The sequence below is a fragment of the Microbacterium sp. genome (assembly GCF_026393345.1).
Lineage (GTDB): Bacteria > Actinomycetota > Actinomycetes > Actinomycetales > Microbacteriaceae > Microbacterium.
Genome location: NZ_JAPLAI010000056.1, coordinates 1 through 56,874 on the forward strand (window position 1 = coordinate 1; position 56,874 = coordinate 56,874).

The 56,874-nt window shown below is 70.6% G+C and carries 55 protein-coding genes and 2 pseudogenes (1 of these 57 only partly in view); 38 read left to right on the top strand and 19 right to left on the bottom strand.

What is annotated here, in order from left to right; translation table 11 throughout:
- Positions 1-210: 210 nt before the first annotated feature.
- Positions 211-696, top strand: a complete 486-nt coding sequence (locus NT132_RS11175; RefSeq protein WP_297788679.1) for a hypothetical protein — start codon at positions 211-213, stop codon at positions 694-696.
- A 4-nt stretch (positions 697-700) separates the two neighbouring features.
- Here the strand turns inward: NT132_RS11175 and NT132_RS11180 are convergent, their stop codons facing one another.
- Both NT132_RS11180 and fdhA read right to left on the bottom strand, forming a co-directional pair.
- The gene (locus tag NT132_RS11180) at positions 701-1,099 is read right to left on the bottom strand and encodes a heme-binding protein (RefSeq protein ID WP_297788682.1); all 399 of its coding nucleotides are present in this window, start codon (positions 1,097-1,099) and stop codon (positions 701-703) included.
- 20 nt (positions 1,100-1,119) lie between these two features.
- Positions 1,120-2,337 carry a formaldehyde dehydrogenase, glutathione-independent gene (gene fdhA / locus NT132_RS11185; protein ID WP_297788685.1) on the bottom strand — a complete coding sequence of 406 codons (1,218 nt, stop codon included), beginning with the start codon at positions 2,335-2,337 and terminating at the stop codon, positions 1,120-1,122.
- A gap of 123 nt (positions 2,338-2,460) precedes the next feature.
- Here fdhA and NT132_RS11190 point away from each other — a divergent pair, with 123 nt between their 5' ends.
- The 4 genes from NT132_RS11190 to NT132_RS11205 all read left to right on the top strand — a co-directional run bounded on the left by NT132_RS11190 (position 2,461) and on the right by NT132_RS11205 (position 6,836).
- Complete coding sequence (locus NT132_RS11190; RefSeq protein WP_297788688.1) at positions 2,461-2,850, top strand: VOC family protein; 390 nt, start codon at positions 2,461-2,463, stop codon at positions 2,848-2,850.
- A gap of 59 nt (positions 2,851-2,909) precedes the next feature.
- Entirely contained in the window at positions 2,910-4,244 is a 1,335-nt protein-coding gene (locus tag NT132_RS11195; RefSeq protein WP_297788691.1) for an APC family permease, read from the top strand.
- 48 nt (positions 4,245-4,292) lie between these two features.
- On the top strand, positions 4,293-5,768 hold the full coding sequence (locus tag NT132_RS11200; protein ID WP_297788694.1) for an SDR family oxidoreductase: 1,476 nt from the start codon (positions 4,293-4,295) through the stop codon (positions 5,766-5,768).
- A gap of 87 nt (positions 5,769-5,855) precedes the next feature.
- Entirely contained in the window at positions 5,856-6,836 is a 981-nt protein-coding gene (locus NT132_RS11205; RefSeq protein ID WP_297788697.1) for an alpha/beta hydrolase, read from the top strand.
- Between the two features lie 13 nt (positions 6,837-6,849).
- On the opposite strand, the gene NT132_RS11210 is transcribed toward NT132_RS11205, so the two are convergent.
- Positions 6,850-7,218 (bottom strand): heavy metal-associated domain-containing protein, encoded by a 369-nt coding sequence (locus NT132_RS11210; RefSeq protein WP_297788701.1) that lies wholly within the window; start codon positions 7,216-7,218, stop codon positions 6,850-6,852.
- A gap of 136 nt (positions 7,219-7,354) precedes the next feature.
- Between NT132_RS11210 and NT132_RS11215 the strand changes: the two genes are divergently transcribed.
- Complete coding sequence (locus NT132_RS11215) at positions 7,355-8,008, top strand: acyl-CoA synthetase (RefSeq protein WP_297788704.1); 654 nt, start codon at positions 7,355-7,357, stop codon at positions 8,006-8,008.
- On the top strand, positions 8,005-8,337 hold the full coding sequence (locus NT132_RS11220) for an amino acid transporter (protein ID WP_297788707.1): 333 nt from the start codon (positions 8,005-8,007) through the stop codon (positions 8,335-8,337). Before NT132_RS11215 ends, NT132_RS11220 begins: the two co-directional genes overlap by 4 nt.
- Before the next feature lie 280 nt (positions 8,338-8,617).
- On the opposite strand, the gene purB is transcribed toward NT132_RS11220, so the two are convergent.
- On the bottom strand, positions 8,618-9,997 hold the full coding sequence (gene purB, locus NT132_RS11225; protein WP_297788710.1) for an adenylosuccinate lyase: 1,380 nt from the start codon (positions 9,995-9,997) through the stop codon (positions 8,618-8,620).
- A 33-nt stretch (positions 9,998-10,030) separates the two neighbouring features.
- Positions 10,031-10,534, bottom strand: coding sequence for a low molecular weight protein-tyrosine-phosphatase (locus NT132_RS11230; RefSeq protein WP_297788757.1), 504 nt, complete (start codon positions 10,532-10,534; stop codon positions 10,031-10,033).
- Between the two features lie 115 nt (positions 10,535-10,649).
- On the opposite strand from NT132_RS11230, the gene NT132_RS11235 reads away from it, so the two are divergent.
- On the top strand, positions 10,650-10,919 hold the full coding sequence (locus NT132_RS11235; RefSeq protein ID WP_297788760.1) for a hypothetical protein: 270 nt from the start codon (positions 10,650-10,652) through the stop codon (positions 10,917-10,919).
- A complete protein-coding gene (locus tag NT132_RS11240) occupies positions 10,916-12,301 on the top strand; it encodes a hypothetical protein (protein WP_297788763.1) in 1,386 nt (461 codons plus the stop codon). The genes NT132_RS11235 and NT132_RS11240 overlap by 4 nt, the downstream gene beginning before the upstream one ends.
- Here NT132_RS11240 and NT132_RS11245 read toward each other — a convergent pair.
- Positions 12,270-12,662, bottom strand: coding sequence for a phage holin family protein (locus NT132_RS11245; protein WP_297788766.1), 393 nt, complete (start codon positions 12,660-12,662; stop codon positions 12,270-12,272). The genes NT132_RS11240 and NT132_RS11245 overlap by 32 nt on opposite strands.
- Before the next feature lie 66 nt (positions 12,663-12,728).
- Here NT132_RS11245 and NT132_RS11250 point away from each other — a divergent pair, with 66 nt between their 5' ends.
- The 12 genes and pseudogenes from NT132_RS11250 (at position 12,729) to NT132_RS11300 (ending at position 24,347) form a co-directional block, all read left to right on the top strand.
- On the top strand, positions 12,729-13,841 hold the full coding sequence (locus NT132_RS11250) for a histidinol-phosphate transaminase (RefSeq protein WP_297788769.1): 1,113 nt from the start codon (positions 12,729-12,731) through the stop codon (positions 13,839-13,841).
- Positions 13,838-14,992, top strand: coding sequence for a thiamine pyrophosphate-dependent dehydrogenase E1 component subunit alpha (locus NT132_RS11255; protein ID WP_297788772.1), 1,155 nt, complete (start codon positions 13,838-13,840; stop codon positions 14,990-14,992). The genes NT132_RS11250 and NT132_RS11255 overlap by 4 nt, the downstream gene beginning before the upstream one ends.
- Positions 14,989-15,972, top strand: coding sequence for an alpha-ketoacid dehydrogenase subunit beta (locus NT132_RS11260; RefSeq protein WP_297788775.1), 984 nt, complete (start codon positions 14,989-14,991; stop codon positions 15,970-15,972). The genes NT132_RS11255 and NT132_RS11260 overlap by 4 nt, the downstream gene beginning before the upstream one ends.
- A gap of 43 nt (positions 15,973-16,015) precedes the next feature.
- The gene (locus NT132_RS11265) at positions 16,016-17,386 is read left to right on the top strand and encodes a dihydrolipoamide acetyltransferase family protein (protein WP_297788778.1); all 1,371 of its coding nucleotides are present in this window, start codon (positions 16,016-16,018) and stop codon (positions 17,384-17,386) included.
- A 77-nt stretch (positions 17,387-17,463) separates the two neighbouring features.
- A complete protein-coding gene (locus NT132_RS11270; protein ID WP_297788782.1) occupies positions 17,464-18,399 on the top strand; it encodes a zinc ABC transporter substrate-binding protein in 936 nt (311 codons plus the stop codon).
- Positions 18,396-19,223 carry a metal ABC transporter ATP-binding protein gene (locus tag NT132_RS11275; RefSeq protein ID WP_297788785.1) on the top strand — a complete coding sequence of 276 codons (828 nt, stop codon included), beginning with the start codon at positions 18,396-18,398 and terminating at the stop codon, positions 19,221-19,223. Before NT132_RS11270 ends, NT132_RS11275 begins: the two co-directional genes overlap by 4 nt.
- A complete protein-coding gene (locus tag NT132_RS11280; RefSeq protein ID WP_297788788.1) occupies positions 19,220-20,080 on the top strand; it encodes a metal ABC transporter permease in 861 nt (286 codons plus the stop codon). Before NT132_RS11275 ends, NT132_RS11280 begins: the two co-directional genes overlap by 4 nt.
- A 60-nt stretch (positions 20,081-20,140) precedes the next feature.
- Entirely contained in the window at positions 20,141-20,554 is a 414-nt protein-coding gene (locus tag NT132_RS11285; RefSeq protein WP_297788791.1) for a Fur family transcriptional regulator, read from the top strand.
- Positions 20,532-21,566 (top strand): annotated as a pseudogene (locus NT132_RS14380) (permease); the annotation flags it as partial. The gene NT132_RS11285 and the pseudogene NT132_RS14380, both read left to right, overlap by 23 nt.
- A 30-nt stretch (positions 21,567-21,596) precedes the next feature.
- Positions 21,597-22,283: a TIGR03943 family protein gene (locus NT132_RS14385; RefSeq protein WP_366940403.1), complete on the top strand. Its 687-nt coding sequence runs from the start codon at positions 21,597-21,599 to the stop codon at positions 22,281-22,283.
- A complete protein-coding gene (locus NT132_RS11295; protein WP_297788797.1) occupies positions 22,273-23,679 on the top strand; it encodes a hypothetical protein in 1,407 nt (468 codons plus the stop codon). The genes NT132_RS14385 and NT132_RS11295 overlap by 11 nt, the downstream gene beginning before the upstream one ends.
- On the top strand, positions 23,676-24,347 hold the full coding sequence (locus NT132_RS11300; protein ID WP_297788800.1) for a DNA-3-methyladenine glycosylase: 672 nt from the start codon (positions 23,676-23,678) through the stop codon (positions 24,345-24,347). Before NT132_RS11295 ends, NT132_RS11300 begins: the two co-directional genes overlap by 4 nt.
- Before the next feature lie 102 nt (positions 24,348-24,449).
- Here NT132_RS11300 and NT132_RS11305 read toward each other — a convergent pair whose 3' ends face one another.
- Positions 24,450-25,052: a TetR family transcriptional regulator gene (locus NT132_RS11305; RefSeq protein ID WP_297788802.1), complete on the bottom strand. Its 603-nt coding sequence runs from the start codon at positions 25,050-25,052 to the stop codon at positions 24,450-24,452.
- A 91-nt stretch (positions 25,053-25,143) separates the two neighbouring features.
- On the opposite strand from NT132_RS11305, the gene NT132_RS11310 reads away from it, so the two are divergent.
- The 8 genes from NT132_RS11310 to NT132_RS11345 all read left to right on the top strand — a co-directional run bounded on the left by NT132_RS11310 (position 25,144) and on the right by NT132_RS11345 (position 36,667).
- Entirely contained in the window at positions 25,144-26,442 is a 1,299-nt protein-coding gene (locus NT132_RS11310) for a glycosyltransferase (protein WP_297788805.1), read from the top strand.
- 101 nt (positions 26,443-26,543) lie between these two features.
- Positions 26,544-27,941: an FAD-binding oxidoreductase gene (locus NT132_RS11315; RefSeq protein ID WP_297788808.1), complete on the top strand. Its 1,398-nt coding sequence runs from the start codon at positions 26,544-26,546 to the stop codon at positions 27,939-27,941.
- 115 nt (positions 27,942-28,056) lie between these two features.
- Positions 28,057-32,916, top strand: a complete 4,860-nt coding sequence (locus NT132_RS11320; RefSeq protein WP_297788811.1) for a fibronectin type III domain-containing protein — start codon at positions 28,057-28,059, stop codon at positions 32,914-32,916.
- Between the two features lie 304 nt (positions 32,917-33,220).
- On the top strand, positions 33,221-33,457 hold the full coding sequence (rpmB, locus tag NT132_RS11325; protein ID WP_297788814.1) for a 50S ribosomal protein L28: 237 nt from the start codon (positions 33,221-33,223) through the stop codon (positions 33,455-33,457).
- Positions 33,457-33,627: a 50S ribosomal protein L33 gene (gene rpmG / locus NT132_RS11330; RefSeq protein ID WP_297788817.1), complete on the top strand. Its 171-nt coding sequence runs from the start codon at positions 33,457-33,459 to the stop codon at positions 33,625-33,627. Before rpmB ends, rpmG begins: the two co-directional genes overlap by 1 nt.
- 4 nt (positions 33,628-33,631) lie before the next feature.
- The gene (rpsN, locus tag NT132_RS11335; RefSeq protein WP_297788820.1) at positions 33,632-33,937 is read left to right on the top strand and encodes a 30S ribosomal protein S14; all 306 of its coding nucleotides are present in this window, start codon (positions 33,632-33,634) and stop codon (positions 33,935-33,937) included.
- Positions 33,938-34,323: 386 nt separating this feature from the next.
- Positions 34,324-34,611, top strand: coding sequence for an HU family DNA-binding protein (locus NT132_RS11340; RefSeq protein ID WP_297788822.1), 288 nt, complete (start codon positions 34,324-34,326; stop codon positions 34,609-34,611).
- Positions 34,612-34,702: 91 nt separating this feature from the next.
- Positions 34,703-36,667 (top strand): cytochrome c oxidase assembly protein, encoded by a 1,965-nt coding sequence (locus NT132_RS11345; RefSeq protein WP_297788920.1) that lies wholly within the window; start codon positions 34,703-34,705, stop codon positions 36,665-36,667.
- A 2-nt stretch (positions 36,668-36,669) separates the two neighbouring features.
- Here NT132_RS11345 and NT132_RS11350 read toward each other — a convergent pair whose 3' ends face one another.
- A complete protein-coding gene (locus NT132_RS11350; RefSeq protein WP_297788825.1) occupies positions 36,670-37,722 on the bottom strand; it encodes a hypothetical protein in 1,053 nt (350 codons plus the stop codon).
- A 122-nt stretch (positions 37,723-37,844) separates the two neighbouring features.
- On the opposite strand from NT132_RS11350, the pseudogene NT132_RS11355 reads away from it, so the two are divergent.
- Positions 37,845-39,162, top strand: a pseudogene (locus NT132_RS11355) (DEAD/DEAH box helicase).
- Between the two features lie 27 nt (positions 39,163-39,189).
- Here the strand turns inward: NT132_RS11355 and NT132_RS11360 are convergent.
- Together NT132_RS11360 and NT132_RS11365 are read right to left on the bottom strand one after the other, a co-directional pair.
- The gene (locus NT132_RS11360) at positions 39,190-39,843 is read right to left on the bottom strand and encodes a heme oxygenase (biliverdin-producing) (protein ID WP_297788828.1); all 654 of its coding nucleotides are present in this window, start codon (positions 39,841-39,843) and stop codon (positions 39,190-39,192) included.
- A gap of 75 nt (positions 39,844-39,918) precedes the next feature.
- Positions 39,919-40,227: a DUF2470 domain-containing protein gene (locus NT132_RS11365; protein WP_297788831.1), complete on the bottom strand. Its 309-nt coding sequence runs from the start codon at positions 40,225-40,227 to the stop codon at positions 39,919-39,921.
- A 79-nt stretch (positions 40,228-40,306) separates the two neighbouring features.
- Between NT132_RS11365 and NT132_RS11370 the strand changes: the two genes are divergently transcribed.
- Together NT132_RS11370 and NT132_RS11375 are read left to right on the top strand one after the other, a co-directional pair.
- On the top strand, positions 40,307-41,566 hold the full coding sequence (locus NT132_RS11370; RefSeq protein ID WP_297788923.1) for a serine hydrolase domain-containing protein: 1,260 nt from the start codon (positions 40,307-40,309) through the stop codon (positions 41,564-41,566).
- Positions 41,563-42,462, top strand: a complete 900-nt coding sequence (locus NT132_RS11375; RefSeq protein ID WP_297788834.1) for an EamA family transporter — start codon at positions 41,563-41,565, stop codon at positions 42,460-42,462. Before NT132_RS11370 ends, NT132_RS11375 begins: the two co-directional genes overlap by 4 nt.
- Positions 42,463-42,527: 65 nt before the next feature.
- Here NT132_RS11375 and NT132_RS11380 read toward each other — a convergent pair whose 3' ends face one another.
- Positions 42,528-43,484, bottom strand: coding sequence for a nucleoside hydrolase (locus tag NT132_RS11380; protein WP_297788837.1), 957 nt, complete (start codon positions 43,482-43,484; stop codon positions 42,528-42,530).
- 121 nt (positions 43,485-43,605) lie between these two features.
- Here NT132_RS11380 and NT132_RS11385 point away from each other — a divergent pair, with 121 nt between their 5' ends.
- Complete coding sequence (locus NT132_RS11385; protein ID WP_297788840.1) at positions 43,606-44,439, top strand: ribokinase; 834 nt, start codon at positions 43,606-43,608, stop codon at positions 44,437-44,439.
- An 89-nt stretch (positions 44,440-44,528) separates the two neighbouring features.
- Here the strand turns inward: NT132_RS11385 and NT132_RS11390 are convergent, their stop codons facing one another.
- Complete coding sequence (locus NT132_RS11390; RefSeq protein WP_297788843.1) at positions 44,529-45,473, bottom strand: nucleoside hydrolase; 945 nt, start codon at positions 45,471-45,473, stop codon at positions 44,529-44,531.
- Positions 45,474-45,510: 37 nt separating this feature from the next.
- Positions 45,511-46,086, bottom strand: a complete 576-nt coding sequence (locus NT132_RS11395) for a cyclodeaminase/cyclohydrolase family protein (protein ID WP_297788846.1) — start codon at positions 46,084-46,086, stop codon at positions 45,511-45,513.
- Positions 46,087-46,235: 149 nt separating this feature from the next.
- Between NT132_RS11395 and NT132_RS11400 the strand changes: the two genes are divergently transcribed.
- From NT132_RS11400 to NT132_RS11415, 4 genes are all read left to right on the top strand, one after another.
- Entirely contained in the window at positions 46,236-46,793 is a 558-nt protein-coding gene (locus NT132_RS11400) for an NYN domain-containing protein (RefSeq protein WP_297788849.1), read from the top strand.
- A gap of 184 nt (positions 46,794-46,977) precedes the next feature.
- Complete coding sequence (locus NT132_RS11405) at positions 46,978-47,544, top strand: manganese efflux pump MntP family protein (protein ID WP_297788852.1); 567 nt, start codon at positions 46,978-46,980, stop codon at positions 47,542-47,544.
- Between the two features lie 25 nt (positions 47,545-47,569).
- Entirely contained in the window at positions 47,570-48,820 is a 1,251-nt protein-coding gene (locus tag NT132_RS11410; RefSeq protein ID WP_297788855.1) for an alpha/beta fold hydrolase, read from the top strand.
- A 41-nt stretch (positions 48,821-48,861) separates the two neighbouring features.
- Positions 48,862-49,176 carry a DUF2277 domain-containing protein gene (locus NT132_RS11415; RefSeq protein WP_297788858.1) on the top strand — a complete coding sequence of 105 codons (315 nt, stop codon included), beginning with the start codon at positions 48,862-48,864 and terminating at the stop codon, positions 49,174-49,176.
- A 13-nt stretch (positions 49,177-49,189) separates the two neighbouring features.
- Here the strand turns inward: NT132_RS11415 and NT132_RS11420 are convergent, their stop codons facing one another.
- The 6 genes from NT132_RS11420 to NT132_RS11445 all read right to left on the bottom strand — a co-directional run bounded on the left by NT132_RS11420 (position 49,190) and on the right by NT132_RS11445 (position 56,153).
- Positions 49,190-50,863 (bottom strand): glycoside hydrolase family 13 protein, encoded by a 1,674-nt coding sequence (locus tag NT132_RS11420; protein ID WP_297788861.1) that lies wholly within the window; start codon positions 50,861-50,863, stop codon positions 49,190-49,192.
- 3 nt (positions 50,864-50,866) lie between these two features.
- Complete coding sequence (locus tag NT132_RS11425; RefSeq protein WP_297788864.1) at positions 50,867-51,766, bottom strand: carbohydrate ABC transporter permease; 900 nt, start codon at positions 51,764-51,766, stop codon at positions 50,867-50,869.
- Complete coding sequence (locus tag NT132_RS11430; protein ID WP_297788867.1) at positions 51,766-52,674, bottom strand: carbohydrate ABC transporter permease; 909 nt, start codon at positions 52,672-52,674, stop codon at positions 51,766-51,768. The genes NT132_RS11425 and NT132_RS11430 overlap by 1 nt, the downstream gene beginning before the upstream one ends.
- A complete protein-coding gene (locus NT132_RS11435; RefSeq protein ID WP_366940402.1) occupies positions 52,671-53,975 on the bottom strand; it encodes an ABC transporter substrate-binding protein in 1,305 nt (434 codons plus the stop codon). The genes NT132_RS11430 and NT132_RS11435 overlap by 4 nt, the downstream gene beginning before the upstream one ends.
- Positions 53,976-54,135: 160 nt before the next feature.
- On the bottom strand, positions 54,136-55,581 hold the full coding sequence (locus NT132_RS11440) for an MFS transporter (protein ID WP_297788870.1): 1,446 nt from the start codon (positions 55,579-55,581) through the stop codon (positions 54,136-54,138).
- A gap of 209 nt (positions 55,582-55,790) precedes the next feature.
- Positions 55,791-56,153: a MarR family winged helix-turn-helix transcriptional regulator gene (locus tag NT132_RS11445; RefSeq protein ID WP_297788873.1), complete on the bottom strand. Its 363-nt coding sequence runs from the start codon at positions 56,151-56,153 to the stop codon at positions 55,791-55,793.
- Here NT132_RS11445 and NT132_RS11450 point away from each other — a divergent pair.
- On the top strand, positions 56,121-56,874 hold the start of the coding sequence (locus NT132_RS11450) for an aminomethyl transferase family protein (RefSeq protein ID WP_297788876.1). Its footprint extends 875 nt past the window's final position; the window shows 754 of its 1,629 coding nt (coding positions 1-754); the start codon lies at positions 56,121-56,123; its stop codon lies beyond the right edge, outside the window. The two genes, NT132_RS11445 and NT132_RS11450, sit on opposite strands and share 33 nt — an antisense overlap.

Below are 56,874 nucleotides of genomic sequence, written 5' to 3' on the forward strand. Positions count from 1 at the left end.
CAGGCCGCTGACCAGACAGGGTCGGCGCGTCAGAGAGCGGTGTAGGAATCCGCCATTTCCCGTGGAATCCTGAGTCCGGGACCACCGCCAACTAGCGTGGAATCCCTGGGGTTATCCGCCATCTCGAGCGGGAACCTACACCCGAGACCCCTGCGGGCCGCCCGCGTACGCGTCTCCCGCGCGTGCCACGTCTCCCTCTATCGTGGTGACATGCGAGAGGTTCCCTCACGCGGGCTGCGGCTCGCACTGGCCGTGGTCGCCTGGTTCAGTCTGCTTTCCGCGGTCGCCGGCATGGTGGGCCTCACACTCGGGGGTGGAATGGGCCTGCCGGTGGAGTGGATCGAGGGCAGCCCCTTCGATTCGTACGTCTGGCCCGGGATCATCCTCGGCGTGGTCGTGGGCGGCGTGCAGGTCCTCGCTCTCGTCGCCCAGTTCCGGCGGTTCCGGCTGGCATGGGGGATGCACGCCGCCGCCGGGCTGACCATGATGAGCTGGATCTTCGTCGAGATCGCCATCCTGCTCGTCTGGTCGCCGCTGCACGGGATCTTCTTCGTCGCCGGGCTCGTGCAGACGATCCTCGCCGTCCTCGCCCTCGGTGCCTGGCCGCATCCGTTCTTCGCGCGGACGACGGCCGGCCCCGCGCGGGGAAGCCGCCGAGCGGGCGACCGGTCGTCACACTCGGCGGCTTCGGACTGACACGTCAGAACGCGCTGGCACCCGCCTCCGCGACGCTGTGGTCCTGATCGCCGGAACCACCGCTGACGCCCACGGCGCCGACGACGACGCCGTCGCGCGACAGCGGGATGCCGCCGGCGAAGATCGCGACCTTGCCGCCGTTGGTGGCGTGGATGCCGAAGAACTGCTGGTTCGGCTGCGAGTTCTCACCGAGGTCTTTCGTCGAGATGTCGAAGGCCCGAGAGGTCCACGCCTTGTTGATCGAGATGTTGACGCTGCCGATCCACGCCCCGTCCTGCCGGGCGTGCGCGACGAGGTTGCCACCGGCGTCCACGACGGCAATGTTCATGGGTTGGCCGATCTCGTCGGCGCGCTTCTCGGCGGCGGCGATGACACGGCGGGCGTCTTCCAGAGTGACGGACATGGTGTTCCTTCCTGTTGGGGTCACGCGGCGATGTAGCCGTTGGGGTTGAGGACGTACTTGCGAGCAGCGCCCTGATCGAACTCGGCGTACCCGCGCGGGGCGTCGTCGAGCGGAATGGGAGTGGCGTTCACCGCCTTCGCGATCTGCACCCGGTCATGCAGGATCGCCATCATCAGCTGGCGGTTGTACCGCATCACCGGACACTGACCGGTCGCGAACGACAGCGACTTCGCCCAGCCGAGGCCGAGGCGGAGCGACAGCGACCCGTGCCGGGCGGCCTCGTCGACGCCGCCCGGGTCGCCCGTGACGTAGAGGCCCGGGATGCCGAGCGCACCGCCGGCGGCGGTGAGGTCCATGAGCGAATTGAGCACCGTCGCTGGGGCCTCGTGCGATGCATCGGCGCCGTGCCCGCGAGCCTCGAAGCCGACCGCATCCACCGCCGCATCCACCTCGGGGACGCCGAGGATCTGGTCGATCTGATCCTTCGGGTCGCCCTTTGACACGTCCACCGTCTCGAAGCCGTTGGCGCGCACCTGTGCGAGGCGATCCTCGTTGAGGTCGCCGACGATGACGACCGCCGCGCCCAGTAGTTGCGCACCCACGGCCGCCGCGACGCCCACCGGCCCCGCTCCCGCTATGTACACGGTCGAACCGGGACGGACCCCCGCGGTGTAGGCGCCGTGGAACCCCGTCGGGAAGATGTCGGACAGCATGGTGAGGTCGAGGATCTTCTCCAGCGCCTGATCGCGGTCGGGGAATTTCAACAGGTTCCAGTCCGCGTAGGGGACGAGGACGAACTCGGCCTGGCCGCCGACCCAGCCGCCCATGTCGACGTACCCGTACGCCGAACCCGGGCGATCCGGGTTCACGTTCAGGCAGATCCCGGTCTTGCCCTCCTTGCAATTGCGGCAGCGACCGCACGCGATGTTGAACGGCACCGAGACGATGTCGCCGACCTTGATGAACTCCACGTCCGGTCCCACCTCGATGACTTCGCCGGTGATCTCGTGACCGAGCACGAGCCCGGCCGGGGCGGTCGTGCGCCCCCGCACCATGTGCTGATCGGAGCCGCAGATGTTGGTGCTGACCGTTCGCAGGATCGCCCCGTGCGGCACCTTCCGGCCGACATTCGCCGGATTGACGCCGGGGCCGTCCTTGAGTTCGAACTCCGGATAGGGAGTATCGACGACCTCGACCTCACCGGGTCCCTTGTACACGACCGCTCTATTCCCGGGCATCGTCGCCCTCCTGTTCTGCGGGCGCTTCGTCCGCAGGACAGAGGTTCCTCCTTCCCGGCCCGGGGCACCACCCCCTTTCCGTCGACTCGGCAGTGCGGCAGTCGCGGGAGTACCCTCGGCGCCATGGCGCGCGACGAGCCGAGGGGCGAGACACTCCGCATCGAGATCTTCCCGGCCGACCTGGACGCCACGGTGCGCTTCTACACCCGCGTCCTCGGGTTCGACCTGGTGCGCGACGAACGCACGTCGGACGTCCCCTACGTCGCGCTACGGCGGGGAGAAGTGCATGTCGGGGCGGCATGGCGCGACGCCCGCGACATGCGCGGCCGGCGCCCGCCGCTGGGCGTGGAACTGGTCCTGGAGACCGATGACCTCCTCGGTGCGCGACAGCGGGTCGTCGACGCCGGCTGGCCACTGGAGGAGGACCTCACCGAGCGGCCGTGGGGGCTGCGCGATGTCCGCATCCTGGACCCCAGCGGGTACTACTGGCGACTCACCGACCGAGCGAGCTGAGCTCTCGTACGGCTGTCAAGGCCCGCTCGGGGGCGCCGCATGCCTCTTAGGGTTGCCGGATGACCAGCGAGAAGACCGTCGACGAGCAAGCCCCCACCGAGCTGCGGCGCGGGATCTCCGGACCCCTGCTCTTCGCCTTCATCCTCGGTGACGTGCTGGGCGCCGGCATCTACGCGCTCATGGGGGTCCTCGCGGGTGAGGTCGGCGGGATGCTGTGGGCACCCCTCGTCGTCGCCCTCCTGCTGGCGCTCCTCACCGCCGGGTCGTACGCGGAACTCGTCACCAAGTATCCGAAGGCGGGCGGCGCCGCGGTGTTCGCGGAGCGGGCGTTCCGAAGTCCCCTGGTCTCGTTCCTGGTCGGCTTCTGCATGCTCGCGGCCGGCGTCGTCAGCGCCGCCGGGCTCGCGCTCGCGTTCGCCGGCGACTACTTCGCCACCTTCATCGACGTGCCCCCGATCCCGGTCGCGATGGCGTTCCTCGTGCTGGTCGGTGCGTTGAACGCCCGCGGCATCCGGGAATCCATGGGCGCCAACTTCGTGATGACCGCGATCGAGCTGAGCGGCCTGGTCATCGTCATCGCCGTGGTCTCGGTCATGTTCGCCAGCGGCGGCGGCGAACTCTCCCGCGTCGGGCAGCTGCCGGAGGGGTCGGGGCTCGCCACCGCCGTGCTCGGGGGTGCCATCATCGCCTACTACTCCTTCGTCGGGTTCGAGACGTCCGCCAACGTGATCGAAGAGGTCACGCACCCGCGCAAGGTCTACCCCCGTGCCCTGTTCGGCGCCCTGCTCACCGCAGGTGTCGTCTACGTCCTGGTGGGGCTCGCGAGCGCGATCGCCCTGCCGGCCTCGGAACTCGAGGACTCCAGCGGCCCCCTCCTCGCCGTCGTCGAGGCGAGCGGCGTCGCCATCCCGTCGTGGCTGTTCAGCCTCATCGCCCTCGTCGCGGTGGCCAACGGCGCCCTGCTCACCATGATCATGTCGAGCCGTCTCGCCTACGGCATGGCGCAGCAGGGGCTGCTGCCCGAGGTGCTGTCCAAGGTTCTGCCGAAGCGCCGCACGCCCTGGGTCGCGATCATCGCCACGACGGTGGTGGCGATGCTGCTCACCCTCGTCGGCGATCTCGGCACGCTGGCGGAGACTGTCGTGCTGCTGCTTCTCATCGTGTTCCTCAGCGCGAACGTCTCGGTGCTGGTGCTGCGGCGCGACCACGTCGAGAACGACCACTTCCGGGTGTGGACGTTCGTGCCGGTCCTCGGCATCGCCTCCTGCATCCTGCTGCTCACCCAGCAGCGGCCGATCGTGTGGCTCTTCGCCGCCATCCTCGTTGCGGTGGGCGCCGTGCTCTTCTTCATCGCCCGCTGGGGCAGACGACGCAGCGACGCGCGCAAAGCCTGACCGCGCCCGTCCTCGGCGTTCACTCGGGCAGCCTCGATACACTGCCCTGTGCCCTCCGAGACCGCCGATACCCCCGCCGTCCGGTCGATCTCACCCGAAGACCTCGCCACCGCGCTGCGCGTGCTGGAGGAGGCGGAGCAGCTCGACCGTGAGTCGGCCGACTACGTCGCGCTGAAGCGCGCCACCGGCAAGCTGTACAAGGCGGTCAAGCAAGATGGCCGTCGCGCGAAGCGTCAGCGCATCGCGGAGGCCGACCGTGCGGTCGTCGCGGCGACCGCGACCGGGGCACCCGACCGGATCGACGACGAGACCCGCGGCATCCCGCTGGCGGCACGCGTCGCGGCGCCGATCGCGGGGGAGCTCCTGAAGCCCCGCGCCTGCTACATCTGCAAAGAGCAGTACACGATCGTCGACGCGTTCTACCACCAGCTCTGCCCGGACTGCGCGGCGATGAGCCACGAGAAGCGCGATGCCCGCACCGACCTGACGGGCCGCCGCGCTCTGCTCACCGGCGGCCGCGCGAAGATCGGCATGTACATTGCGCTGCGCCTGCTCCGTGATGGCGCGCACACCACCATCACCACCCGTTTTCCCCGGGATGCGGTGCGGCGCTTCGCTGCCCTCCCCGACGCGGCGGACTGGCTGCACCGGCTGAAGGTCGTCGGCATCGATCTGCGCGACCCCGCCCAGGTGATCGCCCTCGCCGACGCCGTTGCCGCCGACGGGCCCCTCGACATCCTGATCAACAACGCCGCGCAGACCGTCCGCCGGTCGGCGGGCGCGTACAAGCCGCTGGTGGATGCGGAGCTCGCTCCGCTGCCGGACGGGCCGCTGCCGGAGCTGCTCACTTTCGGCCACACCAACGACGCGCATCCCCTCGCGCTGGCGCAGTCGGTGTCGGCGCACCCGATCCTCGCCGCCGCCGCCCGGACCGCCGACGAGCTGACGGCGGAGGCGATGACGGCGGGGTCGTCGTCGCTCGAACGGCTGGCCGCCGGAACCGCCATCGACGCGGGCGGGCTGCTCCCGGACGAGCTGCACATCAACAGCTGGACCCAGCACGTGGATCAGGTCGACCCGCTCGAGATGCTCGAGGTGCAGCTGGCGAACACCACCGCACCCTTCCTGCTCGTCAGCCGGTTGCGGGCCTCGCTCGCCGCATCCCCCTTCCCGCGCACGTACATCGTGAACGTGTCGGCGATGGAGGGCGTGTTCGGGCGCGGCTACAAGGGCCCGGGGCACCCGCACACCAACATGGCCAAGTCGGCGCTGAACATGCTGACCCGCACCAGCGCCCGCGAGATGTTCGAGACCGACGGCATCCTCATGACCGCCGTCGACACCGGCTGGATCACCGACGAGCGCCCGCACTTCACGAAGGTGCGGCTGGCAGAGGAGGGGTTCCACGCCCCGCTCGACCTCGTCGACGGCGCCGCACGCGTCTACGACCCCATCGTGCGTGGCGAGGCCGGTGAGGACCTCTTCGGCGTCTTCCTCAAGGACTACCGCCGCAGCTCCTGGTGACCCGGCCGCGGCGTCACCCCTGCGGGACCAAGACGGAGCGCGGCACGGGCAAGATGGGTGTCGTCACCGCCGACCTCGAGGAGCCGTATGTCTGAGACCACCGAACCCGCCCCGACCCCGGCGACACCCCTTGGGATCGAATCCGTCGACCCGGACTTGCGCCCCGCGCTCGCGAAGCTCCCCACCCTCGACAACTCCCGCCGCATCGTCCGTCTGCTCGGACGGTTCGGGGCGCGCCGGCTTCTCCGCGCCTATCGGGTGCCCGGCGTCACCGTGGAGTGGCGGCGGGACGGGCCGCTCTGGGTGCGGATCTACCGGCCGCGCCAGCCCGGCGGGGGAGGATTCCTGTGGATCCACGGCGGCGGCTTGGTGATCGGCTCGGCCAAGCAGGATGACCGCCTGTGCGCTGAGACCGCCGCGGAGCTCGGGGTCACGGTGGTCTCGGTCGAGTACCGTCTGGCTCCCGAATCGCCCTTCCCCGCGGCGCTGGACGACGCGCTCGCCGCCTGGCACTGGATGCGCCGGCACGCCACGGACCTTTCCATCGACCCGGACCGCATCGCCCTGGGCGGGGAGAGCGCCGGTGCCGGGATCGCGGCCGCGCTCGCTCAGCGCCTGCGCGACGAGGGCGGCCCGCAGCCGGTCGCGCAATGGCTCTTCGCGCCGATGCTGGACGACCGGACGGCGGCGCGGCGCGACCTGGACGCGGTGGACCACCCGGTGTGGAACAACGTCGCCAACCGGTTCGGCTGGACCTCGTATCTCGGTGCGGCGCCCGGGGCGGCACCGGTGCCGACTTACGCGGTGCCCGCTCGCGTCGAGGATCTCGCGGGCCTGCCGCCCGCGTGGCTGTGCGTCGGCGACATCGAGCTCTTCCACGACGAGGTCGCCGACTACGCGGGTCGCCTGGCGGCGGCGGGGGTCCCCGTCGTGCTCGATGTCGTGCCGGGTGGTGCGCACGGTTTCGAGAACTGGGCCGCCGGCACTGCGCTCGCTAAAGCCCTCACCGCCCGTGCCCGCGCGTGGCTCGCGGACCAGGGTCTCGCGGGGCAGGGCCTCGCGCGCTGACGCCGAAGACCGCTCAGACCGCGGCGTCGTGGAGGCGGTAACCGGCCTCCTCGATCGCGGCGCGTGCCGCATCCGGGTCCAGGGCGGTGGGGCCGTCGACGTGCACGCGTGACACGCCCCCGGCGACGAGGTCGACGCTCACCGAGGAAACCTCGGGCAGGGCGCTGAGCTCCTGGGTCACGGCGGTCACGCAGTGCGCGCAGGTCATGCCGTCCACGAGCAGCTCGACGCCGGTCGCCGACACGGCGGTGTCGCGAGACGCGGGGGTGGGAATGCTATCATGGCCGCCGCTGTCATGGCCGCCGCAGACGCACGCGCCGCCGTCGCACCCGCATCCGCTTGCCGCATCCCGCCGGCCGAATTCGATCCGCTGAATACCCATGGTGGTTCCCTCCGAGTCAGCCACGATACCCCTCCTGGGTATCGCTGAGGGCCTCCGCCCGCGCCCGCGCGCAGCGAATCCGCAGGACCGCCGGAACTAGACTGGGGGTATCCCGTCTTTCGTCCAGGAATCCGCCGTGTCCCACGCTCCCGCCGCCCGCGCCTTCGAGGTGCGCCACGTCCAGCTCGGTCGTGCCCTTTTCGCCGCCATCGCCGCGCTCATGGTCACCTTCTCGACGGACCACTCCGCGGTGCTCGGTCTCTCCGTCTTCAGCGGTTTCGCGATCGCCACGGGACTCGTGCTGCTGCTCGGTGCGTGGCTCGCGTACCCCACCGGCCGCCGTGCGCTGCCGGTGGTCCTGGGCCTGGTGTCGCTGATCGCCGGCATGATCGGCGGGCTGCCTCCGCTGCGCACCACGACCATGTTCTTCGTCCTCGTCATCTCGTGGGCGTTGCTCACCGGGCTCATCGAGGGCATCGCCGGATGGCGCGCGCTGCGCCGCTCGGCGAAGTCCAGCGTCGCCCGCGCGGAGGCGCGCGACGTGCTGACGGTCGGCATCGCTGGCGTCGTGCTCGGCCTCGGAACCCTCGTGGTCCCCGCCCGGTACGCCCTGAATTACTACATCGAAGAAGCGGGGCAGAGCTTCACGCTCACCGGCATCGCGATCGCGGTCGGACTGTTCGGCGCCTACGGCGCGATCGTCGCCGTGTACCTCGGCATCGCGGCGTTCTCGCCGCGGCGCGAGGACGCGGACGCCGTTCCTGCCCCGATCGAGGACGGTCGCTCATGAACGATAAGCCCAGTCGCCGCGAACTGATGCGGCCGGTGCAGCTGCTGGGGCTCGCCTTCGGCGCGGCCCTGTTCGCGGGCATCGTCACGCTCGTCTCCATGGGGGCGTTCCAGGCCCACCCGGCCGCCGACATCCAGCGCGCGATCGTCGCAGGTCTCGTCGTCGCAGGCATCACCTTCATCGTGGTGCTCGTCGGGATTTCGCTCCTCATGCTCGCGATCGACCCCGCCGAGATCGCCAAGACGGTGGACCGCCCGGTGCTGCTCGACCCGCCCGCGAAGGACGAGCCCGACGACCGCGCGGACGGCGGCACTCCCGCATCCCGCTGAGCTGCACGGCCGCCGGTGCCTGCCGTTCCTGCACATAACTCAGGCAGAACCGCGCGGACGGCCCGGGTCGACGGCCGGAACGGCGGATTTGCCTGAATTCTGGACGCCGACGACCCGGCACCGTGCGGACCCGCACGGCGGACCCGCACTGCGGCCACCCGCATCCGCTGAATGCACATAATTCAGGCAGAACCGCACCTACGGCCCCGATCGGCGGCCGGAACGGCGGATCTGCCTGAATTGTGAACGCCCGGGCTCCGGGGGTCGACTCGGGGCTGGCTCAGGCGTCGGTGACGAGGCTCTCGGCCAGACCGGTGTAGGTCGCGGGGGTGAGCGCCAGCAGGCGCTCCTTCGCCGCGTCACCGATCTCCAGGCCCGAGACGAACTCGGCGAGCTCGGCGGCGCCGACGCGACGGCCGCGGGTGAGCTCCTTCAGCAGCGCGTACGGGTCGGTGATGGTCGAGCGCCCCGCGACGACCTCGGCGCGGACGACCGTCTGGATCGCCTCGGCCAGCACCTCCCAGTTGCCGTCGAGATCGGCCAGCAGCACCGGACGCGACAGTGAGATCTCGCTGAGCCCGCGCAGCAGGTTGTCGAACGCCAGCAGCGAGTGCCCGAACGCGACGCCGATGTTGCGCTGCGTCGTCGAGTCGGTGAGGTCGCGCTGCATCCGTGAGGTGACGAGCGTCGAGGCGAGGGTGGCGAACAGGCCGCCGGCGATCTCGAGGTTCGCCTCGGCGTTCTCGAACCGGATTGGGTTGATCTTGTGCGGCATGGTCGACGAACCGGTCGCGCCCGCCACCGGGATCTGCGCGAAGTAGCCGAGCGAGATGTACGTCCAGATGTCGGTCGCGAGGTTGTGCAGGATGCCGCCGGCGTGACGCGCGCGGTCGTACAGCTCCACCTGCCAGTCGTGCGACTCGATCTGCGTCGTCAGCTCGTTGAACCCGAGGCCCATGCCCTCGATGAACGCGCGAGAGATCTCCGGCCAGTCGAGGTCCGGGTCGGCGGCGAGGTGCGCCGACCAGGTGCCGGTGGCGCCGGAGAACTTCGCGAGGAAGTCGGACGCGGCGACCTGCCCGACGACGCGCTCGAGGCGTGCCGCGAAGACGGCGAGCTCCTTGCCCATGGTCGTGGGGGTCGCCGGCTGGCCGTGCGTGCGGGAGAGCATCGCCGCATCGCGGTGCTCGTGCGCGAGCTCGCGCAGCCGGGCGATCACGGCGTGAAGCTTCGGCAGCCACACCTCGAGCACCGCGCGCTTCACGGTGAGCGCATACGCGGCGGAGTTGATGTCCTCGCTGGTGCAGGCGAAGTGGGTGAGCTCGGCGATGGCGTCCAGCCCCAGCTCGGCGAGCCGGTCACGCACCAGGTACTCGACGGCCTTCACGTCGTGACGGGTGATGGCCTCGCGCTCGGCCAGCCAATCGATCTCGGCCTGACCGAAGTCGCGGTACAGCGCGCGCAGGCGCTCCTGGTCCGCATCCGCCAGCGGGGTCGAGCCGAACACCCTGCGGTCGGTGAGCGCGATGAGCCACTCCACCTCGACCTCGACGCGAGCACGGTTGAGTCCCGCCTCGGAGAGGAAGGCGCCGAGGTCGGACACCGCGGCGCGGTAGCGACCGTCGAGGGGGCTGAGCGGCTGCACGGGAAAGGAGGTCACGGTTCTCCGGGGGGATGCGGCCACCACCGCGGCCTAGACGGCCGAGCGGATAGCGGGTTCCAGTTGCCGGAAGAGCGCCCGGCTCGCGTTCTCGATCATACCGAGCACCTCGTCGAACATCTCGGGCCCCGCGTAGTACGGGTCGGGAACGTCGAGCTCGTCCCGCGCATCGGGGTCGAACGTCCGCAGCAGCACGACCTTGCCGGCATCGGACTCCGTGGGCGCCCACTCCCGCAGCACCCGCTCGTGTGAGCGGTCGAGTGCGACGATGAGGTCGCTCTCGGCGAAGTCCGACAACTCGAACTGCCGTGCGCGATGCCCCGACCCGTCGTAGCCATGGCCGGAGAGGGAGGCGAGCGTCCGCTGGTCGGCCCGCTCACCCACGTGCCAGTCACCGGTGGCGGCGCTCTTCACGGCGACGCGGTCGCCGAGGCCGACGGATTCGGCGAACCACCGGAACACGATCTCCGCCATCGGTGAGCGGCAGATGTTGCCCGTGCACACGAAAACGACGCGGAACGGTGCGGATGCGGTCACCCGGCCATTCTCCGCCCGCGCCACCTGTTCTGCACAGCCCGAGCCGCGGACCGCGGCGTCCACCGGTCACGCCGGGTCGCCGCTGCCCATGCGGTGGGCGGCGCACGCTCGGAGCATGATCCCGTTCGCCGATCCCGCGACCGCCCTGTTCGCCGTCGACGCGGCGCGCGGCGCGCTCCGCGACGCCGAGGAACGCCTCCGCCTGACGCGTGCCCGCGTGGCGGCGCTCGACGGTCGGTCGGGCTGGGTGTCGCCCGCCGCGACCGCGTTCCGGGTGGCGTTGTCGGAGTGGGGCGACGCGATCACCGCGCACGAGCAGCTCATCGCGGATCTCGACACCCACCTGGCGACGGTGCGGGCGGGGCTGCTGGGCGGCACGCGATGAGCGACGATCTCGCCATCTCCTCCGGCGGGGCCATCGCCGTCGACGCCGACGATCTTCGGCAGGCGGCCGACGACCTCGCCGGCATCCGCGGTCTGCTCGAGGAGGCGGTGGACGATGTCGACCGCGCCCGACGCTTCCTCGGAATGGCGGTGTCGGGCCTCCACGACGCGCAGCTGCAGGCGCTGCGCGTGCGGGCGGCGCTGGAGCAGCAGGGTCCGGAGGCCGACCGGCTCGTGACTGCGCTCCGCACCGCCGCGGCTGCGTACGACCTCATCGAACTGCGGGTCGAGCGGGATGCCGCGCTCGCCCGGGGCGGTCGCACCGCGGCCGATTACCTCGATGCCCGCATCGCGGCGCTGTCGGCGGAGTACCCGGAGGCGGTCGACCTCGCGGGCGACGCGGTGACCGCGCAGCAGCACACCGGCGACCCGGCGCTGACCCAGCTCGTCCTCCTCGCCGCCATGATGCCGGTGCTCTTCAACGTCGCCTGGCTCGCGGCGGCGATCGCGGGCGTCCGCGCCACCGGCCTCGGCCGGATCCCCCGGGATCCGCAGACCCCGCTCCGCGTGCCCGCCCCGCCGATGACCACGGTGCCGCCGTCGGGGCCGGCGATCACCACACCGCCTGACACGCTCGCGGCGGCGGTCGGCCGCATCCCGAGCGGCGGCGAGGCGCGGGTGCGGGTGGAGCGGTACGACCTGCCCGACGGCACCCGCGCCTTCGCCGTCTACGTCACCGGCACGCAGGCGTTCCTCGACCGCCTCGAGTGGATGAACATGCCGGCGAACGTGCAGCTGTTCACCCGGCAGGATGCGGCGTCCCTCGCGGCGGTGCGGGCGGCGCTGGAGGCCGCGGGTGCACGGCCCGGCGATTCGCTGTTCGCCTTCGGGCACTCGCAGGGAGGCATGATCGTCGACGCGCTCGCCGCGGAGGGCACCTATCGCACCGAGGTGCTGGGCACCGTCGGTTCGCCGACCTCGTACGACGCGCCGCCCGACACCCTCAGTGTCGAGCTGCGACACCACGACGATCCGGTCGCCGCGCTCGCCGACGGGGGTCACCCGCAGCAGGTCGGCGCGGCGGGCAGCTTCGTCGCCGAACGCACCGCCGACCCGGCCGTGGGCCCGCAGGACCTCACGCTCGCCGCGCATCAGCTCGACACCTACCTCGAGACGGCGGCGCTCGTCGACGACTCGGGGGACCCGCGGGTGGACCGGCTGCAGGATCGGCTCGGGGTGCTCGCCACCGCGACCCGGGTGACAGTGACCGAATACGCGCCGACCACCCCGCCGACGGCGGTGCCCGCGCCGACGCCGCAGGAGTTTCCGGTGCCGGAGCTGACCGGTGAGGTCAGTCGCGATCGCGGCGGGGCCGCAGGATGATGCCGAAGATCCAGTTGATGAGGGTGATGATGAGCGCCGCGACCACGCCCCACCAGAAGTCCTCGACGCGCAGTCCCCAGCTCCACAGCTGCGTGATCCACGCCGTCAGCCACAGCAGGAAACCGTTGACCACGAGGGAGAACAGCCCGAGCGTGAGGATATAGAGCGGGAAGGTGAGCACCTTCACCACGGTGCCGACGATCGTGTTGATGACGGCGAAGATGGCCGCCACCGCCAGCAACGACAGCACCAGCTGCAGTGTCTCCCCCGGCGCGAAGGGGATGATGCTCACACCCAGGGGGATCAGCGTCACCACCCAGATCGCGAAGGCGTTGACGACGATCCGGATGACCAAGCGCATGCCGTCAGTGTGGCACGGGCACCGCGGCACCGCATCCGGATCCGGGGCGGCTCCTAGACTCGACGGGTGACCGAGCCGATTCCCGTCCGCATCCGCCCCGAAATCGCGGCCCTGCCCCCCTATAGGCAAGGCAAGCAAGCCGGCGCCGATGCGTACAAGCTGTCGAGCAACGAGAACCCCTTCGACCCGCTGCCCCACGTGATCGCCGCGATGCAGGCGCAGGTCGGCGCGAACCGCTACCCCGACGCCACCGCCTCCCGCCTCCGCGGGCGCCTGGCCGAACGGTACGGCGTCACCCCCGACGAGGTGCATGTGGCGGCCGGCAGCGTGTCGATCCTGTACCAGCTCGTGCAGGCGGCCGCGGGCCCCGGCGACGAGGTCGTGTACGCCTGGCGGTCGTTCGAGGCGTACCCCGGCCTCGCCGTCGTCGCCGGCGCCGACCGGGTCGAGGTGCCGCTGACCGCCGACGGTCGTCACGACCTGGCGGCGATGGCCGCAGCCGTCACCGACCGCACCCGCGTCGTCATCGTCTGCAGCCCGAACAACCCCACCGGTCCCGTGGTGACGCAGGCCGAATTCGATGAGTTCGTGGCGCTCGTCCCCACGGACGTGCTGATCGTGCTCGACGAGGCGTACGCGGAGTTCGTCACCCGCGAGGACGCCGTCGACGGCCTGCGCGACCTCGGCGTCATTCGCCCGAACATCGTGGCGCTTCGCACGTTCTCGAAGGCGTACGGCCTGGCGGGCCTGCGGATTGGATACGCGATCGGGCACCGGCGGGTGCTGGATGCGGCCCGCGCGACCGCGATCCCGCTCTCGGTCACCGCCCAGGCCGAGGACGCCGCACTCGCGAGCCTCGACGCCGAGGACGAGCTCCTCGACCGGGTGCGCACGATCGCCGACCGCCGCGACCGGCTCGCTGCGGCCCTCCGGGAGGGCGGCTGGCAGGTGCCGGACGCGCAGGGGAACTTCGTCTGGCTGGCCACCGGGGAGCAGACCCTGGATGCGGCGGCGACGTTCGAGGCCGCCGGGATCATCGTCCGCCCCTTCGCCGGGGAAGGGCTGCGGATCTCGGTCGGCGAAGAGGAGTCTGTAGAGAAGGTCACACGGATCGCCGCATCCATTGTCGAGACCCTTCCGGAGAGGCACTCGGGACGGCGGCTACGGTGGGAAACGTGACCTCCGCCGACACGGTGAACCTCGTCCCCACCGATGACCCGGATCTTGTCCGGGTTCTCGCCGCCGACGGCTCCTTCGCCCCCACGCCGGCCGCCGAGCCGTACCTCGACCTGATCGACGCGCTTCCCGACGCCGATCTCGAGACCTTCTACCGCGACATGGCGGTGATCCGGGCCTTCGACCGCCAGGCCACCAACCTGCAGCGGCAGGGACATCTCGCGCTGTGGCCGCCGAGCCTCGGCCAGGAGGCCGCACAGGTCGGCTCCGCCCGCGCCGCGCGGGCGCAGGACCACATCTTCCCGTCGTACCGCGAGCACGCGGTGTGCCGCATCCGTGGCGTCGACCTGCTCGACATCATCCGCGTGATGCGCGGCCTCACGCACGGCGGATGGAATCCGTACGACCCGAAGAACGGCAACACCCACATCTACACGCTGGTCCTCGGCTCGCAGACTTTGCACGCCACGGGCCTTGCGATGGGCCTCACCTTCGACGGCAAGAGCGGCACCGGCGACGCCGAGCGCGACGAGGCCGTCATCGTCTATTACGGTGACGGGGCGTCCAGCCAGGGCGACGTGCACGAGTCGATGGTCTTCGCCGCGAGCTTCCAGACCCCCGAGGTCTTCTTCCTGCAGAACAACCAGTGGGCCATCTCGGTGCCGGTGCGCACCCAGTCGCCCGCGCCGTTGCACCTCCGGGCGGCCGGCTACGGCATGCCAAGCATCCAGGTCGACGGCAACGACGTCCTCGCCAGCTACGCCGTCACGCGGCGGGCGCTGGACGAGGCACGGGCCGGACACGGGCCCCGCGCCATCGAAGCGATGACGTACCGGATGGGCGCACACACCACGAGCGATGACCCCACCAAGTACCGCACCGGTGACGAGGAATCGGCGTGGGCGAAGCGTGACCCGCTCGCGCGCATGCGGGCGTACCTGCTCTCCCGCGGGGCGAGCGAGGAGTTCTTCGCCGGCGTCGACGAGGAGGCCGCCGCCTACGCCGATGACATCCGAGTCCGCACGGTGGCGCTCGGCGGCATCCCCGCCGACGGCATCTTCACGCACGTGTACAGCGAACCGCATCCCCTGATGGAGCAGCAGCGCCAGTGGCTGGCCGACTACGAGGCATCCTTCGGGGAGGGCCAGGCATGACCGACACCACCACCATGCCGATGAGCAAGGCCCTGAACGCGGGCCTGCGCGCGGCCATGCAGCGCGACGACCACGTGCTCCTCATGGGTGAGGACATCGGTCCGCTCGGCGGCGTGTTCCGCATCACCGAGGGTCTGCAGGCCGAGTTCGGCGACCGCCGCGTCATCGACACCCCGCTGGCCGAATCCGGCATCATCGGCACCGCCATCGGCCTGGCCATGGGCGGGTTCCGCCCCGTGTGCGAGATCCAGTTCGACGGCTTCGTGTACCCCGGGTTCGACCAGATCACGAGCCAGCTCGCGAAGATCACCAACCGCCATGAGGGCGCCATGCGCATGCCCGTCGTGATCCGCATCCCCTACGGCGGCCACATCGGCGCGATCGAGCACCACCAGGAGAGCCCCGAGGCGTACTTCACGCACACCCCGGGCCTGCGGGTCGTGAGCCCCTCGACGCCGAACGACGCGTACTGGATGATCCAGGACGCCATCCTCTCCGACGACCCGGTCATCTTCCTCGAGCCCAAGAGCCGGTACTGGCCCAAGGGTGAGGTCGATCTCACGTCGCAGGCGCTGCCGCTGCACGCGTCGCGTGTCGTCCGCCGCGGCACCGACGTCACCCTCGTCGGGCACGGCGCCATGGTCGCGACCCTGCTGCAGGCCGCCGCGCTCGCCGAGTCCGAGGGCGTCTCGGCCGAGGTCGTGGACCTCCGTTCCCTCTCCCCCGTCGACTACGGCCCGATCCTCGAGTCGGTGCGGCGCACCGGTCGCATGGTCTATGCGCAGGAGGCGCCGGGGTTCACCTCGCTCGGCTCCGAGATCGCGGCGACCGTCGCCGAGCAGGCGTTCTACGCGCTCGAGGCGCCCGTGCTGCGGGTGTCGGGGTTCGACGCACCCTTCCCGCCCGCGAAGCTCGAGGGCACCTACCTCCCCGATCCCGACCGCATCCTCGAGGCCGTCGACCGGGCCCTGGCGTACTGACCCACCTCCCCGACCCCTCACCGGGAACGGCGAAAGGACCACGATGAGCAGCCAGACCTTCCACCTGCCCGACGTCGGCGAAGGCCTCACCGAGGCCGAGATCGTGCAGTGGCACGTCGCCGCGGGCGACACCGTCGCGGTCAACGACGTGCTGGTCGAGATCGAGACGGCGAAATCGCTCGTCGAGCTGCCGTCGCCGTTCGCCGGCACCGTCGGCGATCTGCTGGTGCCGGAGGGGACCACGGTCGAGGTCGGCGCCGCGATCATCACCATCACGGATGCGGCCGCCACCCCCGTCGATGCGCCGCTGCCGACGGATCACCCGACGGCGACGCACGACGGCTCCGGGTCGGTGCTCGTCGGGTACGGCTCGGCCGGCGACGTCACCTCCCGCCGCCGGAAGCCCGCGCAGCGTCCCGCAGTCGCCGCGGCCGGCGTCGTGGCGAAGCCCCCGATCCGCAAGCTCGCCCGCGATCTCGGCGTCGACCTGTCGGCCGTGACGCCGTCCGGCGAGGGCGGCGAGGTCACACGCGACGACGTCATCAAGCACGCCTCACAGGCCTCCGTGTTCCGCAACATCGAGACCCCGGAGTGGCCCGAGGTGCGCGAGGAGCGCATCCCCGTCGCACCGGAGGTCGCCGCATCCGCCGTCGCGCCCCCGATCCAGTCCGCATCCACGTCTCCTCGCGTCGCCCCCGCCCCCGCCGGCGACCGGGAGGAGGCCATCCCGGTGAAGGGCGTCCGCAAGGCCACCTCGAGCGCCATGGTGCGCTCCGCCTACACCGCCCCGCACGTGTCGGTGTGGACCGACGTCGACGCCACCCGCACCATGGAGCTCGTCAAGCGGCTGAAAGCGTCGCCGGACTTCGCCGACGTGAAGGTGTCTCCCCTGCTCATCATGGCGCGGGCTGTGATCTGGGCGGTGCGACGCACTCCGATGATCAATGCGTCGTGGATCGACTTGGAAGACGGCAGCGCCGAGATCCGGGTGCGACACTTCGTCAATCTCGGCATCGCTGCTGCAACGCCTCGCGGTCTACTCGTGCCGAACATCAAGGACGCGCAGAATCTCAACATGCACGGGCTTGCGTCGGCGCTGCAGAACCTGACGGTCACCGCCCGCGAGGGCAAGACCACCCCCGCCGACCAGCAGGGCGGCACCATCACCATCACGAACATCGGCGTGTTCGGGATGGACGCGGGGACCCCCATCATCAACCCCGGCGAATCCGGGATCATTGCCATGGGCGCCATCCGGCAGAAGCCGTGGGTCATTGATGGCGAGGTGCGCCCCCGGTGGGTGACGACGGTCTCCGGCTCGTTCGATCACCGTGTCATCGACGGCGACGGCGTGAGCCGCTTCGTCGCCGACGTGGCCTCGGTGCTCGAGGAGCCCGCGCTCCTGCTCGACTGAGAGCGGGTCCGTTGTGGGACGGCGAGGAGCGCCGCATCCGATTTGAGAACGATTCTCATTAACCATAGAGTGGGGTCATGCCCCCGATCCGTCGTCTCGTCGTCGTCCCCGCGCTCGCCGCTGCCCTGACCCTCGCCGGCTGCGCTGCGAGCCCCTCCGCATCCGACGACGGCACGTTCACGATCGTCACCTCCACCACGGTGTACGCGCAGATCGCCGAGGAGATCGCGGGGGATGCGGCCACCGTCACCCCGATCGTCGACTCCGCGAGCCGGGATCCGCACGAGTACGAGGCCACCGCGACCGACCAGCTCACCGTCGCTTCGGCCGACCTGATCGTCGTCAACGGCGGCGGCTACGACACGTTCGTGGACACCCTCGTCGACGCCACCGGCTCGACGGCGCCGGTCATCGTCGCGGTCGACTCCTCGCCGGCCTGGATCGAGGCCTCGGGCGGTGACCACGATGGCGCCGACGAGCACGACCACGCCATCAACGAACACGTCTGGTACGACCCGGAGGCCATGCGTGCCCTCGCCGCGGCGATCGCCGACGAGCTCGGCACGCTGCTGCCCGCCGACGCCGACGCGTTCGACAGCAACCTCGCCGACTTCGCCGCCGGGCTGGACGAGCTCGACGCGGGGCTCGCCGACATCGCCGCGGCCCACACCGGCGCCGAGGTCTTCGCCACCGAGCCCGTCGCCGGCTACCTCCTCGCCGCCGCGGGCCTCGACGATGTCACGCCCGCAGACTTCAGCGAAGCCGTGGAGGAGGGCCAGGACGTCCCGCCCGCCACCCTCCTCGACGTGCTGTCCCTCCTCGGCGACGGCCGGCTGAGCGTCGTCGTCGCTAATGCGCAGACCGGCGGCGCGGAGACCACGGCCGTCATCGATGCGGCGACGGATGCGGGGATTTCGGTCCTGGAGTTCACGGAAACGCTCCCGGACGGTCAGACTTACCTGCAGTGGATGCAGCAGAACGTCACCGACCTCGCCGAGGCACTGACGCCGTGACCGCCGGCGACAGTCCCTTGCGCATCACGTCCGCCGCGCTCAAACGCGACGGACGTGAGCTGTGGAGCGGCCTCGACCTGGACGTGAAACCGGGCGAGATGATCGCGGTGCTCGGCCCGAGCGGGGCCGGCAAGACCACCCTGCTGCGCGCCATCCTGGGCCTCGACCGGCTCAGCTCCGGTCGCATCGAAGCGCTCGGCCAGCCCGTCCGCCGGGCCGGAAATCGTCGCATCGGCTACATCCCGCAGCAGCGACCGCTGCCCCGGCACACGTCGCTGCGCGGCCGCGATCTCGTCTCGCTGGGTGTCGAGGGGCACCGGTTCGGTCTGCCCTTCCCCCGCCGTGGCGACCGCGAACGCGTGGACGCGCTCATCGACGCCGTCGGCGCCGGCTCCTTCGCCGACCGCCCGGTCGGGGTGCTCTCCGGCGGCGAGCAGCAGCGGCTGCGGGTCGGGCAGGCACTCGCCGACGACCCCGGGCTGCTGCTGTGCGACGAGCCGCTGACGAGCCTCGACCTCGCCAACCAGCAGGCCGTCGTCTCCCTCATCGACCGCCACCGGCGCGAACGGGGCGCCGGGGTACTGCTGGTCACGCACGACATCAATCCGGTGCTCGGCAAGGTGGACCGCATCCTCTACCTGGCCGGCGGCCGGTTCACGCTCGGCACCCCGGACGAGGTGCTCACCTCTCGCACCCTCACCGAGCTGTACGGCGCTCCCGTCTTCGTCCTGCGTGCGGGCGACCGGCTCGTTGTCGTCGGGGCGCCGGATGCGGCCGAAACCCACCATCACCACGCGCACGAGCATCCGGAGGCCGGGCTGTGAACTGGTCCGACGTCGGGGACGCCCTGTTCGGCGGGGTGGCGCAGTACGGCGCGATCCTCGCCCTGGTCCAGAACTCGGTGTGGGCGGGTGCGGTGCTCGGCATCGTCGGCGGACTCATCGGCGTCTTCGTCATCCAGCGCGACATGTCCTTCGCGGTGCACGGCATCAGCGAGCTGTCCTTCGCCGGGGCGGCGGCGGCGCTCCTCCTCGGCGTCGACGTCGTCACCGGCTCACTGATCGGCTCGCTCCTCGCCGCCGTCCTCATCGGCTGGCTCGGCGCCCGCGCCCGCGACCGGAACTCCATCATCGGGGTGCTCATGCCGTTCGGCCTCGGCCTCGGCATCCTCTTCCTGTCGCTCTACAGCGGCCGGAGCGCCAACCGGTTCAGCCTGCTCACCGGCCAGATCGTGTCGGTGCAGAGCGGTCAGCTGGGCGTGCTGATCGTGCTGTCCGCCGTGGTCCTCGTGGGCCTGCTGCTCATCTGGCGCCCGCTGCGCTTCGACTCGCTCGACCCGCAGTCCGCCGCCGCGCGCGGGGTTCCGAGCCGGTGGGTATCGCTCGGGTTCATGCTGCTGCTCGGGCTCGTCGTCGCCGTCGCCGTGCACATCATCGGTGCACTGCTCGTGATGGCGCTGCTCGTCACCCCCGCGGCCGCCGCGATGCGCGTCGCCACCGGACCGCTCGCGGTCCCCGTGCTCGCGGCCGTGTTCGGCGTCGTCTCCGCGGTGGGCGGGATCCTTCTCGCCGTCGCGGGCACGCTGCCCGTGAGCCCGTACATCACCACGGTGTCGTTCGTGATCTACCTGGTGTGCCGCGCGATCGGCGCGCGCCGCGACCGGGTGGCGGTGACCGAGTGATGCGCCAGGGCGACGCATTTCCCTGCCGCCGCTCAGAGGGTCGTCGGTAGACTCGGCGCCATGGCTCAGCGCAACACCTGGCAGCGCGAGCGCGTCCGTGAAGAGCTGAACGACGCGCGTGGGTTCCTCAGCGCGCAAGAACTGCACGCCCGGCTCCGCGAGGCCGACACCGGCATCGGGCTTGCCACCGTGTACCGGGCGCTGGCGACTCTCGCCGCCGACGGTGCCGCCGATTCACTGCAGAGCCCGGAGGGCGAGAGCCTCTACCGCGCGTGTGTCAGTACCGGTCACCACCACCACCTCATCTGCCGGTCCTGCGGCCTCGCCGTTGAGATCGAGGCGTCCGAGGTGGAGCAGTGGGCGCAGCGCACCGCGGCTCGGCACGGGTTCAGCCGGGCCGAGCATGTGGTGGACATCTTCGGCCTGTGCGCGGCGTGTGCCAAGGCTGCGGATGCCGAGCGTGTCGACGCGTAGCCCGTTCGTCCCGAAGACCGCGAAGGTGCCCGTCCGCGGGGCGGGGGCCGTGGCCGGCCTGGGTGTGGGCGTGGCGGCGATCGCCGTGCTCGTCGTCATCGACGTGTTCGCGCCGCAGCTGCTGCCGGGGTCGGTCCCGTCGCGCCTGCAGGACGGCCTGACGCTCGCCCTCAGCGTTCTGATCGAATCGATGCCGTTCGTCGCCCTCGGGGTGGGGCTGTCGATCCTCGTGCAGGTCTGGGTGCCCGCAGGCGTCCTGGAGCGATGGATGCCGCGGCGCGCGTGGGCGCGGCGCGCGGTGCTGTCGCTCCTCGGCATGGTCATCCCGGTGTGCGAATGCGGGAACGTGCCGTTCGCGCGCGGCCTGCTGCTGCGCGGCTTCACCGTGTCCGAGACGCTCACGTTCCTGATCGCCGCGCCGATCGTGAATCCGATCGTGATCATCACGACGCATCAGGCGTTCGGGTTCTCCGACGGCGTGCTCGTCGCGCGACTCCTCGGCGGGTTCGCGGTCGCGAACCTCCTCGGCTGGCTGTACAGCCGGCATCCGTCGCCCGACGCGCTGCTGACCGACCGCTTCCGCGCCACCTGCGAGATCGTCGGTGCCGAGACCGGCGGCCGTGGCCGGCGGAGCCTCGCGCAACTGGTCGTGGAATTCCGCGCGGTGATGCCGGCGCTCGTCATCGGATCGGCGCTCGCCGGCGCCGTGCAGGTGCTCGTCCCCCGCGACGCGCTGCTCGCGATCGGTTCGAACCCGCTGCTGTCGATCGTGGCGATGATGGCGCTGGCGATGGTCGTGTCGATCTGCTCGAACGTGGATGCGTTCTTCGCGCTGTCCTTCGCCGCCACCTTCACCCCCGGGTCGCTCGTGGCGTTCCTCGTCACCGGGCCGCTCGTCGACGTGAAGATGATCGCGCTGCTGCGGACCACCTTCACCACCCGCACCCTCGTCGGGATCGTCGCGGTCGTGCTGGTGTTCGCGTTCGCGCTGGGAACGGTGGTGAACCGGCTCGGCGTGGGGCTCGCCGCGAGCCTTTCCGTCGTGACCCTGGGCCTTGCCGCCACCGGCCGGATCGGCCTGTACATCAACCCGGACTCCGCGTGGTTCGCGGTCGGTATGGCCGTGCTGACGCTCGTCGGTGCCGCGGCCAGCTTCGTCCTCCCGCTCGGCGCTGAGGACGACCACGGACATGACCATGACCGTGCCTCCTCGCGTGCGAGGGGAGCCGGGCTCGGGCGCGCAGCGACGGTCGCGGGGGGTGTCCTCGCCACCGCCCTGGTCCTCGGGATGCTCGTCCTGCCGCCGGCATCCCTGTCGGCCGAGCTCGCGGCATCGCGCGACGCCGGCACCGCGCCGTTGTTCGCCGGGGCGGACACCGTCGCGCTGGCGACGCAGGGCGACACGTCCGCGTTCGGCGTGGGCGACTGGGCGAGCGTGTTCGCCACCGCGACCGACCCGGGGTCGTTCGACGGCGAGGCGGTCACCCTCACCGGGTTCGTGGGGCCGGGCGACGCCGACGGGTTCGCCCTCACCCGCCTCGTCATCACCCACTGCGTGATCGACGCACAGGCCGCCGCGGTGCCGGTCGCGGGCGCCGAGACCTCGTTCGCCGCGGGGCAATGGGTCACCGTGGCCGGGACCGTTCACACCGCACCCGGTGGCGGACTCGAGATCCTCGCGTCGGAGATCACCCCGGTCGACGAACCGGCGGAGCCGTATGAGTACTGACCGTCCGTCGCGCCGTTCCCACCGCGACAGCCGGCGTCGCCGCGGCTACCTGGGCGCGTTCGCCCTGGTCCTCGGCGGTCTCGTCGTCGTCGGCGCGGGCGCGGGGGCCGCGGTCGCGCTGCAGGGCCCCCGCGTCACGGCGGAGCAGTTCGATCCGCAGGCGGCTATCACCGCATCCGGGTCCCGCCTGATCCTGACCACGAGCCAGGCGCTCGCCGACATCGATCCGTCGCAGGTCACCGTCAGCCCCGATATCGAGACCACCGTCGCGACGTCCGGCCGGGCGATCGGCCTCCGGTTCGCTCTGCCGCTCTACGACGACACCACCTACACCGTCACGATCACGGGGGTCACCGGTGTCGGCGGCGGACCCGCCGCGACCATCACGCGCACATTCCACACGCCCACGCTCGAGGTGTTCATGCTGAGCCGCGGGGACGACGAGGACACCATCTACCGCACGGGACTCACCGGCACCGAGGCGGAGCCGGTGTTCACCCACACGCACATCGAGGACTTCCGCGCGACCGCCTCCGCGCTGGTCGTCTCGGTCCGCACGGACGACGACCTCCCCGCGCTCATCGTCACCGATCTCGCCGGCGAGGATGCGCGGGACCTCCCGCTCCCGGGCGACGGCACCGGGACGGTCGCCGAGCTGCAGAGCGCGGACCGCGGCGACGTCATCGGCTACACCTACACCGACGCGGACATGTCGGCCGACGGGGCCCAGGCCAGCGTCCTGTACACCGCCTCGGTGAAGCGGGCGGATGCGGACGCCGCGCCGACGCCGATCCGAGTGGGGGAGGATGCGGTCAGCGCCGCGTCTTGGCGATTCGTGCCCGACACCGACCGCATCCTGGTGCTGAGCTTCGAAGGGCGACTACTGCTCGCCCCGCCGGACGGCAGCGATGTCGTCGACCTCGGCGACGCGGCCGGCATCCAGGGCATCGCGCGCGGGTCCGCTACGGCGGTCATCCAGCGCGTCGACGGCCTCTATGAGGTGGATCTGTCGGACGGCACCGCAGAGCCGCTCGTCACGGCCGACGGGATCGACGGCTACCTCGGTCGCGTCGCGCCGCTCCCGGGTGGCACCACGCTGCAGCAGTTCACCTCGAACGACCAGACCGCGGTCTACCGGGTCGATGCCGACGGCGCCGCCCGCGCCGTCTTCCAGGCGGCGGGCACGGACGCCCTGCTGCAGACCTGCGTGTCGCCGTCGGGGCGCTACGGCGCGTTCCTCGTGCAGCCGGATGCGGCCGATAACCCGTACCGCACCGGATACGACCTGCCGGTGCCGGCATCCGTCGACACGCACGTGATCGACCTCGACGACGGCTCGACGGTGTCGGTGCTCGCAGCCTTCGCCATCTCGTGGTGTCAGGGGCCGGTGTCGTGACGGCGCTCCGACCCGCGACCCGCGACGCGCTGAGCGACCTGCCGCTGCACGTCGCGCCGCGACTGTTGGGCGGGCATCTGGTCACGGTCGTCGACGGCGACGAGGTCGCGCTGCGGATCACCGAGGTCGAGGCCTATCACGGGCAGGGGACTGGGGATATCCCCGACCCCGGCTCGCACGCCCGGATGGGACCCACCGCCCGGAACGCCACGATGTGGGGGGAGTCCGGGCACCTGTACGTCTACCTGAGCCACGGCATCCACTCCTGCGTAAACGTGGTCAGCGGGCCCGTCGGCGTCGCGGGTGGGATTCTGCTGCGCGGCGGTGAGGTGATCGAGGGGCAGGAGGCGGCGACCCGCCGCCGCCTCGCCCGCCGGGGTGTCGTCCGCGCGCCGCGAGACCTCGCCCGCGGGCCCGGGCGACTCGGCGACGCCGTGGGCCTCCGGCATCCCGTGCACGACGGCATCGACGCGGTCACGGGCGCCGAGCAGGCCGGAGCGGTGGCGCGGCTGCTGCTGCCGGTCGCCCCCCTCGCGGCCTACGCGAGCGGACCGCGCGTCGGCGTCGCGGGAGTTGCGGGCACCTCGGCGTTCCCGTGGCGGTTCTGGATCCCGGGTGACCCGACCGTGTCGCCGTTTCGTCCCGGCCGCGGAGCCGTCGAGGCCTGAGCCCGCAGGCCCCCGCCGAGACCACATCCGATCGCCGAGACCACATCCGATCGAATGTGGTCTCGCGGAACGGATGTGGTCTCGGCGATAGACGGGGTGCCGTCAGTCCTGCATCACCAGACGCTCCACGGCAGTGGTGACCCACGCACGGTAAGCGGCCTCCGACCAGCCGGACTCGATCACGAGCTGTGTGTGACCTTCGGGGGAGATGAGGAACGAGAAGGCGCTCGCCAGCTCGTCGTCCGGACGGGTGCTGTGGCACACGCCCTTCTCGCGCAGCATCGCGATGCCCGCGAGCATGTCCTGGCGCCGGCTCACCTGCAGCAGCTCCAGCCGCTTCGCCACCTCCGCATCACCCGATGCCGCATCCAGCACGCGGGGCCAGAGCCGGGCCACCCGGGCGTTGGCGGACGCGATGAAATCGACGAGGTACGGCAGGAACTCCGGCCCGGGCATGGCGGCGGCCTGCTCGCCGAACTCCCGGGCGTGCAGCGGCCCCTCGCCCTCGGCGCCGGAGAACGCGTGATCGAACGCGGCGAGCAGCAGCGCCGCCTTCGGCCCGTGCTGCTTGACCGTCTCCAGCGACACCCCCGCCGCGGTCGCGATGCGGGCCAGCGACGCGCCGGAGTATCCCTGCTCGCCGAAGACGAGGACGGCGGCGTCCAGGATGCGGCGGCGGGTGTCGGCGGCTTGCGCTTCGCGCAACGGAGAAACGTAGGGAGACACTTATTGACTTTCCTCTAGGGGTAGTGAATACTTCAGGAGTTCTTTCAACATCCTAACAGTCAGGCCTCCGATGCTTTCCGTCCTCATCTGCACCACCCCGGTTCACGGTCATGTCGCGCCCACGCTCGCCGTCGCCCGGAACCTCGCCGCGGCCGGCCACGACGTCCGGGTGCTCACCGGTGCGCGGTATCGCGACGCCGTCGAAAACGCTGGCGCCCGCTGGATCCCGCTCCCCGCGGAGGCCGACTACGACGACCGCGCCATGGATGCGGCCTTCCCCGGCCGCGTCGGGCTGACCGGGGTTGCCGCCGCCCGCTGGGATCTGCAGCACATCTTCCTCGAGCCGGCCCCGGCGCAGCTCCGCGCGGTCGATGAACAGCTGCGCGCCCAGCACACCGACGTCGTGCTCGCCGAGAGCATGTTCCTCGGCGGGATGCTGCTGCTGTGCCGACCCGCCGGCGAACGGCCGCCGGTGGTGAACCTCGGCATCGTGCCGTTGGGCCTGCGTAGCCGGGACACCGCGCCCTTCGCGCTGGGGATTCCGCCACTGCCCGGACCCGTCGGCCGCGCCCGCAATGCCTTCCTGTCGTGGACAACCGAGCGGTTCGTGTTCAGCGAGCTGCAGCGCACGGGCGAGCGGATGGTGCGGGAGATCGTGGGCTCCGAGCTGCGGGAGGCCGTGATGAACTATCCCGCACTGGCCGACGCCGTGGTGCAGTTCAGTGTTCCCGAGTTCGAGTACCCCCGCAGCGATCTGAGGACGCCGGTGCACTTCGTGGGGCCGGTCTCACTCGCCGATGCCTCCACGACGGCCCTGCCCGAGTGGTGGGACGAGATCGAGCAGGAGACCCGCCCGATCGTCCACGTCACCCAGGGCACCGTCGCGAACGCGCACCTCGAGGATCTCGTCCTCCCGACGCTCGAGGCGCTCGCCGACCGAGACGTGCTCGTCGTGGCCACCGCCGGCGGCCGCGACCTTCCCGCTGGCTCGCTGCCGGCGAACGCGCGGATCGCGAGCTTCCTGCCGTACGACCGGCTCTTCCCGCGGCTCAGCGCGCTCGTCACCAACGGCGGGTACGGCGGCGTCCACTACGCCCTCGCTCACGGCGTGCCCATCCTCGCCACCGGCAACACCGAGGACAAGGCGGAGGTCGCCGCCCGGGTGGCCTGGAGCGGTGCCGGGCTGCGCCTGCAGCCGCGCCGCGGGCGCCTCGCCCCCGCGCCGCTGCGCCGCGCCGTCGACCGCCTCTTGGCCGAGCCGTCGTTCGCACAGCACGCCCGGCGGATCGGCGACGCCATCGCCGCGGCGCCCGGCCCCGCCGGCGTCGACCGTGTGCTCCGCGACCTCGCCGGCTCCTCGGTCCGCTGACGCCGCAGGGTCTGGCGCGCGCCTTCGCTGCGGCACCCTCGACGCATCCGTCGTGTGCCCACCCCTCCCTCCCTTCCCCCCTCGCCCAGAAAGAACTCGTGATGACCGCGCACGACCCCGCATCCACCCCCGACGCCGGCATCCTCCCCGGCGATCACCTGGAACGCCTCCGCACCCGGGTGACCGGCACCGTGGTGCTACCCGGCGACCCCGACTGGGACGACGCCCGCCGGGCGTGGCAGCTGCTGGCCGACCAGCATCCGGCCGCCGTGGTGTACGCCGCCACCGAGCAGGACGTCGTCGCCACCGTGGCGACCGCACGGAAGCTCGGGCTCAGCGTCGCACCGCAGGGCACCGGCCACGCCGCCACCGCGATCCCGTCGCTGCGGGACACGATCCTGCTGCGCACACGTGCCCTCGACACGATCGAGATCAACCCGGAGACCGAGCGCGCCCGCGTCGGCGCCGGCGCCGTGTGGTCGCAGGTCGTGGGCGCGGCAGCGGAGCACGGCCTCGCCGCCGTCGCGGGGATGGCGCCCTCGGTCGGCGTCACCGGCTTCACCCTCGGCGGCGGCGTCGGCTGGCTGGCGCGGTCGCACGGCCTGGCGGCGAACAGCATCCGCGCCCTCGACGTGGTCGACGCGCACGGTCGATCGCTGCACGTGGACGCCGCACGGCACGCCGATCTGTTCTGGGCCGCACGGGGCGGTGTCGCGCCGGTGGTCGTGACCGGGCTCGAGCTGCAGCTGTATCCGATCGACGAGATCGTCGCGGGGGGCCTGATGTGGCCGCTCGAGCGGGCGCCGGAGATCGCGCACGCCTGGCGGGACTGGGCGCAGACGCTGCCGGACGGTGTCACCTCGCTCGTCCGGGTACTTCGCTATCCGCCCATCCCCGAGATCCCGGAGTTTCTCCGCGGCCGGTCGTTCGTCGCGGTGGAGGCGGCAATCCAGGCCGATGCCGATGCCGCCGACAGCCTCCTACAGCCGCTGCGTGCGCTCGGCCCTGAGCTGGATTCCGTGCGCCCGATGTCGCCCGCCGACCTGGCCAGCGTGCACGGCGACCCCGACCAGCCGAGCCCCGCGTACGGCGAGAGTGTCGTGCTGAGCGAGCTCACCCCGGACGCGCTGGAGGCGTTCCTGGACGCGGCGCTCGCACCGTCGTCGACCTCGCTGCTCTCGATCGAGCTGCGACACCTCGGCGGGATGCTGACCCCCGGACGTACCGGCGGCGGCGCCGTCGCATCGATCGACGGCGCCGGTTTGGTCTACAGCGTCGGGATCGTGCCGTTCCCCGAGGCGCAGGGCCCCGTCCGCTCCGCGGCCGCGGCCGTGATCGAACGCCTCGCGCCGTACGCCGCGGACGCGGTCGTGAAGAACTTCACCGACACCCCCGAGGCCGCCACCGCACTGTACGGCGCCGCCGTCGAACGGCTCCGTGCGGTGGTGGCCGCATGGGACCCGGAACGTGTCATCCGCACCGGACACCCGCTGGACTGATCCGACCCATAACCCCTTCCCTCGGCCGTCCCCCCTGTCCTCCCCGAACGCACACCCGGCCCGCGCGGACAGCGCGTGGGCCGGGCGGTGCCCCCTGCCCGGAAAGCACCCGCTCATGTCACTTCTTCCCCTGTCCCGCCGTCTGCTCGCGTGGATCGCTGCGCCTCTCATCGCCGGCCTCGTGCTCGGCCTCGGCATCGCCGTGCTGCCCGGCGGGCCATTCACGCCCGCGGCACGTGCCGCGGAGAGCGCGGACTGCGCCTGCGAGCAGATCGGTCCGTTCGTCGCTCCCGATCCGGGTGTCGCCCCGGCGTATACGCGCCGCGCGGACAACCTCGCGACGTCGCCCTCGGGGGAGTACGAGATCGTCGTCGCACAGACCACCGGCACGATCTATCGCGCGGGTGACCGCAACCGGCCGCTGACGGTGCTGCCGATGAGCGGGACCGACCGCCGCTGGGGGTTCGGCCCCGACGAAGACCGGTTCCTCACCTGGACCCTGGGTGCGGGTCAGATGATCGCCTGGCAGCTGTACGACCTGAGCGGCTCCACCGGCAAGGTCATCGCGAGCGACTCAGGCGTCACGGCGTCGAGCATCAACTTCGCCTTCAGCGCGAACGGGGAACGACTGATCGTCGGCGCGGTGCAGGGAAACACCGAACAGCGCCTGTCCGTGTACTCCGCCCGCGCCGGGGGTCAGCCCCTGGTGACCGACAGCGCGCCCATCGTCTTTCCCGCATCCGACCCGGGTGGGATGGGCGGCGACTCGGGAGCGCCGTCCGCCGCGCGAAACGTCGAAGCGACGGTGCCGAAGAAAACGACGGACATCGAGATCACCTGGGATGAGCCGTACTACCAGGGCGACGGGGCCATCACGGGCTACCAGCTGCTCGTCGATCCCATCGCCCCCGAAGCCTCGCAGCGGGTGGACGTCGGAGCCCGCCACATCCGGCTCACCGGCTACACGCCGGGGGTGAAGTACACGTTCGAGCTGCGCATCGTGAACCGATGGGGGAAGAAGAGCGCGCCCGTGGAAGTGACCGCGAAGATTCCGCTCCCGAAGCCGCAACCCACGCCCACCCCCACTCCGACTCGGCCCGGCCTCGCTGCGACGGACGAGCCGGCGGACGAGCCGGCGGACGGCACGGATCCCGGCACCGAGAGAGATGAGCCGGGTGACACGGGCCAGACGCCGCCCCCGAGCACGCCGCCGTTGAGCACGCGGCCATCCGAGTCCCCCTCGGGCGCTCCGTCCGCGACTCCGTCGGACGAAACGCCTGCCCCGAGCACGCCGCCGACGGGGGAGCCGGTGCCCGACGCCACCGCACCTGAGGCCACCGTGCCCGAACGTGCGGCGGCAGGCACCGAGCCGGCCGACCGCACCGCATCGGTCCCCGAACCCACATCGGCCACGCGCCTCAGCATCGCGTCGGCCCTCAGCCGCACCTCCGGAACCGTGCGCTCGGCGGCGGCTGCCGACACCGGCGCCACCTCCGGGTGGGGTTTCAGCCCGGATGCGCGATTCCTGCTGATCGCCGACAGCGACGGCACCCGCCCCCGCGTGAAGATGTTCGACCTCGATTCCGGCAAGAAGACCCCGACCTTCACGACCTCCATCACCGAACCGAGCGCGCAGTGGTGGTTCAGTCCCTGCGGTGGCGTCTTGGGCATCCTGCAGCTGTCGCCCACCTTCAGCGGCTCGTACACGTTGACCGACAACGTGACCGGAAAGAGAGTCGCCGACGCGACCCGGCAGGCGAAGGCGAGCTACGGATTCTCCGTCGAGTCGGAGGGGGGCAGCATCCGGTACGTCACCTGGGCGGACGGAAAGGGCCGCGCACTGGCAACCGTCGCCGACTGCGGTGACCCGGTGCCGCCGCCCCCGCCGCCGCCCGCCGCCCCGACCGCGCTGGCGGCCACGGCAGCGATCGGCCGCGCGGTCGTGTCGTGGCAGCACCCCGCGACCGACCTGGATGCGTTCGAAATCACGCCGATCCACAACGGTGTGGCCCTCGCGCCGGTCACCGTCGACGGACGCCAGCGCACCGCCGTCGTCGGATCCGGCTCCGTACCGCTGACCTCCGGCAGCTATCGGTTCCGGGTGGCGGCCATCGATGACGAGCAGCGCAGCACGGACTCCACGCCATCCGCGGCCGTGATCGTCCGTTCCGGCGACGTCTGCGAGGCCGGCTGGACGACCGGCGCCGCCGAAGGGACGGCGCGGGGCGACGCGACCGCCGACGGCACGCGCGCATCCTTCACGTACACCGTCGCCGGGCGGACCGTCACCTTCCGCACCGCCACCGGGGCCGCGAGCGTCCTCGACGCCGGCTGGTGGAGCTCGACGTCGTATCCGGCCGGCACCGCCTCCCGGGTGGCGTCGGTCACGTACCCGAACTGGGGGGATTACCTGGCGTCCGTGACATCCACCGCTGCGGACGGCTCCGTCTCGATAGCGACTGCGGTGATCCACGTCGCACCGAAGAACCCGCCCGCCAACGACGCGTTCGCGAAGGCGACGGAACTGACCGGTACCGCCGGCACGTTCGACGCCGAGACGCGGTGGAGCACCTGCGAGCCGGGCGAGCCCGGCGGCGACCCCGCGAAACTCACGCAGTGGTTCGTCTACCAGGCGCCGGACGAGGGCGCGCTGCTGATCAGCGACCCCTTCTCGCAGGTCAACGCCTACCTCGGCGACACCCTGGCGACGCTGGAACCCGCCGGGGAGCGCCACACGAAGTACCCCTACTCGAGGATCCAGATTCTCGTGGACAAGGGTGACACCATCGCGCTGCAGGTGATCGGGTACGCCGGATCATCGGATCCGCTGGGTTTCACCGGGGCATGGCGCTTCTCAAGCCGGCCGGGGAACGACGACATCGCGGCCGCGACATCGCTCGATCCGACCGCCGACGCGATGCTGACCGGCGACCTGGGTGCCGCGGGCGTGCAGCCGGGTGAGCCGGATGCGTGCGGGGAGTGCGGCTCACCCACCGCGCAATCGGTCTGGTACCGGTGGACGGGCGGCTCGGATGCCTACCTGTGGTTCCGGACGTACGGGGGCACGTCGACGATCGACCTGTTCACCGCCGATCCGGACGGTGACTTCGGGATCGCACCGGTGGATGCCATCGTCAAGCCCAAGCTCGGGTATGCGGGACTGCGGCAGGAGCGCGGCCAGGAGTATTACCTGCGCGTGAGCCGTGACGAGTCGGACATCGCGCTCGTCTGGGACTCCACCTACCGGGTCGCCGTGCAGACCGCGCCGGAGAACGATCTGCTTCGTGACGCCGTCACCATCCGGGGAGCCGCCGGCGAGATCGCCGGGAACAGCCTGGGCGGGTACATCGAGGCGATCCCGCCGCAGCCCTCCGGCGCCGAATTCCGTTCCAGCATGGTCTGGTACGAGTGGACCGCCCCGGCCGACGGTCTCGTGAGCTTCACGGTGGATGCGGAGACCGACGAGATCGCCCGGCCCGAGGCGCTCGTCTTCCTGCCCGGCCCGGACGGCGCGGACCCGATTCTGCACGCGCCGGCCGTCCTCCCGAAACCCGAGACGTGGCGGAGCCCCCGCACGACCTTCGATGCCGAAAAGGGGCAGCGATACCTCGTCGCGGTCACCGGTATCTGGACCACGGCGTACTCCGGTATGACCGAGGGTGACTTCCTCCTGCGCTGGGGCGTCCCGACGACGCCCGGAGCGCCGGCGGACGTCGAGGCCTCAACCGCCGGCAGGCAGGGCGCGATCGACCTCGGGTGGGACCGGCCCGACGACGGCGGTGCAGACATCACCGGGTACCGCGTGACGGCGGAACCCGCCCTCCCGGAGGGCGCAGTCGTCCAGGTGAACGCCACTGAGCTCTCCGCACGGGTGTTCGGGCTGACCCCCGGCGTGGAGTACGAACTGCGCGTCGCCGCCGTGAACGTAATGGGGACCGGGGCGGCGGGCACGGTGACCGCCCAGCGTCCGGCCGGCGGCCTCACCCTCGACCCGCTGACCGTCAGCGTGCAGCCGGGCGCAACACTGGATGCGCAGTTGGTCGCCCGCGGCGGTACTGCGCCGTACACGTTCAGTGCATCCGCGACGGGACCGTGGATCACACTCGATCCCGCCACCGGGCGACTCTCGGGTGCCGCCCCGGCGGAGGAGGGCATCGTGCGGTTCGTCGCCACGGTCAGGGATGCGGACGGCTTCGAGTCGCGCCGCGAGGTCGCGGTGCAGGTCGACGCCGACGAGGCGGAGCCCACTCCGATCGAGGTGGAGATGCCGGAGGTGCCGGCGGGCGGCTGGTACGCCGACGACACGACCGTGGTCCTCACCGCGCCGGACCCGGATGCGGAGACCCCCGTCGCGCACTCCTCGCGCGGCGCCGCGCTTGCCGCCGAATCCGCCGCCACCGTCCATTGGCGCACCGATGGCGCACAGGCGGACGAAGGCTCTGCCGCCGGGCGAGCAGAGGTGACGATCAGGGCGGAGGGCGAGACGACACTGGCGTTCTGGGTGGATGACCCGGGGACCGCACGCACGATCACGATCCGCATCGACCGCGCCGCGCCGACGGTGACGATCGCCTCGCCCGCCGAGGGTGCGCTGTATTCCGCGGATGCGATCCCTGCACCCACGTTCACCTGCAGCGATCCGCTGTCGGGTGTCGCCTCCTGCGAGGTCGTCCCCGCGCCGCTCCGCGCGCTGCAGGGGGTTGTCACGCCCGAGGTGCGGCAGCTCGCGGTCCGTGCGACAGACCATGCCGGCAACACCGTCATCGTCACCCGCACCTACCGCGTCACCGATGCCGTGACGGCACCTCCCACGGGGCGGCCGCTGCTCGACCCGTCGCCGGGCGTGCGCGATACGTCGCACCCGGTCGTGGCCAGCACCGGGGCAGATCCCGTTATCCCCTCCGTTCTCGGCATCCTCGCGCTGCTGGTGGGGGTGGCCCTCGTCCGCGGTCGGCGACACGTCGGCCCGCGCTGACTCCCGCCCGGCACCCTGCCGAGACCACATCCGTTCGCCGAGACCCCATCGAAACGGATGTGGTCTCGCGCGGGGGATATGGTCTCGGCGGAGTGGGGTGGTCACCGTCAGGGCCAACCGACGGTGACCGCCGTCAAGGCCGACACGCCGTCCGTGCTAAACTCGTCGTTTGTCTGCGCGCACTCCTGCGTGTAGTTCGTACCCGCTTCTCCATCAGGTCGGAAACGACCGGGTGATCCGCGGGTGCAGACAAGGGATCTTGGGTGAAGCCGTCCGGTTTCACGGTACAGAAGGAGACATCACCATGGCAGCAGTGTGCCAGGTGACTGGAGCGGTTCCCGGCTTCGGTCACGCAATCTCGCACTCGCACCGTCGGACGAAGCGCCGCTTCGACCCGAACGTGCAGAAGAAGACCTATTTCGTTCCGTCGCTGGGCCGCAACATCAAGCTCAACGTGTCGGCGAAGGGCATCAAGGTCATTGACGCCCGCGGCATCGAGTCGGTCGTCAAGGACCTCCTCGCGAAGGGTGTGAAGCTCTAATGGCGAAGAAGGCCCAGGACGTTCGTCCGATCATCAAGCTGCGTTCGACCGCCGGCTCGGGGTACACCTACGTGACGCGCAAGAACCGCCGCAACAACCCCGACCGCATCGTGCTGAAGAAGTACGACCCGGTCGTCCGTAAGCACGTCGAATTCCGAGAGGAGCGCTGATCCCATGGCTAAGAAGAGCAAGATCGCGCGCAACGAGCAGCGCAAGGTGATCGTCGAGCGCTACGCCGCCAAGCGCGCCGAGCTGAAGAAGGCCCTCGTCTCCCCGACGTCGACCGACGAAGAGCGCGAAGCCGCCCGCCTGGGGCTGCAGAAGCTCCCCCGCAACGCATCGCCCATCCGTGTGCGTTCGCGCGACGTCATCGACGGCCGCCCCCGCGGTGTCCTCACGAAGTTCGGCATCTCGCGTGTCCGCTTCCGTGACATGGCACACCGCGGCGAGCTGCCCGGTGTCACCAAGTCCAGCTGGTGAGCTGACCACAGCATCCATCGATTGGCCGGGATCCCGTTCGGGGCCCCGGCCTTTCGCTTGCCCCCGAAGCGCCCCTCCGTGCTGCATGTCCCATTTTCTGTCGGTATGACCGGCTTAGAGCGGCAGAAAGTGGGACATGTTCTGCAGAAAGTGGGACATGCGCGGCGGCGGGAGAGGTGAGGCGACCGCGGCCGGAAGGCCGTTTCGGGACCGGATGCGGGTGAAACCGGGGTGACACGCCGTCACAGTGTGCGCGAAATGCCCCAAAATCCGCGGAATCACGCGGATCGCCGGTATATTCGAGCGCGGTCGACCCGACCAACCGGGAGTCCGCTTCCGGAACCACGTCAAGAAAAGGCGGCTCTCGCCGTCTGGAGGACATCCACATGGCCGACAAGTCCATCACCAAGACCGAGCTCGTCGCGAGCATCGCCAGCGCCACGGGTCAGAGCCAGTCCGCCGTGTCGAGCGTGCTCGACTCCCTCTTCACCACGGTCTCCGAGGCCGTCGCCAAGGGCAGCAAGGTCTCGATCCCCGGCTGGATCGCCTTCGAGCAGGTCGACACCGCCGCCCGCACCGGCCGCAACCCGCAGACCGGCGCCGAGATCGCCATCCCCGCGGGCAAGCGCGTCAAGGTGACCGCGGGTTCGAAGCTGAAGGCCGCCGTCAAGTAACGACGCCACGAACGCCGTCGTCAGACGGATGGGGGGACGCCGAGAGGCGTCCCCCTTTGTCATGCGCGCTTAGGCTGGAGGGGTGACCCCGATGCGCATCGCGGGCCCCGTGATCCTCGTGGTCACGGCGCTCGCCGCCCTGATCGCGGCGCTCGCCTACGGCGGGGGCGCCGCGCCGTTGGCGCTTGCCGATGCCGGGCCGGTGGTCCGGTGGGGTCTGCCGATCGCCACGCTCCTGGTGAACCTCTCCGCCGCGGTCATGGTCGGCTCCCTCGTCACCACGCTGTTCGCGCTGCGTCAGGGTGACCGAGCGTTCGACGCCGCGCTGGACACCGCATCCATCGCCGCGGCCGCGTTCACCGTCGCCGCGGCCGTCACCGGCTTCTTCACCTTCGTGAACGTGATGAACGCCAGCCCCAGTGCGGACGCCCTCTTCGGCCAGCAGCTCGGCCGGTTCCTGCTCGAGACCGAACTCGGCCGCACCTGGCTGATCACGACCGTGGCCGGTGCCACCCTCACCGTGCTCACCTTCGCCGTCCGGTCCTGGACCGCGACCCTCATCGTCGCGGTTCTCGCGCTCGCGAGCCTCGTCCCCATGGGAACGCAGGGTCACTCCGGGGAGCTGTCCAGCCACAACATGGCGACCGTGTCGCTCGTGCTGCACATCCTGGCTGCGGCGGTGTGGCTCGGCGGCGTCATCCTCATGGTCATCATCCGCCCGCTGCTCGGGCGCATCGAGCTGGTCGACGCGCTCCGCCGCTACTCCAGCATTGCCCTGCTCGCCTTCGTGGTCGTGGCGATCTCCGGCACGGTGCGCGCCGCCGTCGCCGTGGTCACCTGGGAGAACCTCCTCAGCCCCTACGGCGCGATTCTCGCGGTCAAGGTCGTCGCTCTCCTCGGCCTCGGGGTGCTGGGCGCCTGGTACCGCACCCGACTCATCCGGGCGATGGCGACGAAGGATGCCGCATCCCGCCGGTTCTGGGGACTCATCGGGCTCGAACTCGCGCTCATGGGCATCGCCAGCGGCGCCGCAGCCGCGCTCGCCCGCACCCCCACGCCGGCCGGAGAGGTCGTCGCGAACGTCAGCGACCCCGCGACCTTCCTCACCAACTCCCCGGTGCCCCCCGAGCTCGTGGGGCTCCGCTGGTTCACGGAGTGGGACGTCGACCTGCTGTGGGCGTTCGTCGTCGCGTTCGGGCTCTTCTTCTACCTCGCCGGGGTCCGCCGGCTCCGCCGCCGCGGCGACTCCTGGCCGCTCTATCGCACCGTGCTGTGGGTCCTCGGCATGCTGCTGCTGCTGTGGGTCACCTGCGGCCCGGTGAACGCCTACCAGGACTACCTGTTCAGCGTGCACATGCTCGGCCACATGCTGCTGACCATGGGCATCCCGCTGCTCCTCGTGCCCGGGTCTCCCATCACGCTGGCGCTCCGTGCGATCCGCAAGCGCACCGACGGCACCCGCGGTGCGCGGGAGTGGATCATGTGGGCGGTGCACACCCCGTTCGCGAAGGTCGTCACCCACCCGGTGTTCGCCGCAGGCATGTTCGTGGGCTCGCTCTGGCTGTTCTACTACAGCGACCTGTTCCGGTGGTCCCTCTACGACCACCTGGGTCACGAGTGGATGACGGTCCACTTCCTCATCACCGGGTACCTGTTCGTGCTCAGCCTCATCGGCATCGACCCCATCCCGTTCCGCTTCCCCTACGCGATGCGGCTCGTGACGCTCGTCGCCGTGATCGCGATGCACGCGTTCTTCGGTATCGCCATCATGATGCAGACCGGCCTGTTCGTCTCCGAATGGTTCGGCTCGATGGGGCGCACCTGGGGCGCGACTCCGCTCGAGGACCAGTACGTCGGCGGCGGGATCGCGTGGAGCATCGGCGAGATCCCGAGCGTCATCCTCGGCATCACGGTCGCGATCCAATGGAGTCGCAACGACGACCGTGCGCAGCGCCGCAGCGACCGGCATGCCGATCGCACCGGGGACGCCGAGCTCGAGGCGTACAACGCGCGACTGGCGCAGCTGGCCGAGCGGGACGCCCGCGTCCCCCGCTGAACTCAGCCCGCCTGGGCGCCGCCGATGCGGATCGACGCGGTGCCGTCGTCGAGCACCTCGATGGTGCCGTTCACGAGGAACGGGACGTCCTCGGACACGTCGCGGTACGCACCGCTGGCGATGGACCGCACCCCGACCTCGATGTGCGCGACGGCCCCGGTGTCCGGGATCCGCCAGCCGGCACCGTCGGCGACCAGGGTGACCAGCGGCTGCTGCACGATCGACCAGGTCGGCAGCTTCTCGACGCGGTTGTTCACGACGTAGCCGAACGGGCACCCGGTGGGCTGCAGCACCTCCTGGGTCGCGCACGCGGTGAGGAACTCCTCCACCCGCTGCTGCACCAGGTCGGTGAACTCGACCGTTGGCCGTGCGTCCACCTCGACCGGGACGCTGCGCATCGGGGCGTTCGAGATGACCGCGACGCCGTCCGCTTCGGCCATGGCGGTGTCGACCGAGACAGCGTAGATGCCGGGGGAGAAGACGAGGAGCGGGAGGGATGCGGACGGGTCGGCGTCGACGCCGTCTACCGAAACCTGCCGCTTGTCCACCACGAAGTCGTTGACCGCGAAGACCATCGACCCCGTCACCTGGAGTTCCACGACCGCCAGCGGGCTCTGCGAGAACCGCCAGGCGGGGGCCACCCCGATCACGCCGTCCGAGCGCACCCGGAAGTCGACGTCGCCGTCATGGCCGCCGGCGACGAAGTGCACCCCGACGACGACATCCTCGCCGTCGACGGTCTCCGAGGTGATGCGGGCGTCGCGGAGGTTACCGAGCGCGGCGCGGCGCAGCAACGCATCGGATGCGGTGGGCGGCAGTCCCGCCGCCTCGAGCTCGGCGGAATCCAGGGCGACGCCGGGTAGGGCCAGGGCGTCGGCCGCGCGCCCGTCCTCGAGCAGCGACAGGTACCGCTGCACGAACGCCGACGGGCTGTAGAACTCCCGGTAGAGGGCGCCCGCCCCGGCCAGCAGGGCGCCGACCAGCAGAACGCCCACGAGCGCGAGCAGCGTGAGATCCCGCGCCACCCGCGGCCGCTTCCCCTGGCGCTCTCCCACCTGCACAGTCTAGGAAGGCTGGCGGGCAGAATCGGGTACGCGCTCCTGTGGACAGACGCGGTTCGTCACAGCGGGGCGCGGGAGCGTCGGCCCACGGCATCCTGCCGCCTACCATGGAGCAGGTGAACACCGTCGCGCTGTCTGCCGAACAGGAGGCGCTGTTCCGTCTCATCGAGGACACCCGCGAGCACGTGTTCATCACCGGGCGCGCCGGCACCGGCAAGTCCACGCTGCTGCAGCACCTGTCGTGGAACACGAGCAAGCAGATCGCCGTGTGCGCGCCGACCGGGGTCGCCGCGCTGAACGTGGAGGGACAGACGATCCACTCCCTGTTCCGGCTCCCGATCGGACTCATCGCGGGCAGCGACATCGAGCAGAACGACGCCACCCGCAAGATCCTGAACGCCATCGACACGCTCGTGATCGACGAGGTGTCGATGGTCTCCGCCGACCTCATGGACGGCATGGACCGGGCGCTGCGACAGGCGCGTGGCAAACGCGGCGAGCCGTTCGGCGGGGTGCAGGTGGTCATGTTCGGCGACCCGTACCAGCTCGCCCCGGTCCCGCCCCGAGGCGACGAGCTGCGGTACATGCGCGACCACTACCGCTCGTCGTGGTTCTTCGATGCACACGTGTGGGCGGGGGAGGAAAGCGGTGACGGGCTCGTCGACCTCGGCCGGCACGGCGCGCAGCTGCGGATCGTGGAGCTGCGCCACATCCACCGTCAGGCCGACGACGGGTTCAAGGCGCTGCTGAACGCGGTCCGCCACGGCCAGGTCACAGCCGACATGGCCAAGATCCTCAACGACACCGGCGCGCGCCGGCCGCCAGAGCAGGGCGCTGACGACCCGCCCATCATCACGCTCGCCACCCGGAACGACATCGTCAACACGATCAACCGGCGCCACCATCAACGGCGACTTCGGGCGGGGGGAGGCGGCTTTCCCCGCCGACGCGCAGCTGCAGCTGAAGGTGGGGGCGCAGGTCATGTTCCTCCGCAACGACGTGCAGCCGTTCGGTGAGGGCCCGCGCTGGGTCAACGGCACCATCGGCACCGTCACCCGCATCACCGGCGGCAGCGTGCGCGTCGAGGTCGACGGGGTACAGCACGACGTGGAGCCCGCCGTGTGGGAGAGGTTCCGCTACGCGTACGACCCCGCATCCCGAAAGCTCAGTCGCGACATCGTGGCGGAGTTCACGCAGTTCCCGCTCCGGCTGGCCTGGGCGGTCACGATCCACAAGTCGCAGGGAAAGACGTACGACCGCGCCATCATCGACCTCGGCTCCGGGGCGTTCGCGGCGGGCCAGACCTATGTCGCACTGTCCCGGCTGACATCGCTCGACGGGCTCTACCTGTCGCGGCCGCTGCGTCCGAGCGACGTGCGCGTCGACCCGGATGTGCAGCGGTTCATGCGAGACGCCCGCGCCGCCGCATCCTGACCCCTGTCACGTAGGGGATGCGGTCGCTCAGGCGACCTGGGATTCCTTCGCGCGGGCGAGATCTTCGAACAGCTCCGTGTTGAATCGATAGGCGAGGAGCACCTCGTCGATCACGCGCTCCTGCTCGTCCTGCGCCCACGGGGTGGCATCGAGCTGCTCGCGGTAGGTGTCCTTGAACGCCTTCGGGTCGGCGATGTCGTTGAAGAGGTAGAACCCGATGCCGTTGGTGTCGAAGCCGAAGCGACGCGCCATGAGCTTGCCGATGAACTGGCCGCCCGACAGGTCGCCGAGGTAGCGGGTGTAGTGGTGCGCCACGAATCCGCCCGGCCAGGTCGCGCCGACCTGGTTGATCCGGTCCACGTACCGCTGCGTGGTCGGCAGCGGCTCGATGCGCTCGCGCCAGTCCGGACCGAGGAGGAACTCGAGGTCGGCCTCCAGCGCGGGCAGCCGCGTCAAGCGGTCGGAGATGAATCCGGCGGCGATCGGGTCGGCTTTCATCCGCGCCGCCGTCGACTCGAGGGCCTCGTAGATGAACCAGTGCTGGGCGACCAGCGCGACGTAGTCGTCACGAGTCCCCTCGCCCTTCATCAGGTCGGACATGAATCCGGCGCTCTCGCTGCCCGAGTGGGCGCCCGCGGAACGCTCGCGTAGGGCGCTGGAGAAAGGGATCGGCTCGCTCATGCGGCCCATCATACCTTCAGGTAAGCAGAACCTAACAACCTCGGTGTCGAACAATGTCGACGCGGACCCCGCGGGTCAGTGGGGGCGCGGTTCGACGCCCAATCGCGCGCAGGCCGCGTCGTACAGCGCGACGATCTCGCGACGCACCTCACGACGCTCGGTGATGGCGCCCCCCGGCCACGGCACGTGCAGCTCGTTCTCGCCGCCGCCGGCGCTCGTGACCAGCCAGGTGCCCCCGTCGCCGTCGAACCCGGTCATCACCGAGCCGAGCACATCCGCGTCGGGACCGAACGCGCGAGCGATCAGCAGGTTGTCCTCGGGGTGGTCGGAATTCATGTGCCCGAGCACACCGGCCAGAGCGTCGTCGTCGAAAAGATGCGGCATGTGTCCAGGCTAGGACCATCGTGATGGTGCTGTGATCTGCGTGTGTTTGAATGCTGAAGCACGACGACCGGGGGTGACCATGCTGTTCCGCTCCGCAGTGCGACGATCGGTTGCGGCGGCCCTCGGCTTCGCACTCGTGCTCGCTGCGGCCACTGCCTGCGCTCCCGAGCGCCATGTGGCCGTCGACCTGCCCGAACAGGTGGATGCGGCCTTCCCGGACGCGGTGCAGACGCAGCTGGCGGCCGCCGTCGACAACGCCATGGCCGCGACCGGTTCCACCGGGGCGATCGTCGGGGTGTGGGCGCCGTGGAGCGGCTCCTGGGTCGCGGGCGTCGGCGACGCTGAGGTCGACGAGGCGTTCCGCGTCGCCGAGGTGACCCGGCCCATGACCTGCGATGTGCTGTACCAACTTGCCGAGTCGAAGACCGTCTCCCTGGACGACCCGGTGACCGACTACGTCGCGAGCATCGCCGGGCTCCCGGACCAGATCACACTCGGCTCGCTCTGCGACGGCACCAGCGGACTGGGGTCCTACCAGGCGCGACTCGGCCTCGACTTCCTGAACACCCCCGAACGCCAGTGGAACCCGAACGAGCTCGCCGCCTACGGCATCGGCAGCCGCGACGACAGCCTGATCGGCACCACCTACCGCGACTCCGATGCCGCCTACGTGCTGCTGGGCCTCGCCCTGGAGAAGGCGACGGGAAGATCCGCCGCCGAGCTCCTCGCCGATGACGTCTTCGGGCCGCTCGGCATGGAGGCCACCAGCCTGCCGTCGGATGCCGCGGCAGCCCCGGGCGACTCGGCGCTCACCGGACTGCTGTCGCGTCCGGGTGCCGACGGGGTCCTGAACTGTGCGGAGCCCACGGACGTCACCGTCCTCTCCGCCAGCATGGGGTACACCAACAGCGGTGTCGTCTCGACCATCGGTGACCTCGCGACCTATGTGCGTGCGCTCGCCACGGATGCGCTGGTGCCGGAGGATGCGGGACGTTTCGCCGACCCGATGCCGGTCGGTCTCGACCAGCCCTCCTGGTTCACCTTCGCGGGCGGCGCCTTCCAGGCGGGCTCCCTCATCGGCCAGTTCGGTTCGGCTCCGGGGTATCTCACGGCGGCATTCGCCGACCCGACGACGGGGCTCACGGTCGCCGTCGTGCTCAACAACTCCGCCGCATCGGAGAACGTCGGTGCGTACCTGGCGTGGGAGCTGGCGGCGATCGCATCCAAGGCTCCCGCCGCATCCGGTCAGACGGCACCCGCCGCCGGCCTCCCCTGGACGGCGCAGAACTACCACGACGCCATCACCGCACTCGCCGTCTGCCCCCTTCCCGCGTCGTGAGCGGAGGCGTGGGCCGCACGCCCGCGATCGGCCTGGTCCTGGTCGGCCTCGCCTGCCAAGAGGTCGGCGCCTCGATCGCGGTGCTCCTGTTCCCGCAGGCCGGGCCCCTGGGCATGGTCATGATGCGGTTGTTCTTCGCCGCGGTGGTGCTGCTGCTGATCGCGCGGCCGTCGCTGCGCGGTCGGTCGGTGCGGGCCTGGCGGTCGGTGGTCTGGTTCGGTGTCGTGCTCGCCGTCATGAACGGCCTGTTCTACCTCGCCCTGGAACGACTGCCGCTCGGTGTGACCGTCACGATCGAGGTGCTCGGGCCGCTGGTGCTGTCGATCGTCGCCGCCCGCCGTGCGGCCGCGTGGCTCTGGGCACTGCTGGCGTTCGCGGGTGTCGTCGCCCTCGGTGGCGGCGGCTGGGACCGGCTCGACTTCTGGGGTGTGCTCTTCGCGCTCGGCGCCGCCGCCAGCTGGGCGCTCTACATCCTGGCGTCTGCGGAGACCGGGCGGCAGACCCGGGGCCTTGACGGTCTCGCGCTGGCCATGTCGGTGGGCGCGCTGCTGTCGCTGCCCTTCGGATGGGTGGATGCGGGCACCGCGCTGCTGCGGCCCGAGATCCTCGCGCTCGGCTTCGCGGTGGCGATGCTGTCGTCGATGGTGCCGTACGCCCTCGAGCTCATTGCGCTGCGCCGGGTCACCGCATCCGTCTTCGGGATTCTTATGACGCTCGGCCCCGCCACGGCCTCGCTCGCCGGGTTCCTGCTCCTCGGGCAGGGCCTGAACGTGCTGGAGATCTTCGGCATCGTGCTGGTCATCGCCGCGAGCATGGGCGCCGTGCTCACGGCGCCGAAGCCGGTGTCGCCGAGCACGGGCGCGCCGGACGACCCCTTCGGCGAACCCGTCGCGTGACCGCGGCACGGTGGCGATCGGATGCGGTCAGGCCGCACCGGGCGGCACGCACGGACCGGATGCGGTCAGCCCGCGAGGATGGTCGACACCAGGTGGTGGGCCACCGGCGCGTCGACCTGCAGCACCACCCTGGTGCGGACGCCCTCGTGGTCGCGGGCGCCGAGCCGCTGGCCGCGAAGATCCACGATGGTCTGGCCGCGTCCGGGACCCCAGGACGTGTCGACCGTGACCGGCACCCGCGGAGCGACCGTGGGCGTCACCCCGCTCGCCGCGATCACCGCGGCGAGCGGGTCGTGCAGCGCGGATGAGCGCTCGCCGTAGGTGGGCAGATAGAAGTCGAAGTAGTGGTCGAGGATCTCGCCGATCGCCCGGACGAACGGCCGCTCCGAGGCCAGCAGCATCCCGCGCTGCTCCTCGGTGAGCACGTGCTCCATGGTGACGTCCAGGGGGACGAGGGTCACGTCCCAGTCCGCGGCGAGGAGCGCGGCGGCGCCCTGGGGGTCGTTGTACACGTTCGCCTCGGCGACGGGGGTGATGTTCCCCGCAGCCAGCGCCGCGCCGCCCATCGTCACGACCGCCGCGACCCGGCTCGGCAGGGCCGGATCGGCCTCGAGGGCGTGGGCGAGGTTCGTCATCGGCCCGATCGTGACCACCCGCAGGTTCCCGGCGTACTCGTGCGACAGGTCGAGCAGCAGCTGTGCGGCACCTCGGGGGTCGGGTTCCGTTGCGGCGCGCGGCACCTCGACCCCGCCGATGCCGTTCTCGCCGTGCACGTGCGGGGCGCCGCCGTCATAGGGGTGGTCGATGTGGTCGTGCGCGCCGACGGCGACCGGAATGTGACTGTGCCCCGCGAGCGCGAGCAGGTCGAGGGTGTTGCGTGCTCCCTGCGCTGCCGTCGTGTTGCCGCTGACCGTGCCGACACCGACGAGTTCGATCGCCGGGGATGCGAGGAGGTAGGCCAGGGCGACGCTGTCGTCGACACCGGTGTCGCAGTCGAGGTAAACGGGCATGCGGTCGCTCATGGAGGCTCCTGTCGGGTGGGAGCGGACCACGATGTCCGCGCGGGGGCACCTTCGGTTATACCCGCTCCGTGTTGCGCGCTCGTCACACGGCGGCGGGGCGGACGCGTGGTGGAATGGACGCATGCCCGAACCCCTCGGCCCCCTCTGCGTGGTGGGCAGCATCAACATCGACGTGACCGCATCCGTCGCCCGGCTTCCCGGAGCGGGGGAGACGGTGCTCGGTGGCGCGCTCCGACGGGATGCGGGCGGCAAGGGCGCGAATCAGGCTGTCGCGGCGGCACGGCTCGGCGGACGGGTGCGCATGATCGGCGCGGTCGGCGATGACGACGACGGACGCGCGATGCTGCAGAACCTGCAGGACGCCGGCGTCGACGCCGCGGAGGTCTGGCTCGGCGAGAACCCCACCGGCACCGCGTTGATCACGGTCGACGAGACCGGCGAGAACCAGATCGTCGTCTGCCCGGGCGCGAACGACGACGTCACGGTGGATGGGGTCGCCTTCGCCGCGGACGAGGCCGTGCTCGCGCAGCTGGAGATCCCGGATGCGACCGTGGCGGCGCTCGCGACGGTGCCCGGGTACCTCGCGGTCAATGCCGCACCCGCCCGCCCGCTTCCGCCCGAGGTCGTCGCGCGCGCAGACCTGATCATCGTCAACGAGACCGAGTACGCCCAGTTACCCGAACTCGCGAGTGCCCGCCGGGTTGCCGTGACCTACGGGGCGGCGGGCGCTGCCCTGTTCGAGCAGGGACGCGAGGTGGCGCGGGCGGCGGCACCGCGCGTGCACGCGGTGAGCGCGGTCGGCGCAGGAGACGCGTTCTGTGCCGCGCTCACGCTCGCCCTCCACGCCGGTTGGGATGCGGAGCGGGCGCTCCGCGCGGCGTGTGCCGTCGGTGCGGATGCCGTCACGCGCCTCGGCGCGCAGCCACCGCTCCGCCCTCTCGACCAGTACGCCTGAGCTGCGCATAACTCAGGCAATTCTGCGTGCACTGCGTCCGGTGAGACGGTGTGCGACGGTTCTGCCTGAATTATGCGCACCCGTTCGGGTCAGACGGGGTCGCCGATGCGCTCGAGCGCGTCCACCACGAGCCCCCAGAAACGGTCGGTGTCGACCCCGGTGGCGGCGAAGGTGCGGCAGTCCGCCGGTGCGGGGCCGCGGCGGTCTGCGAGCGTCATCCCCAGCGTGTGGGTGCCGGTGAGCTCCACGGTGAGCGGCACCCGCTCCGCGGGCACGATCGCCGCGTCGATCACGCGGGCGACGGCCACCGGATCGTGGACGGGCGGATGCGGGAAGCCCTGCGTTTCGAGATAGCTACGGCCGAAGAAGTCGAGCAATTCCACGACGAACCGGGCGGGCGCGGTCCCCACGGCCGCGATCCGTTCGACCACGTCCGGGGTGGCGAGCGCCTGGTGCGTGGCGTCGAGCCCCACCATGACGACGGTCCATCCGGCGGTGAACACGATGTGCGCGGACTCCGGGTCGATGAGGATGTTGAACTCGGCCGCCGCGGTCCAGTTGCCGCCGGCGGTCCCCCCGCCCATCAGCACGACCTCGTGCACCCGGTCGACGATGTCGGGGGCGAGACGGACCGCGAGCGCGAGGTTCGTCAGCGCTCCGGTTGCGACGAGGGTGATTTCGCCGGGGGCGTGGGAGCGGGCCGTGTCGATGATGACGTCCACGCCGTGCCGCGGGTCTGCGATCAGGCGCGGTGCCGGGAGCACGGGACCGTCGAGCCCGGACTCGCCGTGGGTCTCGACGGCCGTCTCCGGCGTGCGCACGAGCGGCCGGTCGCAGCCCGCCGCGATCGGCACATCCCTGAGCCCTGCGACGGTCGCGACGGCCAGCGCGTTGCGGGTGACCTTCTCGAGGGTCTGGTTGCCGGCGACGGTCGTCACCGCGACCAGATCGATATCGGGGTTGCCTGCGGCGAGGAAGAGCGCGATGGCATCGTCGTGGCCGGGGTCGCAGTCGAGGAGGATGGTGGTGGGCACCTCGGAAGTTTACGGACCGTCCGACGCTCCGTCGGGGTCAGCCTTCGCGCACGCGCTCCGCATGGTCTGCGGCGCTGCGGCGCGCGGCGGACATCCGGTCTGCGGCGTCGAAAAGGTCCGGCGATGCCGTGGCGCCGTGCCGCTCGATGAGGGCCAGGTCGCCGCGCAGGTTGATGAGAGCTCCGCCGAGGCCTGCGGCGAGCGACTCCGCGGCCACTCCGAGGTCGGCCTCGACCGCCGCGACGGTCCGCTCCGCCGTCTCGTCGAGCAGTGTCACGAGCGCGATCCCGGTGTCGCCGAGACGGACGGACGTGCGGGCGGCGGCGTCCCCGGCGTCTCGGGCGGCCTCATCGCGGTGGGGGTCGTCGCGGGGACGCGCGAGGGCGGCTCCGAGGTTCGCGGATGCGGTGGCATCCGCCTGCTCATCCTCCAGCGCTGCAGCACGCAACGCGCTCGCGCGCGAGAGCAGCGCGTCGTCGGCGTCGCTGTATCGGAGCACCATCTCCAGCAGCGCTGCGCCGGTGGCGAGCAAGACGCCCGCCGCCGATCCCCCACCCGGTGCGCCGTCCTTCTGCGCGAGCCGGTCGAGCCAGTCGCGCAGCGGGGCGGCCACCGAGGCTCGTTCTTCCGCATCCATGCCGTCCATTCACCCGAGCGCTGACGGGTCTGTCAACCCGCGCCGCGGAGGCCGTGCGGCGCGGTAGGGCGCACCGGCCCCACGTAGGATGGGCCGAACGCGCGCCGCGCGTCGAGGAGGATGCCGTGGCCACGGACCGGAAGACCTGGGTGCTCGTCGACGGCGAGAACATCGACGCGACCCTTGGCAGCTCGATCCTCGGTCGGCGACCGCAGCCGGACGAGCGGCCCCGGTGGGACCGCATCCTCACGTTCTTCGCCGACGCCTGGAACCAGGACGTGCAGGGGCTGTTCTTCCTCAACGCCTCGACGAACCTGCCCATGCCGTTCGTGCAGGCCCTGCTGGCGATCGGCTTCCGGCCCGTGCCGGTGTCGGGGGATGCGGACGAGAAGGTCGTCGACATCGCGATCCAGCGCACGCTCCAGGCGCTGACGGCGTACCAGGACGACGTCGTGCTGGTCAGTCACGATGGCGATTTCGTCGATGACATCGGCGCGCTCGCCGACGGGTCGCGGCGGCTCGGCGTGCTCGCGTTCGAGGAGTTCCGCAACGCCGCGTTCGCACAGATCCCCGGGGTGCGCTTCTTCGACCTCGAGTTCGACGCGGGTGCGTTCGATGCGCGGTTGCCACGCGTGCGCATCATCCCGATCGACGAGTTCGACCCGCTGCAGTTCCTGCGCTGACCGCGCCGGGCGGCCTCTTCGGCGGCCCGAAATACGGAAAATCGGCGTCTGGAGTTGGCGAGACGCCGCCGGAACCGGGATGCTGGAAGCGCTCCCGTGTGCCGTCGTCGCACCGGTGAGCCGCGCCCGCCACGCGCCAACGGTCCGCCGCGTGGGCCACTCCTCTCCCCTTCTGGATTCTGTCGTGCCGTTCCTGACCCTGTTCCTGCTTGCCATCGGTGTGTCCGCCGACGCCTTCGCCGTCGCCCTCGGGCGCGGCCTCTCCCTCCGGAGCGGGGTGGTGCGCAACGGCCTCATCCTGGCCCTGGCGTTCGGCGTCGCCCAGGCCGTCATGCCCCTCCTCGGCTGGCTACTGGGTACCGCGTTCGCCGAGGTCATCGCCCCGTTCGACCACTGGATCGCCTTCGCCCTGCTCTTCCTCGTCGGCGCCAAGATGCTGTGGGAGGCGCTCACTCCCGACGGCGACGACGCCCCCGATAGCGAGGACCGGTTCACGGTCCGCGAGATCCTGGTGCTCGCCCTCGCGACGAGCATCGACGCGCTCGTCGTCGGGGTCAGCCTCACCTTCTGGGACGTGTCGATCTGGGTCGCGATCGCGGTGATCGGTCTCGTCACGGTCGTGTTCTCCCTCGCGGCGGTGCTGCTCGGCCACCGCATCGGCACCCGCTTCCGCCGACCGGCGGAGATCGTGGGCGGCATCGTGCTGATCGGGATCGGCGTCAGCATCCTGGTGAAGCACCTCACCGCCTGACCGGAGCCCGGCGTACCGTGGAGGGATGCCGTCCACCGTGCGCCGCCTGCAGGATCTGACCATCGAAGACCACCTCATCGAGGTGCCGCTCGTCTGGGGGGACGCCTCCGACGCCCGCACCATCGACGTGCACGCCGCCGTCGTGTCGCGGGAGGGCGGCGAGGACCTGCCGTTCCTCACCTTCCTCCAGGGCGGTCCCGGCAACGAGGCGCCCACCCCGTTCCACCAGCCCACGGCGCCGGGATGGCTGGATGCGGCGCTCGCCCACTACCGCGTCGTGCTGCTCGACCAGCGCGGCACGGGAAAGTCGACTCCGGTATCCGACAGCATCCTCGACCGGATGCCGGCCGTCGAGGTTGCCGAATACCTCACGCACCTGCGGGCGGACAGCATCGTGCGCGACGCCGAGGCGATGCGCGAGCACCTGGGGGCCGAGACCTGGAGCACGCTCGGGCAGTCGTTCGGCGGGTTCACGACCCTCGCCTACCTGACCACGGACGCCGCGTCCCTCGACGACGTCTACATCACCGGCGGTCTCAGCGCGGTCGGTCGTCACCCGGACGATGTCTACGCGCTCTGCTACGACAAGATGCGCGTCATGACGGAGCGGTACTACCGCCGGTTCCCGGAGCACCGTGATGCCATGCGGCGGCTCGTCGACCTGGCGGATGCGGGCAGGATCGTGCTGCCGAGTGGCGAGGTCGTATCGCGGTCTCGGATGCGGTCCGTCGGGTCGCTCCTCGGTGGCGACAATGGCTGGCAGACGCTGTGGTCGATCCTCGATGCCGATCCGAGCACGAACGCGTTCCGTTATGACCTCGCCGGTGCCATGCCGTTCGGCGGCCGCAACCCGCTGTACTACGTGTTCCACGAGTCGAGCTACGCCGACGGCTTCGCGACGAACTGGTCGGCAGAGCGCACCGAGCCCGACGACTTCCGCGAGGACGTGACCCTGTTCACCGGCGAGCACGTGCGCCGCGAATGGTCGGAGACCGTCCCCGCCTTCCAGCCGTGGGCTGAGGTCACCGACCTGCTCGCCGTGCAGGACTGGCCGTCGCTCTACAGCGCCGATCGCATCCGTGAGGCCGATCCGACAGGTGCCGCCGCCGTGTACGTCAACGACGTCTACGTGCCGCTGGAGTTCTCGCTCGAGACCGCTGCGCTCATGCCCGGGGTGCAGACGTGGGTCACCAGCGAGCACGAGCACTCGGGCCTCCGGACGGGCGACGTGCTGCCGCGCCTCATCGACCTGGCACAGCACCGCCGGGTGCGCTGACCGGCCTTGAGGCCGGCGCTTCGCAGGCCTACCCTGTCCGCATGTGCCGCAACATCGTGCCGCTCCACAACTTCGACCCCGCCGCGACCGACGCGGAATGCCACGACGCCGCCGTCCAGTTCGTGCGGAAGATCTCCGGCATGAACAAACCGTCGCGGGCCAACCAGCAGGTGTTCGACCGCGCGGTCGCCGAGATCGAGCAGGCGACCCGGCACCTCATCGACGACCTCGTCACGACCGCACCGCCGAAGATCCGCGAGGCAGAGGCGGCGAAGCGTCAGGCCCGCTCGGCCGACCGCTACGAGGCGATCCGCATCTACCAGCAGCAGAAGCGCGCGGTCCGCACCGCCTCCTGACTCCGACGTCAGCTCAGCGCGCGCGCACCCACACCGTCGTCGCCCCCGGCAGCTCGCCGTCCGGCAGCGGGCCGCTTGCGAGGAGGACCTCGCCTGCGGGAAGCGGGACCGGGGCGTCACCGAAGTTCGTGACGGTGCGCCACCCTCCGGGCCGGGTGAACGACAGCACGGATGCCGGTGCGTCATCCCACGCGAGTTCCTCGGCCGTCTGCAGCTCGCGGCGCAGCCGGAGCGCCTCGCGGTAGAGGGTGAGTGTCGACGCGGGGTCGTCTTCCTCCGCCTCGACGGAGAGATCCGCGAACCAGGCAGGCTGCGGCAGGTGCGCGCCGTCGTCACCGAAGCCGAACGAGGAGCCGGTCCGGGTCCACGGCAGAGGCACGCGGCATCCGTCGCGCCCGAGGCCGTCGAAGCTCCACTCCGGCTGTCCGACCGACCGGAGGTAGGCGGGGTCCTGCCGCGCCTCCGCTGGCAGGTCGCCCACTTCGAAGAGCCCGAGTTCCTCACCCTGATAGAGGTACGCCGACCCGGGTAGCGCCAGGAGGAACAGGGTGGCGGCTCGGGCTCGACGGAGTCCCAGGTCGAGGTCCACGGCGTCGGCGGGGGCGCCGGCGAGGATCCATTCGGTTCCCTGTTTCACCTCGGTGCGCCCGTGGAGCGGCGGGAGGCCATATCGGGTGGCGTGCCGCACGGAGTCGTGGTTCGACAGCACCCACGTCGATGACGATCCCGACACGGCCGACTGCGCGAGGTTGTCGGTGACGACGGCGCGGAACTGCGCGGCGTCGAAGTCGGCCGTCAGCAGGTCGAAGTTGAACGCCTGGCCGAGGCTCGTCGGTGCGGCGTAGCGGGCGCGGCGTTCGGGAGTGGCGACCCACGCCTCGGCGACGGCCGTCCGCGGCGGGTCGTAGGAGTCGAACACCGTCCGCCACTCGGCGTAGACGTCGTGCACCTCGTCGCGGTCGTACAGCGGATGCGTCCCGGATGCGGCATCCATGGCCTCGAGCTCCGCTTGGGTGGGCAGCGGGTCGGGCAGGTCTTTGACGAGCATGTGCGCCACGTCGATGCGGAACCCGTCGACGCCCCGGTCGGACCAGAAGCGCAGGGTGCGGAGGAAATCGTCGCGCACCTCCCGGCTGTCCCAGTTGAAGTCGGGCTGCTCCGGCGCGAACGAGTGCAGGTACCACTGCCCGTCCTCGACGCGCTCCCAGGCCGGCCCGCCGAAGACCGAGGTCCAGTCGGCGGGCGGCAGCTCACCGTGCTCCCCGCGCCCGTCGCGGAAGATGTACCGCTCCCGAGCGGCGCTCCCGCGGCCGGCTGCGAGCGCCTCCTGGAACCACGGATGCTGATCGGAGGAGTGGTTCGGCACGATGTCGACGATGACGCGGATGCCGGCGCCGTGAAGCGCGGTGATCATCTCGTCGAACTCGGCGAGGGTGCCGATGCGCGGGTCGACGTTCCGGTAGTCGGCGACGTCGTACCCACCGTCCGCGAGCGCTGAGGGGTAGAACGGGCTCAGCCACACCGCATCCACCCCGAGGTGCCGCAGGTACGGCACGCGTGAGGTGATGCCGCGGAGGTCGCCGATGCCGTCGGCGTTGGCATCCGCAAACGACCGGGGGTAGATCTGGTAGACGGTGGCCTGACGCCACCAGGTGGACGAGGGGGCGAGAACGGATTCGGTCGTCAACAATCAGCCTTTCAGGGCACCCTGGGTCACGCCCTCCATCACCCATCGCTGGGTGAAGAGGTACGCGATGATGGCCGGCGCCATCGCCATGAGATACGAGGCGAAGGCGACGTTGTATTCGCTGCTGAACTGCGTCTGGAAGAGGTTCTGACGCACCGGCAGGGTCTGCAGGTTCGCGTCGGAGATGATCAGTGACGGCATCATGAAGTCGTTCCAGGCATAGAGGAACGCAAAGATGCCGACCGTGGCGCTCATCGGCGCGAGCAGCGGGAAGATGAGCCGCCAGAACACCTGCCAGGTGGAGGCGCCGTCGATGCGTGCGCTCTCCTCCAGCTCGATCGGGATGGAGCGGAGGAACGCTGTGAACAGCAGGATGCTGAAGCTCAGCTGGAACATGGTCGCCAGGAGAATCACGCCCAGCGGGTTGTCGAGCCCGACGCGTCCGGTGAGCTGGATCTGTGGCAGGGCGACGACCGGGAACGGGATGAACATCGCCGCGAGCAGGTAGAAGAACGACCAGCGGAAGAAGCGACGGTCCCAGTTGCGCACGATCGCGAACGAGGCGAGGGCGGCGAGCAGGATCGTGAAGATCACCGTTCCCGCCGTCACGATGAACGACATCGCGAACCCGACCGGGAACTTCGTGAGCTGCCAGGCATCGATGAACCCCTGGATGCTGAACGGCATCGGCAGGGCGAAGGCATTGCCGTCGACGGATTGCCCCGCGGTCTTCAGCGACATCGAGATCGTGACGTACAACGGCAGCAGGATGGTCACCGCGCACAGGAACAGGATGATCGTCGTCGACCAGTTCACGCGCTCGACGGTGCCCCTGCTCCGCTTGCCGGAGCGCGGAACGACGATGGCCCGGGTGCTGTCCGAGGTAGCGGTCTGCGTTGTCATCAGAGGGCGCTCCTTCCGCGTGTGACCGAGAGTTGCAGGATGGCGATGACGACGGTGACGATGAAGAACAGCGTCGCCGTGGCCATCTGGTAGGCGTAGTCGCCGGTCTGGAATCCGCGGATGATCGTCATCGCGATGCTGCGGGTCGCCGTTCCCGGGCCGCCGTTCGTCAGACCCACGATGATGTCGTAGGCGTTCAGGAAGTTCTTGAAGCCGAGGATGACGTTGATCACGACGTAGCCGGCCACGAGCGGCAGGGTGATGCGCAGCAGCTGCTGCCGGGGCGAGGCGCCGTCGATCGACGCCGCCTCGTACACGTCTCCCGGTACCGACAGCAGGCCCGCGATGTAGATGAGCAGCGCACCGGGGATCGACTGCCATGCCGTGACGACGACGATCCCGATCCACGCCAGGTCCGGGTTCGCGAGGATGCTCTCCTGCAGGAACGGGATGCCGAGGGCGGAGCCGGCGGCGGGGAGGGCGTTCTGGAAGAGGTACTGGAAGACGTAGGCGATGATGATGCCCGAAATCACCATCGGGATGACGAAGATGGCCCGCAGGCCCGCTTTCACCCGGATGCGGGAGGTGAGCCCCACCGCGAGGAGGAAGGCGATGACGTTCACGAGGATGACGGTGACGAGCGAGAAGCCGAACGTGAACAGGAAGCTCGACAGGATCGCCGGATCGCTGAAGACGGCGATGTAGTTGGTGAAGCCGATGAACTCCCACTCGCCGAGGCCGATGGAGTCGGTGAAGCTGAAGAAGATGCCGATCACCCCAGGCAGGGTGATCGCCAGGGTGAGCAGGATCAGCGGGGGCAGCAGGAACGCGTAGTAGATCGGCTCGACCTTGCCGCCCCGGCGCACCGGTGCGTCGCTGCCGGTCACGATCGTCGACGTGGTGGTCATCGTCCCGCCTCCTCACTGCCGACCGCGGGTTGGCGGAACGCCAGTCGCGCCCAGTCGGCGTCCATGGTGCGCAGCACGTCGGTCGCGTCTTGGCCGAGGACGAGTGCCTGCGAATAGTTCTCGGTCGGGATGGCCCGGGGGTTCAGGACGCCCGGGCCCTGGTAAACCGCGCCCTGCTCGTAATAGGCGACCATCCCCGCCACGCGGGGGTCGCTGGGGGCCTCGCCGGTCGTGGTCGGGACGAAGCCGAGCTGCGACTCGTTGTAGGCCTGGATCCGCTCCGGCTCGAACAGGAACTCGAGGAAGTCGAACGCGCCGTCGGGGTTCGCCGCCTCCTCGGGGATCATCGTGACGAGGTCCATGTTGACGCGCACCTTCAGGTCGGCGGGGTCCTCCGTCATCGGCAACGGGAACGTGCCGAGTTCCAGATCGGGCGAGGTCTTCGCGATCTCGCTGAACGCCCACGGGCCTTGGAGGAGCATGGCGCCCTCGCCCTTCGCGAAGGCGACGTTGCCGGCGTCGTATCCGCGGCTGCCGGCGCCCTGCTGGGTGTACTCCTTCGCCAGCAGTTGCATCTTCTCGACCGGCTCGAGGAAGTCCTTCTCGAACGACACCTTCGAACCCGGCCCGACGTCGTCCCCTTCCTCGGCGAGCTGTTCGTAGAACTCGAGCACGTCGATCGATCCCCCGACGGAGTAGTCGAACCAGCCCTGGTTCGCCGTCCACGCGTCGGCGAAGGTGGCGTAGAACGGCGCGATGCCGGCTGCCTTCAGCGCGTCGCACACCTCGATCAGTTCTGTCCAGGTCTGCGGCACCTCCAGACCCTGTTGCGCGAAGATCTCGGTGTTGTAGATGACCGATGCGCCCATCACCGAGTACGGCAGCGCGGTCGTGCGCCCTTCACAGACGCCGTACTGCTCGAGGAGGGGCTGCAGGTCGTCGCGGATCGTCGTCGCCGCATCCGTCTCCGACAGGTCTTTCAGCGCACATCGCTGTACGAAGCGTGCGACCTCCTGGTTGTAGTTCGCGAGCATGAGGTCGGGCGGGTTCCCCCGCACGAAGCTCGCCGAGATGACGTCGACACCCGACGTGTCCATCTCGACCTCGTACTCGTCCTGCGATGCGTTGTAGTCACTGACGACCTCACTCATGAAGTCGAGAGCCTCGCGCTTGCTGAACGTGAAGTGGACCCGCTCCGCGCCGGAGCCGGGGGCGCAGCCGACCAGTGTCGATGCGATCAGTGTGGCGCCGAGTCCGAGCGCCGCCAGGCGTACCGAACGTCTTCTCCGTGGAGACATCATCGTCCTTCCCGGGGGGTGGGATGGCAGTGAGGCGTTCCGCACATCCGTGTGCTGTGCCTCACTGTGGCCACACCCTAGGCGCGCGCGCGAACGAAGGTCAACGGCTTGCGGCGCCGCTGGAGGACGCCGCATCCGGACGCGGTCTGTGGAAAGTGGGACGTCAGTGGGCGGCGGCGTCACCGACGTCGAGCCGACTGCGTTTCGTCACCACCAGGGTGAGCGCGGCCGCACCCGCGAATGCTGCGGTGAGGAACGCCGCGATCGCCTCGTTCCCGAGCGACGCGGCACCGCCGGGCAGGAGCGCGTAGAGCGCCGACAGGATGCCGAGACCGACCGCGGTTCCGGTGCGCTGCGCCGCAGTGACCATCGCGCTGGCGACGCCGGCGTCGCGCCCCTCGGTCTGAGCGAACGACGCGTTCGCGTTCGGTCCGACGAACAGCCCCACGCCGATCCCGGTGACGAGCAGCGGGAGGAGCATGACGAGGAATGTGAGCGCCTCGGCGGGAAGAGCGATCACCAGCATCCCGACCGTGGCGAGTCCCAGTGTGATCATGGTGAGTCCCGCCGTGATCATGCGGGTGCCGTAGCGCTGCAGCAGCATGCGGTTGAACAGAGCCCCCACGACGCTGCCGATGGCGAACGGGCTGACGAGCAGGCCCGCCGAGAGCGCGTCGTGCCCGAGGGCCTCCTCCCAGAGGAGTGCGAGCACGAGGAACGATGAGGTGAAGCCGGCGAATCCGAGGAAGGTGCTCACGACCCCGATCGGGAGCGCCCGTTGCCGGAACAGCCGGAGCGGGACCACCGCGAAGCGATCCTGCCGGCCCCGCGCTCGGATCCACCCGCCGAAGCCGACGAGGAGCAGGATCCCGGCGACCAGCATGATCGTGGACGTCACCGAGAAGCCGCCGCCGAGCGAGAACGGCAGGATCGCGAGGCCCACGCCCGCGGTGAACAGCAGCATCCCGATCGGGTCGGAACCACGCGTGCCGATGGGGGCGGTGACCGGAAGCACGAAGATTGCGAGGATGACCGCGAGGATGCCGACCGGCACGTTCACGAGGAACGTGAGCCGCCATCCGATCTCGCCGCCGGAGTGGATGAGCAGACCGCCGAGGAGGGGACCGGCGGCGCTCGATGCGCCGAACACGGCGCCGAGGATCGCGAACGGGCGGGCGCGTTCCGGTCCTTTGTAGAGGAGCTGGATGAGGGCATTCACCGGGGTCATCGTGAGGCCCGCGCCGACGCCCGCCAGGATGCGTGCGAGCACGAGCTGCGTGGGATCGGGGGCGATGCCGCACCACAGGTTCGCGGCCGTGAACACGGCCACGCCGGTGACGAACACCTTCTTGTGACCGAACTGGTCGCCGAGCCGCCCGGCGGGCAGCAGCACGAGTGCGAAGGCCAGCGCGTACGCGGTGAGCACCAGCGACTGTTGAGTGGCGTCGGCGCCGATGCCGTCGCGGATCGCGGGCACCGCGAGGTTGACGCTCGTGACGCTCAGCAGGGTGAGCGCCGCGGGGATGAGCAGGACGGTCAGTGCGAGCCACCGCCGTTGCGGGGGCGCGGTGCGCGGGTCGGTCGGGCGAGCAAGGTGCGTGTCACTCATGGGATTCCTCCTTCGGGAGGGCCGTCGAGGCCGGGTCTTCCGGAAACCCACGACAGCCCGGCCGATTCATCGATCGGATGGTGGCTGCCATGGCGGGGAAGCTCCCGTGCCATGTAGTGGGTGGACCACCCGTATCCGTCCAAGCGCACCAGCAGGACGACCTCATGGCATTTCGGCAGCACGAGTCTAGGGGCAGTGCCGTCAGCTGGTCACGCAGGCCACATCGTCGCGGGTGGCTCCGGTCCATCCAGCACCGCCGGGATCTCCTGCAGGCGGTCGATCGTCGCGCGCATCGAGTCCGCGCCGAGGAGCTCGGCGAACTGTTCCTGCAGGATGCCGAGCCGGCGGCGGCCCTCATGGGCACCGGCCCTGCCGACATCCGTCACCTCGTACCAGATGACGCGCCCGTGGAAGGGATGGCGCAGGCGGGTGACCCAGCCGCGAGCCTCCAGCGCCGCCAATGCGGTCGACGCGGACTGCGGAGTGATGCGGAAGCGGCGGGCGAGATCCGAGCCCGACATGTGGCCCAGTTCGTCGAGATGGACGGCGATGCCGAGCTGCGTGATCGTCACGTCGAGGCCGTCGATCGCCTCGAGCAGGCGCCGCTGCACCGCCTGATTGGCCTGGAACAGCGCATACGGCAGACCATCTGTCCACCCGGGAACCGTCGTCATCCGACCATTGTCTCAGAACTGGAAAGTATTAGCGATTCGAACACTATTGAAGATGCCTTGCAATATGTTAGACAGCTGATACTCTCCGGACATCCGCGATGCGCGGAGTCCCGACGAAGAGGAGTAGCCGTGATGACGCTCGACGATGAGATCACCGCCGCAGGCGGCCCATTGGGCCTGCTGCGATCAGGGCGATCAGGTGCGTTCCCGTTCCCGATCCGTTCCGAGTTCACCAACTGGCGCGACGAACAGGAGGCGTGGCGGGCGTCCGCGGCGCTGATGGATCTGTCGCACCACATGCCCGACCTGACCCTCTCAGGCCCGGATGTGCACCGCCTGTTGTCAGATGTCGGCGCCAACTCGTTCCGCAGCTTCGGTGCGATGAAGGCGAAGCAACTGGTCGCGGTCGGGGCCGATGGCTCGATGATCGGCGACGCGATCCTGTTCGGGCTCGGTGACGAGCACGTTCGCGTGGTCGGCCGCCCACCCGCCCTGAACTGGATGCAGTTCCACGCCGAGAGGGGCGGTTACGACGTCGAGGTGCGGCGGGACGAGCGCACGGTGCAGAACCCCCGGGGGCGAGAACTGTACCGGCTGCAATTGCAGGGGCCGACGGCCG

What these genes read in the sequence shown, in the direction of transcription:
- NT132_RS11340 (WP_297788822.1), top strand. Translation starts at nt 34,324, where the DNA reads ATGGCCGACAAGTCCATCACCAAGACCGAGCTCGTCGCGAGCATCGCC.
- NT132_RS11220 (WP_297788707.1), top strand. Translation starts at nt 8,005, where the DNA reads ATGAACGATAAGCCCAGTCGCCGCGAACTGATGCGGCCGGTGCAGCTG.
- NT132_RS11235 (WP_297788760.1), top strand. Translation starts at nt 10,650, where the DNA reads ATGATCCCGTTCGCCGATCCCGCGACCGCCCTGTTCGCCGTCGACGCG.
- NT132_RS11365 (WP_297788831.1), bottom strand. Translation starts at nt 40,227, where the DNA reads ATGCCGCATCTTTTCGACGACGACGCTCTGGCCGGTGTGCTCGGGCAC.
- NT132_RS11240 (WP_297788763.1), top strand. Translation starts at nt 10,916, where the DNA reads ATGAGCGACGATCTCGCCATCTCCTCCGGCGGGGCCATCGCCGTCGAC.
- NT132_RS11270 (WP_297788782.1), top strand. Translation starts at nt 17,464, where the DNA reads ATGCCCCCGATCCGTCGTCTCGTCGTCGTCCCCGCGCTCGCCGCTGCC.
- NT132_RS11430 (WP_297788867.1), bottom strand. Translation starts at nt 52,674, where the DNA reads ATGACCACCACGTCGACGATCGTGACCGGCAGCGACGCACCGGTGCGC.
- NT132_RS11370 (WP_297788923.1), top strand. Translation starts at nt 40,307, where the DNA reads ATGCTGTTCCGCTCCGCAGTGCGACGATCGGTTGCGGCGGCCCTCGGC.
- NT132_RS11345 (WP_297788920.1), top strand. Translation starts at nt 34,703, where the DNA reads ATGCGCATCGCGGGCCCCGTGATCCTCGTGGTCACGGCGCTCGCCGCC.
- rpmG (WP_297788817.1), top strand. Translation starts at nt 33,457, where the DNA reads ATGGCGAAGAAGGCCCAGGACGTTCGTCCGATCATCAAGCTGCGTTCG.
- NT132_RS11410 (WP_297788855.1), top strand. Translation starts at nt 47,570, where the DNA reads ATGCCGTCCACCGTGCGCCGCCTGCAGGATCTGACCATCGAAGACCAC.
- NT132_RS11415 (WP_297788858.1), top strand. Translation starts at nt 48,862, where the DNA reads ATGTGCCGCAACATCGTGCCGCTCCACAACTTCGACCCCGCCGCGACC.
- NT132_RS11295 (WP_297788797.1), top strand. Translation starts at nt 22,273, where the DNA reads ATGAGTACTGACCGTCCGTCGCGCCGTTCCCACCGCGACAGCCGGCGT.
- NT132_RS11385 (WP_297788840.1), top strand. Translation starts at nt 43,606, where the DNA reads ATGCCCGAACCCCTCGGCCCCCTCTGCGTGGTGGGCAGCATCAACATC.
- NT132_RS11435 (WP_366940402.1), bottom strand. Translation starts at nt 53,975, where the DNA reads ATGATGTCTCCACGGAGAAGACGTTCGGTACGCCTGGCGGCGCTCGGA.
- NT132_RS11210 (WP_297788701.1), bottom strand. Translation starts at nt 7,218, where the DNA reads ATGGGTATTCAGCGGATCGAATTCGGCCGGCGGGATGCGGCAAGCGGA.
- NT132_RS11245 (WP_297788766.1), bottom strand. Translation starts at nt 12,662, where the DNA reads ATGCGCTTGGTCATCCGGATCGTCGTCAACGCCTTCGCGATCTGGGTG.
- NT132_RS11425 (WP_297788864.1), bottom strand. Translation starts at nt 51,766, where the DNA reads ATGACAACGCAGACCGCTACCTCGGACAGCACCCGGGCCATCGTCGTT.
- NT132_RS11205 (WP_297788697.1), top strand. Translation starts at nt 5,856, where the DNA reads ATGTCTGAGACCACCGAACCCGCCCCGACCCCGGCGACACCCCTTGGG.
- NT132_RS11320 (WP_297788811.1), top strand. Translation starts at nt 28,057, where the DNA reads ATGTCACTTCTTCCCCTGTCCCGCCGTCTGCTCGCGTGGATCGCTGCG.
- NT132_RS11195 (WP_297788691.1), top strand. Translation starts at nt 2,910, where the DNA reads ATGACCAGCGAGAAGACCGTCGACGAGCAAGCCCCCACCGAGCTGCGG.
- NT132_RS11360 (WP_297788828.1), bottom strand. Translation starts at nt 39,843, where the DNA reads ATGAGCGAGCCGATCCCTTTCTCCAGCGCCCTACGCGAGCGTTCCGCG.
- NT132_RS11315 (WP_297788808.1), top strand. Translation starts at nt 26,544, where the DNA reads ATGACCGCGCACGACCCCGCATCCACCCCCGACGCCGGCATCCTCCCC.
- NT132_RS11180 (WP_297788682.1), bottom strand. Translation starts at nt 1,099, where the DNA reads ATGTCCGTCACTCTGGAAGACGCCCGCCGTGTCATCGCCGCCGCCGAG.
- NT132_RS11260 (WP_297788775.1), top strand. Translation starts at nt 14,989, where the DNA reads ATGACCGACACCACCACCATGCCGATGAGCAAGGCCCTGAACGCGGGC.
- NT132_RS11285 (WP_297788791.1), top strand. Translation starts at nt 20,141, where the DNA reads ATGGCTCAGCGCAACACCTGGCAGCGCGAGCGCGTCCGTGAAGAGCTG.
- NT132_RS11380 (WP_297788837.1), bottom strand. Translation starts at nt 43,484, where the DNA reads ATGAGCGACCGCATGCCCGTTTACCTCGACTGCGACACCGGTGTCGAC.
- NT132_RS11440 (WP_297788870.1), bottom strand. Translation starts at nt 55,581, where the DNA reads ATGAGTGACACGCACCTTGCTCGCCCGACCGACCCGCGCACCGCGCCC.
- fdhA (WP_297788685.1), bottom strand. Translation starts at nt 2,337, where the DNA reads ATGCCCGGGAATAGAGCGGTCGTGTACAAGGGACCCGGTGAGGTCGAG.
- NT132_RS11310 (WP_297788805.1), top strand. Translation starts at nt 25,144, where the DNA reads ATGCTTTCCGTCCTCATCTGCACCACCCCGGTTCACGGTCATGTCGCG.
- rpsN (WP_297788820.1), top strand. Translation starts at nt 33,632, where the DNA reads ATGGCTAAGAAGAGCAAGATCGCGCGCAACGAGCAGCGCAAGGTGATC.
- NT132_RS11265 (WP_297788778.1), top strand. Translation starts at nt 16,016, where the DNA reads ATGAGCAGCCAGACCTTCCACCTGCCCGACGTCGGCGAAGGCCTCACC.
- NT132_RS11175 (WP_297788679.1), top strand. Translation starts at nt 211, where the DNA reads ATGCGAGAGGTTCCCTCACGCGGGCTGCGGCTCGCACTGGCCGTGGTC.
- rpmB (WP_297788814.1), top strand. Translation starts at nt 33,221, where the DNA reads ATGGCAGCAGTGTGCCAGGTGACTGGAGCGGTTCCCGGCTTCGGTCAC.
- NT132_RS11190 (WP_297788688.1), top strand. Translation starts at nt 2,461, where the DNA reads ATGGCGCGCGACGAGCCGAGGGGCGAGACACTCCGCATCGAGATCTTC.